The 57,671-nt window shown below is 44.9% G+C and carries 49 protein-coding genes and 1 tRNA gene (2 of these 50 cut by a window edge); 29 read left to right on the top strand and 21 right to left on the bottom strand.

The genetic code is table 11. From position 1 onward, the window contains the following. The 3 genes from BUB43_RS02970 to BUB43_RS02960 form a co-directional block, all read left to right on the top strand. Window positions 1–4: the final stretch of a carbonic anhydrase family protein gene (locus BUB43_RS02970; RefSeq protein WP_073178204.1), read on the top strand. It extends 746 nt beyond the left edge of the window; 4 of the gene's 750 nt are visible here — the last part of the coding sequence; the start codon falls outside the window, past its left edge; the stop codon is at window positions 2–4. Between the two features lies 1 nt (window position 5). Continuing rightward, window positions 6–791 (top strand): DUF2490 domain-containing protein, encoded by a 786-nt coding sequence (locus BUB43_RS02965; RefSeq protein ID WP_073178203.1) that lies wholly within the window; start codon window positions 6–8, stop codon window positions 789–791. 172 nt (window positions 792–963) lie between these two features. Beyond that, entirely contained in the window at window positions 964–1,335 is a 372-nt protein-coding gene (locus BUB43_RS02960) for a VOC family protein (protein WP_073178201.1), read from the top strand. A 173-nt stretch (window positions 1,336–1,508) separates the two neighbouring features. Here the strand turns inward: BUB43_RS02960 and BUB43_RS11375 are convergent, their stop codons facing one another. The 4 genes from BUB43_RS11375 to BUB43_RS02940 form a co-directional block, all read right to left on the bottom strand. Beyond that, window positions 1,509–4,412 (bottom strand): multicopper oxidase domain-containing protein, encoded by a 2,904-nt coding sequence (locus BUB43_RS11375; protein WP_221403995.1) that lies wholly within the window; start codon window positions 4,410–4,412, stop codon window positions 1,509–1,511. Window positions 4,413–4,469: 57 nt separating this feature from the next. Then, complete coding sequence (locus BUB43_RS02950) at window positions 4,470–4,907, bottom strand: GyrI-like domain-containing protein (protein ID WP_073178198.1); 438 nt, start codon at window positions 4,905–4,907, stop codon at window positions 4,470–4,472. A gap of 25 nt (window positions 4,908–4,932) precedes the next feature. Continuing rightward, window positions 4,933–5,406, bottom strand: a complete 474-nt coding sequence (locus tag BUB43_RS02945; protein ID WP_073178196.1) for a DUF3347 domain-containing protein — start codon at window positions 5,404–5,406, stop codon at window positions 4,933–4,935. A 96-nt stretch (window positions 5,407–5,502) separates the two neighbouring features. After that, window positions 5,503–6,192, bottom strand: a complete 690-nt coding sequence (locus BUB43_RS02940) for a porin family protein (protein ID WP_073178194.1) — start codon at window positions 6,190–6,192, stop codon at window positions 5,503–5,505. Between the two features lie 216 nt (window positions 6,193–6,408). Between BUB43_RS02940 and BUB43_RS02935 the strand changes: the two genes are divergently transcribed. Beyond that, window positions 6,409–8,394, top strand: a complete 1,986-nt coding sequence (locus BUB43_RS02935; protein ID WP_073178192.1) for a urocanate hydratase — start codon at window positions 6,409–6,411, stop codon at window positions 8,392–8,394. A 60-nt stretch (window positions 8,395–8,454) separates the two neighbouring features. On the opposite strand, the gene BUB43_RS02930 is transcribed toward BUB43_RS02935, so the two are convergent. Continuing rightward, the gene (locus BUB43_RS02930) at window positions 8,455–10,671 is read right to left on the bottom strand and encodes an NADP-dependent isocitrate dehydrogenase (protein ID WP_073178588.1); all 2,217 of its coding nucleotides are present in this window, start codon (window positions 10,669–10,671) and stop codon (window positions 8,455–8,457) included. Window positions 10,672–10,702: 31 nt separating this feature from the next. On the opposite strand from BUB43_RS02930, the gene BUB43_RS11245 reads away from it, so the two are divergent. Genes BUB43_RS11245 through pdeM form a run of 5 tightly spaced genes read left to right on the top strand, consistent with a single transcriptional unit; the run spans window position 10,703 to window position 16,728 of the window. After that, a complete protein-coding gene (locus BUB43_RS11245; protein WP_159430223.1) occupies window positions 10,703–10,939 on the top strand; it encodes a hypothetical protein in 237 nt (78 codons plus the stop codon). A gap of 51 nt (window positions 10,940–10,990) precedes the next feature. Then, the gene (locus BUB43_RS02925) at window positions 10,991–12,004 is read left to right on the top strand and encodes a ligase-associated DNA damage response exonuclease (protein WP_073178191.1); all 1,014 of its coding nucleotides are present in this window, start codon (window positions 10,991–10,993) and stop codon (window positions 12,002–12,004) included. Next, window positions 12,001–13,581: an ATP-dependent DNA ligase gene (locus tag BUB43_RS02920; protein WP_073178189.1), complete on the top strand. Its 1,581-nt coding sequence runs from the start codon at window positions 12,001–12,003 to the stop codon at window positions 13,579–13,581. Before BUB43_RS02925 ends, BUB43_RS02920 begins: the two co-directional genes overlap by 4 nt. Before the next feature lie 55 nt (window positions 13,582–13,636). After that, the gene (locus BUB43_RS02915) at window positions 13,637–16,087 is read left to right on the top strand and encodes a ligase-associated DNA damage response DEXH box helicase (protein WP_260200451.1); all 2,451 of its coding nucleotides are present in this window, start codon (window positions 13,637–13,639) and stop codon (window positions 16,085–16,087) included. Beyond that, window positions 16,084–16,728 (top strand): ligase-associated DNA damage response endonuclease PdeM, encoded by a 645-nt coding sequence (pdeM, locus tag BUB43_RS02910; RefSeq protein WP_073178187.1) that lies wholly within the window; start codon window positions 16,084–16,086, stop codon window positions 16,726–16,728. Before BUB43_RS02915 ends, pdeM begins: the two co-directional genes overlap by 4 nt. Here pdeM and BUB43_RS02905 read toward each other — a convergent pair whose 3' ends face one another. After that, on the bottom strand, window positions 16,729–16,905 hold the full coding sequence (locus BUB43_RS02905; RefSeq protein WP_073178185.1) for a phosphatidate cytidylyltransferase: 177 nt from the start codon (window positions 16,903–16,905) through the stop codon (window positions 16,729–16,731). It abuts the gene before it with no gap. Between the two features lie 37 nt (window positions 16,906–16,942). Then, window positions 16,943–19,441, bottom strand: a complete 2,499-nt coding sequence (ligD, locus tag BUB43_RS02900; protein WP_073178585.1) for a DNA ligase D — start codon at window positions 19,439–19,441, stop codon at window positions 16,943–16,945. Between the two features lie 118 nt (window positions 19,442–19,559). Here ligD and hisS point away from each other — a divergent pair, with 118 nt between their 5' ends. Beyond that, window positions 19,560–20,915 carry a histidine--tRNA ligase gene (gene hisS / locus BUB43_RS02895; RefSeq protein ID WP_073178183.1) on the top strand — a complete coding sequence of 452 codons (1,356 nt, stop codon included), beginning with the start codon at window positions 19,560–19,562 and terminating at the stop codon, window positions 20,913–20,915. On the opposite strand, the gene tamL is transcribed toward hisS, so the two are convergent. Further along, window positions 20,912–23,479, bottom strand: a complete 2,568-nt coding sequence (gene tamL / locus BUB43_RS02890; protein WP_083541128.1) for a translocation and assembly module lipoprotein TamL — start codon at window positions 23,477–23,479, stop codon at window positions 20,912–20,914. The two genes, hisS and tamL, sit on opposite strands and share 4 nt — an antisense overlap. Between tamL and BUB43_RS02885 the strand changes: the two genes are divergently transcribed. After that, window positions 23,465–24,187 (top strand): TrmH family RNA methyltransferase, encoded by a 723-nt coding sequence (locus BUB43_RS02885; RefSeq protein WP_073178181.1) that lies wholly within the window; start codon window positions 23,465–23,467, stop codon window positions 24,185–24,187. The genes tamL and BUB43_RS02885 overlap by 15 nt on opposite strands. 20 nt (window positions 24,188–24,207) lie before the next feature. Here BUB43_RS02885 and lysS read toward each other — a convergent pair whose 3' ends face one another. Both lysS and BUB43_RS02875 read right to left on the bottom strand, forming a co-directional pair. After that, window positions 24,208–25,905: a lysine--tRNA ligase gene (gene lysS / locus BUB43_RS02880; protein WP_073178179.1), complete on the bottom strand. Its 1,698-nt coding sequence runs from the start codon at window positions 25,903–25,905 to the stop codon at window positions 24,208–24,210. Between the two features lie 25 nt (window positions 25,906–25,930). Beyond that, window positions 25,931–27,073 carry an MBL fold metallo-hydrolase gene (locus tag BUB43_RS02875; protein ID WP_073178577.1) on the bottom strand — a complete coding sequence of 381 codons (1,143 nt, stop codon included), beginning with the start codon at window positions 27,071–27,073 and terminating at the stop codon, window positions 25,931–25,933. Window positions 27,074–27,217: 144 nt separating this feature from the next. Here BUB43_RS02875 and BUB43_RS02870 point away from each other — a divergent pair, with 144 nt between their 5' ends. Genes BUB43_RS02870 through BUB43_RS02855 form a run of 4 tightly spaced genes read left to right on the top strand, consistent with a single transcriptional unit; the run spans window position 27,218 to window position 29,956 of the window. Beyond that, window positions 27,218–28,240, top strand: coding sequence for a glutaminyl-peptide cyclotransferase (locus BUB43_RS02870; RefSeq protein ID WP_073178178.1), 1,023 nt, complete (start codon window positions 27,218–27,220; stop codon window positions 28,238–28,240). Beyond that, window positions 28,241–28,984, top strand: coding sequence for a hypothetical protein (locus BUB43_RS02865; protein ID WP_073178176.1), 744 nt, complete (start codon window positions 28,241–28,243; stop codon window positions 28,982–28,984). Between the two features lie 3 nt (window positions 28,985–28,987). After that, complete coding sequence (locus BUB43_RS02860) at window positions 28,988–29,602, top strand: deoxynucleoside kinase (protein WP_073178174.1); 615 nt, start codon at window positions 28,988–28,990, stop codon at window positions 29,600–29,602. Between the two features lie 9 nt (window positions 29,603–29,611). Continuing rightward, entirely contained in the window at window positions 29,612–29,956 is a 345-nt protein-coding gene (locus tag BUB43_RS02855; RefSeq protein ID WP_073178173.1) for an ArsC/Spx/MgsR family protein, read from the top strand. A gap of 8 nt (window positions 29,957–29,964) precedes the next feature. Here the strand turns inward: BUB43_RS02855 and BUB43_RS02850 are convergent, their stop codons facing one another. Continuing rightward, window positions 29,965–30,270, bottom strand: coding sequence for a YbeD family protein (locus BUB43_RS02850; protein ID WP_073178171.1), 306 nt, complete (start codon window positions 30,268–30,270; stop codon window positions 29,965–29,967). A 105-nt stretch (window positions 30,271–30,375) separates the two neighbouring features. On the opposite strand from BUB43_RS02850, the gene purB reads away from it, so the two are divergent. Together purB and BUB43_RS02840 are read left to right on the top strand one after the other, a co-directional pair. After that, complete coding sequence (gene purB / locus BUB43_RS02845) at window positions 30,376–31,803, top strand: adenylosuccinate lyase (RefSeq protein WP_073178169.1); 1,428 nt, start codon at window positions 30,376–30,378, stop codon at window positions 31,801–31,803. A 20-nt stretch (window positions 31,804–31,823) separates the two neighbouring features. Next, window positions 31,824–35,513: a phosphoribosylformylglycinamidine synthase gene (locus BUB43_RS02840; RefSeq protein ID WP_073178168.1), complete on the top strand. Its 3,690-nt coding sequence runs from the start codon at window positions 31,824–31,826 to the stop codon at window positions 35,511–35,513. Here BUB43_RS02840 and BUB43_RS02835 read toward each other — a convergent pair. Continuing rightward, window positions 35,510–35,872: a diacylglycerol kinase gene (locus tag BUB43_RS02835; protein WP_073178166.1), complete on the bottom strand. Its 363-nt coding sequence runs from the start codon at window positions 35,870–35,872 to the stop codon at window positions 35,510–35,512. The genes BUB43_RS02840 and BUB43_RS02835 overlap by 4 nt on opposite strands. Before the next feature lie 102 nt (window positions 35,873–35,974). On the opposite strand from BUB43_RS02835, the gene dnaN reads away from it, so the two are divergent. From dnaN to BUB43_RS02820, 3 genes are all read left to right on the top strand, one after another. Next, a complete protein-coding gene (gene dnaN, locus BUB43_RS02830; protein ID WP_073178164.1) occupies window positions 35,975–37,102 on the top strand; it encodes a DNA polymerase III subunit beta in 1,128 nt (375 codons plus the stop codon). Window positions 37,103–37,260: 158 nt separating this feature from the next. Next, on the top strand, window positions 37,261–39,660 hold the full coding sequence (pheT, locus tag BUB43_RS02825) for a phenylalanine--tRNA ligase subunit beta (protein WP_073178163.1): 2,400 nt from the start codon (window positions 37,261–37,263) through the stop codon (window positions 39,658–39,660). Window positions 39,661–39,690: 30 nt separating this feature from the next. Next, a complete protein-coding gene (locus BUB43_RS02820) occupies window positions 39,691–40,092 on the top strand; it encodes an META domain-containing protein (RefSeq protein WP_073178160.1) in 402 nt (133 codons plus the stop codon). 45 nt (window positions 40,093–40,137) lie between these two features. On the opposite strand, the gene BUB43_RS02815 is transcribed toward BUB43_RS02820, so the two are convergent. The 6 genes from BUB43_RS02815 to BUB43_RS02790 form a co-directional block, all read right to left on the bottom strand. Next, the gene (locus BUB43_RS02815; protein WP_073178159.1) at window positions 40,138–40,386 is read right to left on the bottom strand and encodes a hypothetical protein; all 249 of its coding nucleotides are present in this window, start codon (window positions 40,384–40,386) and stop codon (window positions 40,138–40,140) included. Window positions 40,387–40,430: 44 nt separating this feature from the next. Beyond that, window positions 40,431–41,318 carry a 3-hydroxyacyl-CoA dehydrogenase family protein gene (locus BUB43_RS02810; RefSeq protein WP_073178157.1) on the bottom strand — a complete coding sequence of 296 codons (888 nt, stop codon included), beginning with the start codon at window positions 41,316–41,318 and terminating at the stop codon, window positions 40,431–40,433. A gap of 89 nt (window positions 41,319–41,407) precedes the next feature. Next, window positions 41,408–42,382, bottom strand: coding sequence for a Gfo/Idh/MocA family protein (locus BUB43_RS02805; protein WP_073178155.1), 975 nt, complete (start codon window positions 42,380–42,382; stop codon window positions 41,408–41,410). A 44-nt stretch (window positions 42,383–42,426) separates the two neighbouring features. Next, window positions 42,427–43,185 carry a peroxide stress protein YaaA gene (gene yaaA, locus BUB43_RS02800; protein WP_073178153.1) on the bottom strand — a complete coding sequence of 253 codons (759 nt, stop codon included), beginning with the start codon at window positions 43,183–43,185 and terminating at the stop codon, window positions 42,427–42,429. Window positions 43,186–43,202: 17 nt separating this feature from the next. Beyond that, window positions 43,203–43,982 (bottom strand): non-homologous end joining protein Ku, encoded by a 780-nt coding sequence (ku, locus tag BUB43_RS02795; RefSeq protein ID WP_073178151.1) that lies wholly within the window; start codon window positions 43,980–43,982, stop codon window positions 43,203–43,205. Window positions 43,983–43,985: 3 nt separating this feature from the next. Further along, a complete protein-coding gene (locus BUB43_RS02790; protein WP_073178149.1) occupies window positions 43,986–45,191 on the bottom strand; it encodes an NAD(P)/FAD-dependent oxidoreductase in 1,206 nt (401 codons plus the stop codon). Window positions 45,192–45,410: 219 nt separating this feature from the next. On the opposite strand from BUB43_RS02790, the gene tpx reads away from it, so the two are divergent. The 9 genes from tpx to BUB43_RS02745 all read left to right on the top strand — a co-directional run bounded on the left by tpx (window position 45,411) and on the right by BUB43_RS02745 (window position 53,931). After that, window positions 45,411–45,911 (top strand): thiol peroxidase, encoded by a 501-nt coding sequence (gene tpx / locus BUB43_RS02785; RefSeq protein ID WP_073178148.1) that lies wholly within the window; start codon window positions 45,411–45,413, stop codon window positions 45,909–45,911. Window positions 45,912–45,914: 3 nt separating this feature from the next. Further along, window positions 45,915–46,529, top strand: coding sequence for an HdeD family acid-resistance protein (locus BUB43_RS02780; protein ID WP_073178146.1), 615 nt, complete (start codon window positions 45,915–45,917; stop codon window positions 46,527–46,529). A gap of 106 nt (window positions 46,530–46,635) precedes the next feature. Next, a complete protein-coding gene (locus BUB43_RS02775; protein ID WP_073178144.1) occupies window positions 46,636–47,052 on the top strand; it encodes an SRPBCC domain-containing protein in 417 nt (138 codons plus the stop codon). Between the two features lie 97 nt (window positions 47,053–47,149). Next, entirely contained in the window at window positions 47,150–47,395 is a 246-nt protein-coding gene (locus BUB43_RS02770) for a hypothetical protein (RefSeq protein WP_073178143.1), read from the top strand. Window positions 47,396–47,461: 66 nt separating this feature from the next. After that, window positions 47,462–48,109 (top strand): J domain-containing protein, encoded by a 648-nt coding sequence (locus BUB43_RS11525; protein WP_073178141.1) that lies wholly within the window; start codon window positions 47,462–47,464, stop codon window positions 48,107–48,109. Between the two features lie 70 nt (window positions 48,110–48,179). Continuing rightward, entirely contained in the window at window positions 48,180–51,038 is a 2,859-nt protein-coding gene (gene gcvP, locus BUB43_RS02760) for an aminomethyl-transferring glycine dehydrogenase (protein ID WP_073178139.1), read from the top strand. 68 nt (window positions 51,039–51,106) lie between these two features. Beyond that, window positions 51,107–52,462, top strand: coding sequence for a dGTP triphosphohydrolase (dgt, locus tag BUB43_RS02755; protein ID WP_073178138.1), 1,356 nt, complete (start codon window positions 51,107–51,109; stop codon window positions 52,460–52,462). A gap of 8 nt (window positions 52,463–52,470) precedes the next feature. Then, on the top strand, window positions 52,471–52,953 hold the full coding sequence (locus BUB43_RS02750; RefSeq protein WP_073178136.1) for a GNAT family N-acetyltransferase: 483 nt from the start codon (window positions 52,471–52,473) through the stop codon (window positions 52,951–52,953). A gap of 39 nt (window positions 52,954–52,992) precedes the next feature. Continuing rightward, the gene (locus BUB43_RS02745) at window positions 52,993–53,931 is read left to right on the top strand and encodes an SPFH domain-containing protein (protein WP_073178134.1); all 939 of its coding nucleotides are present in this window, start codon (window positions 52,993–52,995) and stop codon (window positions 53,929–53,931) included. Between the two features lie 64 nt (window positions 53,932–53,995). On the opposite strand, the gene BUB43_RS02740 is transcribed toward BUB43_RS02745, so the two are convergent. The 3 genes from BUB43_RS02740 to BUB43_RS02730 form a co-directional block, all read right to left on the bottom strand. Then, window positions 53,996–54,067 (bottom strand) — tRNA-Arg (locus tag BUB43_RS02740). A gap of 10 nt (window positions 54,068–54,077) precedes the next feature. Further along, window positions 54,078–55,850, bottom strand: a complete 1,773-nt coding sequence (locus BUB43_RS02735; protein WP_073178132.1) for a hypothetical protein — start codon at window positions 55,848–55,850, stop codon at window positions 54,078–54,080. A 19-nt stretch (window positions 55,851–55,869) separates the two neighbouring features. Continuing rightward, window positions 55,870–57,671 carry the 3' portion of a tetratricopeptide repeat protein gene (locus BUB43_RS02730; protein WP_073178130.1) on the bottom strand. It continues 1,159 nt past the right edge of the window, so only the last 1,802 of its 2,961 coding nucleotides appear in the window; its start codon lies beyond the right edge, outside the window; the stop codon is at window positions 55,870–55,872.

Here is a 57,671-nt window from a genome sequence, read left to right as displayed (position 1 = left end):
ATAAAATGCAAAAAAAAATCATAGTTATACTTGTTTTGATTTGGTGCATTAGTAATAATGTATCAGGTCAAAACAATCGTATAAATACACACGAAAATATTGGTTGGTACAATTATTTTGGTACTTTCAAATTATCAGACAAATTTGGTTTACATACTGAGTACCAATTCCGTAGAGACAATTACATAACAGATTGGCAACAAAGCCTTTTACGAGTTGGTGTAAATTATCAACTTAATCCAAGAGTATTATTTAGAGCAGGTTATGCTTGGATTGAAACTTTTCCGTATGGTGAAATACCAATAAACGGACTTGGAAGAGATTTTACCGAACATAGATTATTTCAAATGGTGCAACTTTCACACAAAGAAGGTATTGTTGATTTTTCTCACCGATTTATGTTAGAACAAAGATTTGTAGGAAGATACAGTTCTGCCAGTGTAGAAAAGGAAGATGAATTTCCGCTACTACACAGAATGCGTTATATGGCAAGACTACAAGTGCCATTAAAAGGTACAGAAATAAAAGACAAAACTTCATACTTGGCATTGTATGACGAAATTTTCATTGGTTTTGGAGAAAATGTAAATGCTAATATTTTTGACCAAAATAGAATTGGCGTTTTGCTTGGTTATCGGTTCAACAAAAACGTAAGAATTGAAGGTGGTTATTTAAACCAAACCGTTCAATTTGGTAGACAAATAAGCGGACAAAATGTGTTTCAAAACAACAACGGAATTATCATAAATGCAAACTTCAATATTGACTTGACTAAAAAGGAAAAAAAATAAAACTGCCACTAACAGGCGTTTGGCTCAATGGCGGGTTCGGTGCTATATTGAACATTTGGTTTTCAAATAAACATTAGTGCTAAAATGAAAGTAAGTGCTTCTAAATCCGCCACTTCGCCAAGCTGCAAAACGTTAGCGGTCATTGTAAAGACGATACCCACAACAAAACAAAATGATAAGATTAGAAACCATAATTGCGGTTAAAGACGTTACCAAAAGTTCAAAATGGTATCAAGACCTGATGAACTTAAAAAGTAAACACGGTGGCGATAGTTTTGAAATGTTAGCGAATGAAAAGGACGAAGTGATACTTTGCCTTCATTGCTGGGACGAACACGACCATCCGACAATGAAAGACCCAAACATTACAGTTGGTAATGGACTGATTTTATATTTCAGGGTTTCAGACTTGGATGAAATTTGGAATAAAGCAACACGATTAAAACTTACCGTTGAACAAGCGCCTCACTTAAACGAGAACTCTGGAATTCGGCAATTTATTCTAAGAGACTTAGACGAATACTACTTAATAATCTCGGAGTAAGACTAATGTGCAACAAACAACAACGAACCGCTAACAAGCGTTTAGCTCAAAGTGTTATAAAATTTTTGCCAAAAAATCATCTCTGAAATCACAGAATTATAGTTTTCGTCTAATATTAGAAAATCCCGGTTTTTAGCCGGGATTTTTAATAGTATTTAGATACAGAATGTTTATCAATAAACAAAATTAATCCCCCCACCAAAACCGCTATGGTTATCGTAGCCTGCGGAAAGTGAGATGTATCTGCTGAGGATGTACGAAATTCCGGCGCTAAATTCTCTGTCAGTATTGACCATAAAATTCCCGCGGAATCTTGGCGAAAGCGGAATGTCCTCACGGCTTAGCGACAGCAAAAATTTCCCGTTTATATCCACGCTTGCATCGCCCATAATCAGGAAGGGCAGCACATATTCCAGACCGATAGCTGCGGTGTTCCTATACTTGCCGACTTTTTGCTGGCCAAACATCGTTTTCTTCTCAGTCGCCATTTCGTAGCTCATCGGGTTTCGGAATCGGTAGCTAATGTACGGCATCGCCCATTGAAACTTGCCGAGATAGCGCCCGGCCTTTACTTCCGCTTCCAAATCTTTGTGATGGTAGCCGTAGTGCACATCGGCAAAGGCCGCATATCTTGCGCCCAGCATTGCCATCGCATCGGCGTGCAGCATATTGGTTTGCACACCCAGCATACCCATCGTGCTGAACATTCGGTTGTCATTTTTGAATTTTCGCCACGCTTCTTTTTGGTTGGGAAGCTGCGGATTTGCCGCCGAGTTTTCGTAGCTGAAAACACGCCCCATACCTCCCATCATATGGTACAGAATGTGGCAGTGGAAGAACCAGTCGCCATCTTGATTTGCCGGGAATTCAATCGTGTTGGTTTCCATTGGCATTATATCCACCACATTTTTCAGCGGTGCATAATCGCCCTTGGCGTTTAGGAGCCTGAAATCGTGGCCGTGCAAATGCATCGGGTGCCTCATCATCGAATTGTTGTACATTTCGATGCGCAGAACTTCACCTTTTTTAATGAGAATTTTGTCCGATTCCAGCACGGTTTTATTGTCGAGCGACCAGAGGTAATGCAGCATATTGCCTTCCAGCGTGAATTTCAAAGTGCGCACATTCTCCGTTGGCAAAATATTTTTCTCAGGTGCTGCCAGCATATCGTAGTTCAGCGTTACAATGCTGCTTTCGTGATTGCTGTGTTCACCGTGGTTTGCGGAATGTGAATGGCTGTCGTGCCCGTTTTCGTGAGAATGATTTTTATCCGAGCAGCAACTTTTCCCTTCGAGATTTTTCCCGGCATTTTTCATTGGCACTAAATCCATCTTGCATTTCGGGCATATTCCTTTTTCGTTGGAAATAATTTCCGGATGCATCGGGCAGGTGAATGTCTCAGCATCAGAATGTTCGCAGTTGTGCCCGTTTTCGTGAGAATGATTTTTATCCGAGCAGCAATGTTTCCCTTCGTGATTTTTCCCGCCATTTTTCATTGGCACTAAATCCATCTTGCATTTCGGGCATTTTCCCTTTTCGTTAGAAATAATTTCCGGATGCATCGGGCAGGTGAATTTCTCAGCCTCAGAATGTTCGCAGTTGTGCCCGTTTTCGTGAGAATGATTTTTATCCGAGCAGCAACTTTTCCCTTCGTGATTTTCTGAGTGTTGAGAATGATGATGCATCGAATGTTCCGAATGATTTTCGTGCGAAGAATGATGATGAGAATGTCCATCCACATTGCTCATATCCATCATCTCATCCATATGCTTCATCATCATTTCGCGCTCGTGTTTCGGCAGTTCAGGGTACATCACCGAATTCATATCCATCGTCTGGTTGCTCATCGTCATATTCATCGGCTTCATATCGCCGCTCATCTTCATCATCGAGTTCATCATCTTCATCCCTTCGAAGAGTTCCAGCCTTGGCAGGGTAGGCGCTTCCACTTTTTCGCCGCTGCCAAGCCACAGCGATGCGTAGCCTGATCTGTCTTCCGCCGTTGCACGGAATTCGTAGGATTTATTTTGCGGAATTTCTATCTCGATGTCGTAAGTTTCAGAATTGCCCACAATCAGCCTGTCCACTTCCACAGGCTCTACATCGTTACCATCATTGGCGATGACTTTAAATTTTCCGCCACCGAAATTCAGCCAGAAATAGCTCGATGAGCCGCCGTTTACCACGCGAAGTCTCACTTTATCGCCGGCCGAAAGATTGCGATATTCATCGGCTACCTTTCCGTTGATGAGAAATTTTTCGTAATACACATCCGATATGTCCATCGCTTCCATCCGCTTCCATTCGTTCTTGAGCTTGGTGAAGAAATGCCCTTTCTGTATCGCTTCGGAATAGCTCTGCACCGCCTTCTTTTTTATGGCGTACCATTCGGTGTTGTTCATATGCAGTCGGCGCATTATTTCTTCCGGCTTCTCGTCTGACCATTCGCCGAGAAGCACCGGTATATCAGCCTTGTAGTAATTTTTCTTCGAGTCGTTTCTTTTGTGGAAAACCAGCACGCCATTCATCCCGATTTGTTCCTGTAGTCTGCTGTGCGAGTGATACCAGTAAGTTCCGTTTTGCGAAACTTTGAAGGTGTAAAGGTGCGAATCGCCGGGCTTGATGAGCTTGGTGGTAAGGAAGGGAACGCCGTCCTGAGGATTGGGCAGAATCACGCCGTGCCAATGGAAGCTCGCGCTTTCCTTCAGCTGATTGTGCAGGTAAATTTCCGCCGTATCGCCTTCGGTGAAATGTAGCGTTGGTGCTGCAAGGCTGCCGTTCACAGCGATGGCTCTGCGCTTTTTGCCGGTAAAATTCACGATGGTATCCCTGGCGTAAAGATCGTAGCGCACTTTCTTTCCGCCGAAGGAAACTTTTTCGTCATTGGCTTTTGCATCATCCGCTTTATGGTGATGGTGTGCTTTTCCGCTGACTAAATTCATTCCGCATTTCGGGCATTTCCCTGGTGCTTCCGCTACGATTTCTGGATGCATAGGGCAGGAGAACGCCGCCTTGTCCTGCGCAAAAACCGCCAAGGAAAATATCACTGAAAATAAAAGTGTAAGGAGTTGTTTCATTTTTGAATAAAAGATTATTTAGTCCAAACCTTTCGATTTCGATAGGCTTAGATTAAATTATTTCACAGCCACAAAAATTTCAACTTCGGCATTTTCCTTTTGGAAAGATTTTTCGGTATAGCGTTCGTAATCGTAGGTGTAGGCACGGTTCAGAGCGCTGTCGTTATTCCAGATTGTTTGCCAGGTTTCCATTACAGCATTGGGCATTTCGCCTTTTGCTACAAATTTCTTAAACTTCTGTTCAGGAAATTCTCTTCCCAACAAACCATCAGGGATATTTTCAAAATCCGAAACTTCCGGACCGATGAGCACGGTATAATCTTCGGTATAATCACTTTTGTAATCGGTATAAACGCAGTAAATATCGCTGCTCGTTTTGTTCTCGATTTTATCGACGATATTTTCTGCTGTGAATTTCTGCCAGAGTGTTTCCAAATCTGCTGCAGCCTGCCCATCCTTATTTGTAGTGCGTGCTGAGATGCCTATGATTTTCATTGCTAAATTATTGTAATTACTAAAATTACTTCCCAATTGTTTTGGAAACTTCGCCGCAGTTCAGCATTTGGCTGCCGTAATACGGGTTTTCAATCACTTCACTTTTGCTCAGCCACGATGCTTTTGCCATCGGACAATGCTGCACGAAGATTTTGCTTTGCGACACTGCAAATTTTTCAGCAATTGTCTGCATATTTTCCGAAAGATGTTTGAAGGATTTGCGCTGTTTGTCAATGCTTTTGCTCTCAGAAATTTCCGATGCCTGCTTTTTCAGGATGTTGATATTACCTTCGGAAAGCAGCTTGTAATCCACCGCTGAAACGCTTTTAATGAAGCCGTCCGCTTTTTTCGTGGCAAGCTCAGCATTGTCCTTCACCAAAGCATTTTTCAGTTCGATGTAGGCATCAAAAACCTTTGAAAGCGCCGGCTCAGCTTTCTGCGCAGAAACATTTACAAACGAAGCCATCAGGATGATTGCGGTGAAAAGTAGGTTTTTCATAGGAGAATTTTTTAGAATCAATTTAAATAATTATGCAAATATCAAAAAAAAATCCGGATGATTTCTCACCCGGATCAAGGTATGTTCCTCTAAAATTTAGAATCTGTAAGAAACACCAGCAGAGAATACGCCAGATTTTACAGGGTCTCCGTCATTATCTTTCGCCATATCAGTTAGGCCGGCCATATACCTTACATTTACGCCAAAGTTCGGTACAAAATAGTATCCTGCGCCTGCGCCAAGGCTGAAATTGAAAGTATTGAGGCTGTCTTTGAAATCTGTAGTGTTAGAGGTACTTCCACCAAGACCAGCAATATTTGCATCGCCATCAAACTTGCTTTTCGCGCCAGCTACGAAACCGAACTGAGGCCCTGCTTCCACATAAAATTCCGGAGTAAAATGGTACTGCGCCATTACAGGAATGTTTATCATATGGATATTGTTAGTGGTCTTATAGCTATAACTTCCCAGAGAAGAGCTATAAGAGCTTTCCACTTTATTACCCTCTAGGGAATAAAGTACTTCCGGCTGGATGCTGAAATTAGCGCCAAGCGGAGCGTTCATAAAGAAACCAGCATAAGCACCCACTTTGGCTTTGGTATCAGAGCTCAAGCCATTGTTGTCCAAGCCAGAATCCTGGCTTAGGGCAGATACATTCACCCCGGCTTTGATACCGAAAGTTAAAGGGCTATCAGCAGTTCCTGATGTAGCACCGTAAGTGTTGCCTGTTTGTGCAAGAGCAAATGAAGACATTGCTACAGCTGCACCTAAAAATAACTTTTTCATTGCGTTTGTTTTAAACAGTTGTTTACTTTTTTTCGTTAATCAAATTCTTTGCCAAAATTTTCTTTTCCAAAATTCAGCGAAAGTTACTCGCTATCTGCAAAAGCTTTGCCAAAGCATTCAAATACATTTTTAAAACATTAAATGAACGCTTTTTACCATTAAATATTGCGGAGATGCCTTAAATTCAATACATTTATGCTTTAAAATTGGTAAAAAATGACATTTCAGGAAGAAATCAAGCAGGGGATTCCACAACAATTGCCTGCACAAAAAAAATACGACGAAGCCATAAACCATGCACCGAAGCGCAAGGAAATCCTGAACGATGAGGAGAAAAAGCTGGCGCTGAAAAATGCGCTGCGATATTTCGAGCCGAAATTTCACGCGGAACTTTTGCCGGAATTTCGCCAGGAACTGGAAGAGTATGGCAGGATTTATATGTACAGATTCCGCCCGGATTATGAGATGAAAGCCCGCCCAATCGATGAATATCCCGGAAAATCTCTTCAGGCAAAAGCCATCATGCTGATGATTCAGAACAACCTGAGCTATGCCGTAGCGCAGCATCCGCACGAACTCATCACTTACGGTGGAAACGGCGCGGTGTTTCAAAACTGGGCGCAATACCTGCTCACGATGCGGTATCTTTCGGAAATGACGGATGAGCAAACTTTGGTGATGTATTCTGGCCATCCGCTCGGGCTTTTCCCAAGCCACAAGGATGCACCGAGAGTTGTGGTGACGAACGGTATGGTAATCCCAAATTATTCCAAGCCGGACGATTGGGAAAAATTCAATGCGCTGGGCGTTTCGCAATACGGGCAAATGACGGCGGGCAGCTATATGTACATCGGGCCGCAGGGCATCGTGCACGGCACCACGATTACGGTTTTGAATGCATTCAGAAAAATCAGCAGAAATCCGAAAGGTGGACTTTTCGTAACGAGTGGGCTTGGCGGAATGTCGGGCGCTCAGCCAAAAGCAGGGAACATCGCTGGCTGCATCACGGTTTGTGCGGAGGTCAATCCGAAAATTACCAAAATCCGCCACGAACAGAAATGGGTGGATGAAATTCACGAAAACCTCGATGAATTGGTGAACCGTGTGAAAACCGCGCAGCAAAATTCTGAAACGGTATCGCTGGCATACCTTGGCAATGTGGTGGATGTCTGGGAAAAATTCTACGAAGCCGGACTGAAAATCGACATCGGTTCCGATCAGACTTCGCTGCACAATCCTTGGGCAGGCGGATATTATCCTGCCGGACAAAGCTTCGAGGAATCGAACAGAATGATGGCCGAAGAGCCGGAGCTTTTCAAAGAAAAAGTTCAAGAAAGCCTGAGAAGGCACGCTGCAGCCATCAATAAGCATACGGAAAACGGCACTTATTTTTTCGATTACGGTAATGCATTTCTGCTGGAAGCAGGCAGGGCAGGTGCTGATGTTTTTGCCGAAAATCCGCAGCTTGGCAGGGAGTTCAGGTACCCGTCGTATGTTCAGGACATTATGGGGCCAATGTGTTTCGATTATGGCTTCGGGCCGTTCAGATGGGTCTGCACAAGCGGAAAGCCGGAAGATTTGGCCAAAACAGATGAGCTTGCCTTGAAAGTTTTGGAGGAAATGATGCAGAATTCTCCGGCGGAAATTCAGCAACAAATGGCCGACAACATCCAGTGGATCAAGGGTGCGCAGGAAAATAATCTGGTGGTGGGAAGCCAGGCAAGGATTCTCTATGCCGATGCTGAAGGAAGGATGAAAATTGCACAGGCATTCAACGAAGCCATAAAGAACGGCGAAATTGGGCCGGTAGTTTTGGGCAGGGATCACCACGATGTTTCCGGTACGGATTCGCCTTACCGCGAAACTTCCAACATTTACGACGGCTCAAGATTCACGGCAGATATGGCGATACAGAATGTCATCGGCGATAGCTTCCGTGGTGCCACATGGGTGAGCATCCACAATGGCGGTGGCGTTGGTTGGGGCGAAGTTATTAATGGTGGCTTCGGTATGCTGCTGGATGGCTCTAAAGATTCTGAGCGCCGCCTGAAATCGATGCTGTTCTGGGATGTAAACAACGGTATTTCGCGCAGAAGCTGGGCGCGGAATGAAGGCGCAATTTTCGCGATAAAGCGGGCGATGGAAACCGAGCCCAACCTGAAAGTTACGCTGCCTAATTTTGTGGATGATGATTTGTTTTGAACTTAGACTTATAAAAAAGGCTGTCTCAATCGGACAGCCTTTTAGTTTTAATAAGAAATATTACAGTTTCGCAATGATTGAGTTCAGCGTTTCGCTCGGTCTCATTGCAGCATCAGTTTTGGAAAAGTCAGGGTGGTAATACCCGCCGATTTCCTGCGATTTGCCTTGCGCACCAATCAGTTCATCATTAATTTTTTGCTCGTTCTGCTGCATCGCTTCGGCTATCGGCTGAAATTGCTCTGCAATCGCTGCATCTTCAGTTTGCTTTGCCAAAGCTTCCGCCCAAAACATCGCCAGGTAAAAATGCGAACCGCGGTTATCAATGCCACCCACTTTTCTTGCCGGAGATTTATCTTCCGCCAAAAATTTTGCGTTCGCTTCGTCAAGCGCTTTTGCTAAAATCATCGCTTTGCCGTTGTCTTGCGTTTGCGCCAAATGTTCCAGTGAAGCCTGCAGTGCCAGGAATTCGCCCAAAGAATCCCATCGCAGATAGCCTTCCTGCAAAAACTGCTCTATGTGTTTCGGCGCTGAACCGCCGGCTCCAGTTTCGAACAAACCGCCGCCATTCATTAATGGTACGATGGAAAGCATTTTCGCCGAAGTGCCAAGTTCCAGAATTGGGAACAGGTCGGTAAGGTAATCGCGCAGCACATTGCCGGAAACCGAAATCGTATCCCTGCCTTCTCTGCCGCGTTTCAGCGTTTCGCGCATTGCATCTTTCACATCCATTATGCGGATGTCCAGCCCAGTTGTATCGTGCTCCTTCAGGTATTCGTTTACTTTTTTGATGATTTGTGCATCGTGCGCTCTGTCGTGATCCAGCCAGAAAATAGCCGGTGTATCGGAAAGCCTTGCACGGTTCACCGCAAGTTTTACCCAATCACGAATTGGCTCATCCTTAGTTTGCGACATACGGAAAATATCGCCCTCGTGCACTTCCTGCTGCAGCAGCACATCGCCGTTTTCATTTTCAACCTTAATCGTTCCATCTGCCGAAGCTTGAAAAGTTTTGTCGTGAGAGCCGTATTCTTCCGCTTTCTGAGCCATCAAGCCAACATTCGGTACGGAGCCGAAAGTTTTCGGATCTATAGCGCCGTGCTGCTTCATATCTTCCACCACGGCATCGTAAAATCCGGCATAAGTTCTGTCCGGAATAATCGCCACGGTATCTTCTTCCTTGCCGTCTTTGTTCCACATTTTTCCGCCGCCACGGATCATCGCTGCCATTGATGCATCCACAATCACATCGCTCGATACATGGAAATTCGTGATGCCGTTGTCGGAATTTACCATCGCAATTCTCGGCCCGTTTTCAATGGCTTTTGCAATGTCCGCCTTTATTTCTTCGGCTTTTTCGCTGCCGCTGATTTTCTCGAAAAGCGTTGCCAGCCCGAAGTTTGGGTTAATGTCCAGCGCTTTGAAATCATCCTTATATTTTTCAAAAACATCTTTGAAATAAGTTTCCACGATGGCGCCGAAAATTATCGGGTCAGATACCTTCATCATCGTAGCTTTCAGGTGTGCGGAAAGCAGCACATCTTTTTCTTTGGCTAAATCTATTGCCTGCTGTACGAATTTTTTCAGCTCTGCCAAATTCATTACCGATGAATCGATGACTTCACCTTTTTTCAGCGGTGCAAAATCTTTAAGCACTTTTTCTTCTCCATTTTTTCCGTAAAAAACAATGCGGAATTTCCCGTCGTTTTCCACCGTGGTAGAAGTTTCCGTGCCGTAGAAATCGCCCTGATTCATATGCACCACCTGCGTTTTGGAATCCTGCTTCCATTCACCCATTCTGTGCGGATTGGCCTTCGCATAATCCTTCACCGATTTCGGCGCACGGCGATCGCTGTTGCCTTCGCGAAGCACTGGATTCACGGCACTTCCCAAGACTTTCGCATATTTTTTATTGATTTCCTTTTCTTCGTCGGTTTTCGGTTCAGCGGGATAGTTCGGCACATTGTAGCCCTGCTTCTGCAGCTCTGCAATGGCATCTTCCAGCTGAGGAACGGAAGCGGAAATGTTCGGCAGTTTGATGATGTTGGCTTCCGGTTTTGTAGCCAGTTCGCCAAGTTCTGCCAGATAATCCGGGATTCTTTGTTCTTCGGTTAATGCTTCGGGAAAATTAGCGAGAATTCTTCCGGCAAGGGAAATATCCGGCACTGCGATTTCGATATCGGCAGCCTTTGTAAAAGCCTTGATAATCGGCAGGAAAGAGTGCGTGGCCAGCATTGGTGCTTCGTCCGTCAGCGTGTAATAAATCTTTGATACAGCCATAAAATAAATTTTGCTCAAATTTACAAAAATAATGCAGCACATCACATTTTTGCCGACCGCAAGCAGGATTTTAAACATTTTTTCTATATTTGATTTAATTTTAAAACTCCACGATATGTCCACAAACAGTAAACCTTCAAAGGGCGTCATTATCGCAATTGCAGTAATCGCATTAATGATCATTGCCTATCTCATTTGGGCTTTTGCACTGGGCGACTTAATGAACGGGCTGAATACCGGAGAAACCGAGGCCGTTCCGATGAAATAATCTGATTTAATCTGTGTTTAGAATCTGCTCTACTGGCAGATTTTTTCTTCAATGACGCTGCTGAAATTTACAAGCAAAGGAATTTACTGCCCGCAGGGAAAATTTTACATCGATCCTTGGCGGCCTGTGGATTTAGCGGTCATCACGCACGGTCACGGCGATCACGCAAGATGGGGGATGAGGAAATACCTGTGCCACCATTTCACGAAACCCATCCTGAAATCGAGGATTGGCGATGATATTGAAGTGCAAGGCCTGGATTATGCAGAGCCTGTTAATATTAATGGCGTGAAAGTTTCGCTGCATCCTGCTGGGCATATCATCGGTTCGGCGCAAATCAGGATGGAGTACAAGGGCTTTGTAAGCGTGGTTTCCGGTGATTACAAAATTCAGGATGACGGCATTTCTACGCCATTTGAAGTGGTGGGTTGTCACGAATTCGTTACCGAAAGTACTTTCGGTCTGCCGATTTATAATTGGCTTCCAAAAGAAAAAATGGACAATCTCATCCAAAACTGGATTTCCGCCAATCAAAATGCCGGAAAGACTTCCGTGCTCATCGGCTATTCTCTCGGCAAAGCGCAGCGCATTATGAAGGCTGCCGAAGGTTTGGGCAAAATTTTCGTGCATCATTCCATCGGCAAACTGAACGATGCTTTCGAAAGCGTCGGCATCGAACTTCCGGAATATCAAACGGCGAATTTTCTCGAGGATAAAAAAACGATGAAAGGCGAAATCGTAATCGTGCCGCCTGCTTTGCTGGACAGCAATATCATCCGAAAAATTCCGGATGCTGCCACCGCCATTTGCTCAGGCTGGATGCAGGTACGCGGTTCCAGGCGATGGAGAAGTGCGGATGCCGGTTTTGCAGTGAGCGACCACGCTGATTGGAACGAGCTTCTGCAAGCCGTGAAGGCAACAGGTGCGGAAAAAGTTTTCGTAACGCACGGGCAAACCGCCGTGTTTTCCAAATATTTAAACGAAATCGGGATTGCTGCAGATATCGTAAGCACGCAGTTTGGCGACGATGCGGAGCTTGCAGACAAAGAAATCGAGGAGCAATGAAACTTTTCGCCGAACTCATCAATGCGCTGGAAAGCACGAACAAAACCAACGCAAAGCTTGAAGCGCTTGTCAATTATTTCGCGAAAGCGCCGGAAAAAGATAAGCTGTGGGTGATAGCGCTTTTCACGGGGAAAAGGCCGAAACGCAGCGTGAACACCAACTTCCTGAAGGAATGGGCGCTGGAAATCACCGGGCTGCCGTACTGGCTTTTCGTGGAATGCCATAGTGCAGTAGGAGATTTGGGCGAAACCATTTCGCTGATTTTACCGCCGTCAGAAACGAACATCGAGCTCACGCTTTCGGAATGGATGGCAGAAATCATCAGCCTGAAAGAAAAAACCGAGCAGGAGAAAAAAAAATTCGTAATTAATGCCTGGGAAAATCTTGACTACACCGAGCGTTTTATTTTCAATAAATTAATCGGCGGCAGTTTCCGCATAGGTGTTTCTGCGAAAATGCTGGTGAATGCCCTCGCCAAATTTTCTGAAAAAGAACCGAGCGCGCTCACGCACAGCATTATGGGAAGCTGGCATCCGCACACCATTTCGTTTGAAGAATTAATCAGCGGAAATCCCGATGTGCAGGACAATTCCAAGCCGTATCCGTTTTGCCTGGCTCACGCTTTGGATAAAAATCTGGAAGAGCTAGGCGAAGCGCAAGACTGGCTCGTGGAGTATAAATGGGATGGAATTCGAGGACAATTCATCCGCAGAAATGGCGAGGTTTTCATTTGGTCAAGAGGTGAAGAATTGGTGACGGCACAATTTCCGGAAATCGAAAATGCGCTGAAAAACCTGAAGGGAAATTTCGTGATTGACGGAGAAATTTTAGTGATGAAAAACGGTGAAGTATTGAATTTCAATGAATTACAAAAAAGACTGAACCGAAAGAACATCACCAAAAAAATGCTGGAAGAATTGCCGGTGCATATTTTCTGTTATGATTTGCTGGAACTGGAAGGCGAAGATTTGCGCACGAGACCGATGGCAGAAAGGCGCGAACTTTTAGAAAAATTAATTTCTGAAAATAATCCGCAGAATTTTACGATTTCTGAAAAAATTGATTTTGAGAACTGGGAAGATTTACCAAAAATCAGGGAAAATGCCCGCGATATCAACAGCGAAGGCCTGATGCTGAAGCAGAAAAATTCCGTGTACCACAGCGGAAGAAAGCGCGGTGACTGGTGGAAATGGAAGGTGGAGCCACTTACAATAGATGCCGTGCTGATTTATGCGCAAAAAGGCAGCGGCAGAAGGAGCTCGTACTACACGGATTATACTTTTGCCGTGAAAGACGGCGAAAACCTGGTGACGATTGCTAAGGCTTATTCCGGTCTCACCGACAAGGAAATTATGGAGGTGAGCCGCTTCGTAACTAAAAATTCTCTCGAAAAATTCGGGCCGGTTCGCACCGTGAAACCAGAGCTGGTTTTTGAAATAGCGTTCGAAGGCATAGGCTTCAGCAAGCGGCATAAAAGCGGCGTAGCACTGCGCTTCCCGAGAATTTTGCGCTGGCGAAAAGATAAAACTGTGGCAGAAATTGATGAGCTGGAGGAAGTGAAGAGGATGATAAAATGATTTGGAAATTCGGAAATTCGTTTGGCATTTAATCAAAATTAAATAGTTAGAAATTTTGGCAAAATTCCGCGATAGCGAAGGTTATAAGATCATCCAAAACTGGATGGCGGAGAATGGCCGCACGCCTTTTTCGTTTCAGGCGGAAACCTGGGAAAAGTTTGGCAGGGGCTTCAGCGGAATGGTGGTAGCACCCACAGGCTTCGGCAAAACTTTTTCCGTTTTCCTTGCCGTGATTACGGATTTTATGAACCATCCGCAAAATTACGGGAGCGGCCTAAAACTCATCTGGATAACGCCGCTTCGCTCGCTGGCAAAAGACATCGCCAAGGCTATGCAGGAAGCCATCGCAGAAATCGGGCTGGATTGGGAAGTTGGCGTGAGGAACGGAGATACCGACCCGAAAATCAGGCAGCAACAAACACGAAGAATGCCTGATATTCTGCTTGTAACGCCGGAAAGTTTGCACCTGCTTTTAGCGCAGAAAAATAATCGGCGGTTTTTCAAAAACCTGAAATGCATAGCGGCCGACGAATGGCACGAGATGCTGGGCAGCAAAAGGGGTGTGATGGTGGAGCTTGCCATAGCGAAAATCCGCAGCTATGTTCCGACGCTGAGAATCTGGGGAATCACCGCAACCATCGGCAATCTGGACGAAGCGCTGGAAGTTCTCATACCGTACGAAATTCCAAAAACGAAGATCATTTCCAAAGAAAAAAAGAAGGTGGACATTATCCCGGTTTTTCCGGACGAAGTGGAAGTTTTGCCTTGGGCAGGGCATCTCGGCGCAAAACTGGCCGACAAAGTAGTGCCGATAATCCTCAACTCAAAATCCACCATCGTTTTCACCAACACGCGAAGCCAAAGCGAAATGTGGTACCAGCTGCTGCTGGATGCGCACCCAGATTTCGCAGGGCAAATCGCCATCCACCATAGCTCGATAGATGCACACCTGAGAATTTGGATTGAAGAAAATCTGAGCAGCGGCAATCTGAAAGTCGTGGTTTCAACATCGTCGCTGGATTTGGGCGTAGATTTCAAACCTGTGGATACGGTGATTCAGGTGGGCTCGGTAAAAGGCGTGGCGCGCTTTATGCAAAGGGCTGGCAGAAGCGGACACTCGCCTTTTGAAACATCCAAAATCTACTGCGTGCCCACACATTCGCTGGAGCTCATCGAAGTTGCCGCGCTGAAAGAAGCCGTGAAGCAGAAGGTCATTGAGCCAAGAGAACCGATGGTTTTGAGCTTCGATGTGCTGGTGCAGTTCCTGACGACTTTGGCTGTAGGCGATGGATTCTTTCCAGAAGAAACCTTCAGCATCGTTCGTAACACGCACGCTTTCAGCGAGATGACGGAAGATGAATGGCGGTGGATGATGCAGTTTCTCACAATAGGCGGCGCACTGAAAAATTACGAAGAATTCCACAAAATGGTGATAGACGATGAAGGGAAATACCGCGTAACTTCCCGCAAAATCGCGATGCTGCACCGAATGAACATCGGCGTAATTGTGAGCGACGCAATGCTGAAAGTGAAATTCATTTCTGGCGGCTACATCGGGATGATCGAAGAATATTTCATCTCAAGATTGAAGAAAGATGACAAATTCATCCTTGCCGGCAGAGTTCTGGAAGTGGTGAAAATCAAGGAAATGACGGTTTTCGTGCGCGCTGCAAAAGGCAAAGCCTTGGCACCGAGTTATTTAGGCGGAAGGCTGCCGCTGAGTTCCAACCTTGGGCACTTCCTTCGGCACAAACTTTCCGAGGCGCTGAAACCTGGTTCTGGCGAGAAGGAGCTGCGTTTCCTGCACCCGCTGCTTTCCGGGCAGGAAGCCGTGTCGCACATTCCGAGCGAAGATGAATTTTTGGTGGAAATCATCCAAAACCGCGAAGGCTGGCACCTTTTTATGTACCCGTTCGAAGGCCGCCTGGTACACGAAGTAATGGCAGCGCTCATCGCTTTCCGCATTTCGAAAATCTCGCCGATTTCTTTTTCGATGGCGATGAATGACTACGGCTTCGAACTTTTCAGCGACCGTGAAATTCCTGTGACGGAAGAGAATTTGTCACAAATTCTGTCGGCGGAAAACCTGATGAACGATGTGGTTTCGAGCATAAATGCTGCCGAAATGGCGCGGCGAAAATTCCGCGATATTGCGGTAATTTCCGGAATGGTGGTGCAGACTTTTCCCGGGCAACAGCGCAGCAATAAATCTCTTCAGGCTTCTGCTGGGCTGATTTTCAATGTGTTAGAAGAATATGAGCCGGGCAACCTGCTAATTCGCCAAGCGTACACCGAAGTTTTCAATCAGCAGCTGGAAGAAGCGAGATTGACGGCTGCTTTTCAGCGCATCGCCAAATCCAAAATTATCCTCAAATTTGCCAATTCTTTCACGCCGCTGAGTTTTCCGATAAAGGTGGATTCTTTGCGCGCCACGCTTTCAAGCGAGGATTTGGACGCACGGATTGAAAGAATGACGAAAGATTTTGAGAAGAAAGCCGGCAAATGACGATTGCTACCCGAGAAATTTTTATTGAAAATTCACCGTTAATCCTTACAAATCAGCGGGTTGCGTTTTTGCCATCGGAAAAAGCGTTGCTGCTTTCAGATTTGCACATCGGGAAAACGGCGCATTTTCGAAAGCACGGCATTGCAATGCCGAAGGATGTTTTCCGGAAAGATTTGCAGCGGCTGGAAACGGTGTTGAAATATTTTCAAGCGGAGAAAATTTTTATCGTGGGAGATTTGCTTCACGCTGGAAATAATTCGGATGTTGAAGATTTTTGCCGATGGAAATCGTATTTTCAATCTGTTGAATTTCATTTAGTTACAGGAAATCACGACCAAATATCTGCCGATTTGCAAGAGCAATTATGTTTGACTTCCCACAAGAAAATAATCGAATTAGAAAATTTTCAATTAATTCACGAATTTTCTGAGGATTCCGAAAAATTCCAAATCACTGGGCACATTCATCCTGGGATTTTATTTCGGAATCGTGTAAAACGGCTTCGCTTGCCTTGTTTCGTAAAAACTGACCGCCAACTTTTGCTGCCTGCTTTCAGCGAATTCACAGGGCTTGATACAAAAAATACCCCGAAAAACGGAGTATTTTACGCCTTCACAAAAGACAGGTTTTTCGAGTTTTGATTACTGCCTGTTTCCGCCGCCTAATCCTCTGATAACGAATAAGATAGCAGCAATTACAACCACTGCTACGATGATGCCCCACCATTTTCCGGCTTCAAAAATCGTGTTAATCGCTTCGCAGCTTGTAAGCAAAGTCAGCGCAAAAACAGAGAGCGCCAAAAGTGAAAATTTTTTCATAACTAAAAATTTTATTGGCGCAATTTAAGGAAAATTTTCATTGCAGATTTTCAATAGCCATAAGCATATCAATGCCTTTGCCTAAAGTCGGCAAAAATATATCACCCTTTGTTTTCAGGCGTTCCAGCGCATTATCAATGTTGAAATCCGTAGGCTTCAGACCAAATTTCAGTTCATCCCAATCCAGCGGCATTGAAACCGGCGCACCTTCTTTCGGCCGAACGCTGTACGCGCTTGCAAGGGTTTGCCCGCGACGATTTTGAAGATAATCCAGGTAAATTTTCTTCTTGTCGCGCTTTTGCAAACTGCGTTCCAGCGTTGTAATTTCTGGCAAAGATTTCTGAACGAATTGCATCAGTAAATGTCCGAAATTTTTTACCTGCTCAAAAGTATAATGCTGCTGCATTGGCAGATAAATATGGATGCCGCTTTTTCCGGAAGTTTTCGGGTAACCTTTAATTTTCCCCTTATCCAGCACGCTTTTCACGGCTTGTGCCGTTTCGATAACCTCGTCAAATGAATTGTTTTCCGATGGATCCAAATCAAGCACTAAATAATTTGGGCGATCTAAATTAAAAATCTGGCTCGTCCAAACATTCATTTCAATACAGCCTAAATTCGCGAGATAAAGGAGCGTTTCTTCATCATCACAAATGATATAGTTGATGTCCTTCTGGTTACTATCAGAAAATATTTTTTCGGTTTTCACCCAGGTTGGTACATCCTGTGCATCCTTTTGATAGAAGCTCATCCCGTTGATTCCATTTGGAAAACGGTTCATAGATTGCGGCCTGCCTTTTAAATGCGGTAAGATAAATTCGGAAACTTTTTGGTAATAATCAATCAAATCGCCCTTACTGATTTCGCTTTCAGGAAAATATATTTTTTCGAGGTTAGTGAGTTTTACTTTTTTATTTACTGCTGATTTCTCCTTTTTATCGATAATATTTTGTTTGGTAGTGCTAACTTTATGGTTTTCTTTTGGATTGATTTGCTTATCAAAATTTTCCCGTAATCTCAAAAAAACCGGGTGGCGATAAAGGCCGTCTTTTGTGATTTCCGTAAACTTAATTTCGGCAACAAGTTCCGGTTGAATCCAGGTTGCAGGGCTGTTCGTTGCAGGAATTTCTTCAAATGCCGATTGCTGGATTTTCAGCGGTTGCATTCTCACGAAAAGTTCTTTTAAAGTTTTATCAGAAAATCCTGTTCCTGCGTGACCGCAATAAGCAAGTTTTCCCTGTTCATCATACTTTCCGAGAATCAACGAACCGAAATATTTTCGTGAACCCTGCGGTTCAGTATATCCACAAATTAAAACATCATCCGTTTCTAGCGCCTTGATTTTCAGCCAGAAATCAGTTCTTGCGCCTTCAATGTAGGTGCTGTCGGTTTTCTTAGCGATGATGCCTTCCAAACTTGCTTTTTGTGCGGCTTCAAAGAATGCTTTGCCGTTGTGCAAAATATGGTCGTGATACTTGATGACTTCCGTTTCTTTCAGCGCATCTTTCAGCAATTCTTTACGCTGCAAATATTCCAAATCCGTTGTGGAATGCCCATTTAGCCAAAGCAAATCAAACACCTGATATTGCAATCTTAAATTCGGATTCTCACCAATTTGTTGTAGTAATTGAAAGTTAGGTTTACCTAAATCGTCCAAGGCTATAATTTCACCATCCAAAATCATCGAATGTTCCTGCAGCTTCAGCTGGTTAAAAAAATTTTTAAATTTCTGTGAAAAATCCAGCCCATTTCTTGAATATAATTGAAAATCATTTCGCAAATCTGCAATCGCTCTGTAGCCATCCCATTTGATTTCAAATGCCCAGTTTTCATCATCGAAAGCTTCTTTTGCAGCCTTGCAAAGCATCGGCTTGATGAATTTCTGCAACTTTTTTTCGCCGGAAAGATTTGGCGTATAATTTTTAAACCGCCCGCTTTTCTTTGCCGAATTTTTTGAATTAAGGTAGGTCGTCACTTTTGAATTTTCGTCTGTAAAGTCTTCAGCATCAAAGTGTTGCGAGGTCGAAAACTCATCCTTGTGCTTGATGAGCAGCCAGGAATTTTCATCTTTTGAATTTTTAATTTTCACTAATGCAAATTCGCCGCGAAGTTTTTTTCCGTGCATTACAAACTTCATCGACTGCTTGTGAAGTTCCGCCCGCATTATCACATCATCGCTTTTCCCAGCGGCTTTTTGCAGCGGTTCATAAAAGCCTTCGTCCCAAATTTCCACTTCGCCGGCTCCATAATTACCCTTCGGAATCGTGCCTTCAAAAGTTCGGTAAGATAGCGGGTGATCTTCCACCATCATTGCCAGGCGTTTGTCATCTGGGTTCAAAGATGGCCCTTTTGGAATTGCCCAACTTTTCAAAACGCCGTCCATTTCCAAACGGAAATCATAGTGAAGATGCGATGCGGCGTGCCTTTGCACCACGAATCTTAATCGTTCCGAAGTCTCTTCCGAAAAGCCTTCAGGTTCAGCCGTTTTATTAAAATTACGCTTTTCGTTATAAAGTTTCAGGGGGTCTTCCGCCATCGAAATTTTTTCTAAAGTTAAGATTTTAGCAGAAAAGTTCACTTTTACGATATGGCAATGAAATAGGGATTTTTTTGAATGAATTAAATTTGTATTTTTACGCTTTAAACCGAAAATTATGAAACCGTCATTAGCGAAAGGCACAAGGGATTTTGGTGCGGAAGAAGTTGCAAAACGGCGATATATTATTAATATTCTGCAGAAAAATTTCGAGCTTTTCGGCTTTCAGCCTTTGGAAACGCCGAGTTTTGAAAATCTTTCAACACTTACCGGAAAGTACGGTGAAGAGGGCGATAGGCTCATTTTTAAAATCTTAAATTCCGGGAATTTTCTTGAAAAAATTTCGGATGAAGAATTGGGTTTGAAAAATATCTCGTCGCTTACGCCACAAATTTCCGACAAGGCTTTGCGCTATGATTTGACGGTGCCTTTTGCCCGATTTGTCGCGATGAACAGCGGACAGCTGGTGATGCCTTTTAAGCGCTACCAAATTCAGCCAGTTTGGCGAGCCGATCGTCCGCAGAAAGGGAGGTTCCGCGAGTTTTATCAGTGCGATGCCGATGCTGTGGGCAGCACAAGTCTTTGGCAGGAAATTGACTTCATTCAGCTTTATTTGAAATCTTTTCAGGATTTGCAGATTCCAGTGAAAATCCACATCAACAACCGAAAAATCCTTAGCGGCTTGGCTGAGTTTGCAGGAATTTCAGAACAGCTCATCGAGTTTACCGTGGCGCTTGACAAGCTTGATAAAATTGGGAAAGATGGTGTAAAAAAGGAAATGGCTGACAAGGGAATTTCCGCTGATGCATTGCAAAAAGTGGATTTCCTTTTCGATGAAAAGTTGACGCAAAATGAAGTTTTAGAAATTCTCAAGCAAAAATTTGAACATACTGAAATTGGAATACAGGGCGTAGAAGAATTGACTTTCGTTCTTGAACAATGCGAGAAATTAGGAATTGCGGAAGACCTGTTTTTTGACATCACGCTTGCACGAGGTCTCGATTATTACACTGGTGCAATTTTCGAGGTGAAGGCTCAGAATGTGGAAATCGGATCGATTGGTGGTGGTGGCAGATACGACAATTTGACGGAGGTTTTCGGCGTGAAAAATATGCCGGGAATTGGGATTTCTTTTGGTTTAGACCGAATTTATCTCGTTTTAGAAGAATTGCAAAAATTCCCTATAAACTCTGCGAATTCCGTAAAATATCTTTTTGCAAATTATGGCGATTTAGAAGCCGTAGAAGCGCTAAAAATTATCGCAGAAATTCGTTCAAAAAATATTTCCGCAGAGCTTTATCCTGAGCCTTCCAAACTGAAAAAGCAGTTTTCATTTGCCGAGAAAAAGGGTATCTCGGAAATAGTTTTTCTTGGAAATGACGAAATCCAAAACGAAACAGTGACCATTAAAAACCTGCAGAGCGGTGAGCAGCTAACTTTACCGCAGCAGGAATTTCTAGCCGGCAAGTTTTAAAATGGATATCCGAAGGCAAAATTAAGCATCGGCTTCAGCGGCTGCCACTTGCTGATGACCCACCGCTCGCCCTGCGGCCGGTTGGGATCGTGCACTTTGTACGCCGCGTCCAGCCGGAGAGTTACGAATGCCACATTCAGGCGTAGCCCGAGGCCTGCACCCACGCCCATCTGACCTATAAATTTTCCAAATTTAAACTGGTCGCTGAATCCAGATTCTTTAGTAGACCAAATGTTTCCGGCATCTGCAAACGCTGCACCTTCAAATAGCGAAGAAAATGGTACTCGATATTCTATACTGGTGGTAAGCTTCACATTATCAAAAACATAGGATCGTACCCGCTCGTCCAGCTGGGAATCTGCAGGACCAAGACCCCCGAATACCCTCCAGGCTCGGATGTCATTAGACCCGCCATTGAAATATGAACGGATAATGGGCATCTGCGAGGAATTTCCGTACGGTATGCCCACCCCTATGAACTGCCGAAGAGCCAGTGTTTGCCTGCCTTCTGCGAACTGGAAGTATTTCCTCACATCTACATCAAACTTTACAAACTGGGAGTATGGCGTATCAAAAATTAGTTTTTTAGAACCGGTAGTAATGGCTGAATTCTCATTTTCATTTTTCGCAAAAATTCCCAGCAAATTTCCAGAAGTTTCAAATTTTGCGCTTAGATAAAATGGGTTGCTGATATTCTTTCTGCCAATTTCATTGTACAGAAAATTGTAGATAATAGATGAGATTAGTACATCCTGCGTCTGTCGGTCTTTGTTTGCAAGCGACTGACGGAAGTTATTAAAAAGATCGGTTTGCCCTGCGTCCAGTTGAGACTGCCAAGCCTTGTCATCCCAAATTATTTTCGAACCTTCGTCGGAAGTGATGATACCGTCTGAGAACTTTCTGTACAAATCCTGAGAGTATAGCTGGAAAATCTGGTCACGGATCTCTCCGTCTCTTGGAAAATAATCATAATAGCGGTCTTTATTTCTGGTAATATTGTACTGCCAGTTGAACAGTGTGAGCTTGTGCGTGGTGATGTCGTTCACATTAGCAAAATAATTCAGCCCGAAGTTAAAAATCGTGCGGCCAAGCCCGATATTATTTTGCTGAGAGGCTCCAATGTTAATGGTGGAGGTGGGGGAGTACCGTTTCGGAAGTACCCGCCAGTACCTGAAAGGTAGCAGCAGCCTCGGAATGGCAAGATTCACCTGCGCGGAAGCCTCATAGGCCAGCGAGCGCTTGTCATTCTTAGGATTTTTTACACTCCCGACAATCCCGGAAACGCTCGTCACAAGGTTCTCAGCTCCGCCGAAAAGATTGCGGCTGGTGAGATCTACCGAAGGCGACACACCGAAATTCAGAATCTCTGAATAGTTGACATCCCCCGCCACGCGGAGCTCATACTTTGGCAGTGGCGCCAAATAGTAGCGGACATCTAGGATGCTATCGTTCTCAGCGCGCAGCTCTTCTTCATAATTTATTATGCTGAAGTTATTCATCGCAGCGATATTCCGCTTTGTAAGATCAAGATTCCTCTGGCTGTAAAGTTCGCCTGGCTTCAGGATTATTGGTCGCCAAAGCGGCGGCGTACGGTACTGATCATCAAGTTTGTAAAAATTAATTCCGCGCAGAGAATCCTTAGCAGTTTCCGGAACATCCTGCATTTTTTCAAGGAGATAAACGCTCACATTCCCGATTGTGGTTTTGCGGTAGGGTGTATCCAGCGAATCTTTGTGAATATCCATCGTCAGCGGCACCTCCTTGCGGCTCCTGAGCGTGTCCGCCGTGAAATAAATTTCCGTGCCAGAAGCATTAAACCTGTAGTATCCCTCCTTACGCATCAGCTCGTTGATGCGTTTTATTTCCTTCTCCAGATCAGTCTGATCCAGCCGCCCCCCCGGTTTCACAAGACTTTTGCTGAATTGCCCTTCATAATAATTGCGAATTTCTGGATCGGGTATGTTGTAATAAAAGTCCTTGATTTTTGTAGGATCATTTTGGGTAATGATATAATTTGCCTGCGCTTTCTTCGCCACGGAATCCCGCTGAATTCTGTACTCCGTCTCGGCATCCCAAAAGCCGCGGTACACCATCCTCTTACGGATATTCTCTGCCCCTGCCTCAGTTTTGCTCTCCTCAAGGATCACCGGCCCCTGCCCAAGATTACGGAAAACCCTGTCCCAGAAAAGACTTTTACCCTGATCTTCCGGCCTGCCATATTTTACGAAAAGAGAATCCCGAAGCTTCTGGTTACGGATGTCGGCAGGATAGGTAAAATATTCGGTGAGCAGTGTGTCATTCCTAGAATCCGACATATTATAAAACCAAAGCCCAAATGGGAAAACCCACAGCGCGCGCCGGTTAGGCTTCTGCAGCACATAGTCCGGCAGCTCATTGCGGAGGCTGTTTTTATCCTCGTACTGAAACCGGTTTTTCGTGAGCAGGTATTCACCTTCAGGCACTTTTCGCGTCGTGCTGCACGACCAAATCAGCAGCGGCAAAATTGCAGATGAGAGAAAATATTGATACTTTTGAAGATATTTCGGCAAATGCTTACTGCGCATAAAATCAAGGTTTTACAATCGCTCGACAAAAAGAAGTTCCGGCAAAAATACAATTTGTTTTTGGTTGAAGGCTTCAAAACTATTCGTGAGCTCATCGGTTCCAGATTTAAAATCGTTGAAATTTTTTCTGCAAAAGACGACGAAATTTTTTCGAGCATTGATGTTGAGCGAATTTCTGAGCGGGAATTGAAGAAAATCAGCTTTCTGCAAAATCCGAAAGACGCAGTGGCAGTTTGCGAACTTTCTGAAAATCAGCTGATTACCAATTCAAATTTCAATTTGGTATTGGATGGTATACAGGATCCGGGAAATTTGGGCACCATCATTCGCCTTGCCGATTGGTTCGGCATTCCGCAAATCATCTGCAGTGATGATACGGCAGATTTTTACAATCCTAAAGTCGTTCAGGCAAGTATGGGTTCGTTTTCACGAGTTAATATTTTTTACACGAATTTGCCAGATTTTTTGCGAAATTCGCAAAACGAAAATGTAGGAACCGATATGCTCGGCGAAAATATTTACACCGCCGATTTTCCGAAAAATATCAACCTAATTTTAGGCAACGAAGGCAACGGCATCCGAAAAATTACAGAAGAATTTTTGGACAGAAAAATTTCGATTCCGCGTTTTGGCAATCCTACAGAAAGCCTGAATGTCTCCATAGCTGCAGGAATTATCCTTGGCGAAATTTTTTCCAGAAAGTTTTGAAAATCAATAAGATAGGGAAGTTATTTTCCAACCTCCATCCAGATTTCGTCGTCGATTTTCTCCACTTTCACCAGATTGTTTTTGGTAAGGTTTTTGGTAGCCTTGTCCCATTTTTTTCCGGAAAGCTGAGATTTCTCTTTTACCGAATTTAAAAGCTGTCGCTCTTCATTTTTCAGAATGTCCATAATTCCCTGTTCATCGGCGTTCAGCTCAATTTTTGGTGCAGATTTTTCTGGCCTCATTTGCGGAAAAAACAGCACTTCCTGAATGCTCTGGCTGTCCGTCAAAAACATAATCAGCCTATCCATTCCCACACCAAGCCCAGCCGTTGGCGGCATTCCGTATTCCAGCGCCCGAAGGAAATCCTGGTCGATGAACATCGCTTCGTCATCGCCTTTTTCCGAGAGCCTCAGCTGCTCTTCAAACCTTTCCCTTTGGTCAATCGGGTCGTTCAGCTCGGAATATGCGTTGGCAATTTCCTTTCCGCAAACCATCAGCTCGAAGCGCTCTGTCAGGCCTTCCTTGCTGCGGTGTTTTTTCGTAAGCGGCGACATTTCTATCGGATAATCCGTGATGAAAGTGGGCTGAATGAAATTGGGCTCGCACTTTTCACCAAAAATTTCATCGATTATTTTTCCTTTGCCCATCGATGCATCCACTTCAATACCAATGCTTTGCGCAAAATTTCTGAGCTCATCTTCCGATTTTCCGGTAATATCAAATCCGGTGAATTTCAGGATGGCATCCGTCATCGAAATCCTTTCATACGGCGCTTTCCAATTGATGGTGTGTTCTCCAAACTGAGATTCTGGCTTGCCGTTTACTTCCACCGCCACAAATTCCAGCAGCCGCTCCGTGAAATCCATCATCCAATGGTAATCTTTGTATGCCACATAAATTTCCATCGCCGTAAATTCCGGGTTGTGCGTTCTGTCCATACCTTCGTTTCGGAAATTTTTGGAAAATTCATAAACGCCGTCAAAACCGCCTACGATCAGCCTTTTCAGGTAAAGTTCGTTTGCAATCCTAAGGTACAGCGGAATATCGAGCGCGTTGTGATGCGTGACGAAAGGCCGTGCAGCAGCGCCACCAGGAATGGCTTGCAGGATTGGCGTTTCAACTTCAAAATAACCTGCATCGTTGAAAAATTGGCGCATCGCATTGAACATCTTTGTGCGCTTCACGAAGATTTCCTTCACCTGAGGATTCACCGTCAAATCCACATAACGCTGCCTGTACCGCAGTTCCGGGTCGTTGAAGGCATCGTGTACCACGCCGTTTTCATCGGTTTTTGCCTGTGGTAATGGTCGCAAAGTTTTGGTGAGAAGCGTGAAATTTTTCACCATCACGGTTTGCTCGCCAACCTGGGTTTTGAAGAGTTCGCCTTCAACCCCAATGATATCGCCAATATCAAGCAAATGCTTGTAAACCTCGTTGTACAGGGACTTATCGTCAGTCGGGCAAATTTCATCCCGATTAAAGTAAACCTGAATTCTGCCTTCCGAATCCTGAAGTTCCGCAAAGCTTGCCTTTCCCTGAATCCTTCTGCTCATCAGCCTTCCTGCGATTTTTACCTGCTTTCCTTCGGCAAAATTTTCTCGGATGCTTTTCGTGGTATCGCTCACCGAAAATTCTGCGGCAGGGAAGGGCTCAATGCCCAGCTCAATCAGTTTTTCTAATTTTTCGCGGCGGATAAGTTCTTGTTCGGATAGCGACATTTCTTCAGATTTTTAGCCTGCAAAATTAATTTTTTTGAATGGAATTTTCATTGGGAATGTATTTTTTCCACCATTTTTCGTGAAGATTCCCTTCATTTTCCCATTCTATTTTTTTCCCTATTTCGGGAAAAAGGATATTCAGGCGGCCTTTATTTACTGAATCCATTTTCTCCAGCGGCTCGTACCACGGGTGCCTCGCCAGCGCAAATTTTGAGTTGTGCACCGGGATCATCCGAGCGGCATTCAGGTCTTTCATTGCCTGTAGCTGCTGGCCCGGGAGCATATGGATGTACCGCCAGTCCTCGTTATACTGCCCGTTCTCCAGGATGGCGAGATCAATACTTCCAAATCTTTCACCGGTTTTTTTGAAATGCCTTCCGTAGCCGGAGTCTCCACCGATGTAGATTTTCTTTTTATCGATTTCCAGCACGAAGCTCGCCCAAACGGCGCCGTTTCTCTTCATTCCTCTACCAGAAAAGTGCCTCGCCGGCTGGGCAGTGATTATGAAGTCGGGAGAAATTTCCCTGCTCTCCTGCCAGTTTAGCTCGATAAGATTTTCTGCGGGATAGCCCCAGTACTCCAGGTGCTCGCCGGTACCGAGGCCGGTGGCGATTTTTTTAGTTTTCCGGAAAAGTTTCAGCACGGTTTTGTAATCCAGATGGTCCCAATGGTCGTGAGTAATGATGAGCAAATCCAGCTCGGGGATGTCTTCCGCCGTGTACAGATCGCTGCCGCTAAAGGATTTTATCATAAAAGGAAAGGGTGATGCGTAGCCTGAGAATACGGGATCCACGAGGATTTTTTTGCCTCCCACTTGCAGGAAGTAAGAGGAATGCCCCATCCAGACGAAGATATTTTCTTCTGGCTGGAGTGTTTTTAATTCCGTTTTTGTAAAATGGAAGTCAGAGGTTGGCGTGCGCTCCGGGATTTTCTCGAGTAGCATTTTGGAGAAAATTTCGAGGGACGAGGATTTTTTCGCTAGCTGGGGCGTATTTTCTTCGTTCTGGAACTGCCCGCCTCGGTAGTTTGGGCTACTAAGGATGCGGTTCAGCCGCTCCCCGGAGGGGGATTTGCCGAATTTTTTTTGGTTTAAAATGATGGCTGCGGTAAGGGTGACGCCCGCGGCTGCCGCAAGAATGCCTACGCCTGTTTTCTGCCAGATGTTCATAGGGTTGAATTTTTCGGGGCGAAATTTACGAAAATGGCGCGATCCAGAAGGAAGCATAGCAGCAAGCAAGCGATGCCGACTGTCGTGGCGCGCGCCAAATAAAATCAGCGGAATTTTGTTTAAATTTGGCATTGATTTTTAGCTATGAAAAAAACTTTGGTAATGGCGCTCGCAGCCTCAATTTTTGCGACTTCCTGCAGCAAGGACAAAGAAATCCTGAATACTCTGGCGGACTATAATTTGGAGATGGAATCGGAAGGTTATCATTTTGGAGATAAGATAAAATTGCCAGAAGCTGTGCTGAAAAATGTTGAAAATGTGTCACTTAGCTTTGGTGATCACGATACTGCCGACCTGAGGATAGACCCGAAGAAGTTTACCCTCGGGGATAATGCTGTGACTTTTGTGATAAGAACGAAGGACGGGAAGGAGCTGGTGCAGGATGCCACGATTAATGTTTTTGCGAGGAATCCTGAAAAACAACTGAGCTATACGCTGGTAAGGGAGTACCCGCACGATGTAAACAATTTTGTGCAGGGTTTTCAGCTGGAGGGCAATATGATTTATGAGTCGGACGGGCAAAATGGCAGCTCTCAAATTTTGAAATATGCACTGGGCAGCACTACCGCCACAGCTATGGCGAAACAGCCGGCGGAGGTTTTTTCTGAAGGCTGTACGATTTTGGGGGATAAAGTTTATCAGCTTACCTGGCAGAATAAGAAGGGTTTTATCTATAATAAATATGACCTGAAGCTTATCGGCGAATTTCCTTACCCAAATGTAATGGGAGAGGGCTGGGGGCTAACCTACGACGGGGAGCACCTGATAGCTTCGGACGGTACGAAAAATCTGTATTTCCTGAGCCCGGAAGACCCGTCGAAGCTGGTGCGCTACATTTCGGTGGCGGGGAACTCCCAGGCTTACAACCGGCTGAACGAGCTGGAGTATCACGATGGGCACATCTATGCGAATGTGTGGCAGCAGGCTATCGTGCTGAAAATCAACCCGGAAAATGGGGAAGTGCTTGCCATTATTGATTTTTCTCAGCTTGCTAAGGAGAATACCAGGGGGCAGGATGATGTGCTTAACGGAATTACTTTTAAAGGTGAAAATATGCTGGTGACCGGGAAAAACTGGCCGAAAATTTACGAAGTTTCGATTCAGTAAATGCGGGTTTTCTGGCTCATAGCGTTTTTATTTTTCGGCAAAATTTCGGGGCAGGTTTCCGGAATTTCAGATTTCCTGGCTGATGATTATGGCAATTTTTATTTTACCGATAGGGAACAGTTTAAAATTATAAAAACAGATGCTTCCGGTGCAGAAATAGCGAGAACGGCAGTCCGCGCTCCATTCCGAATATTAAGTGTGCGCAATCCTCTAAGTATCGCGCTGTTTTCTGAAAATACGCAGAGCATCATTATATTAGATCAAAACCTAACCGAGATAGAGAGGATCCGTTTGAATGACCTTGGCTGGGTGAAAGCCGTCTATGCGCCTGATACACAGGAGGTTTGGCTGCTGAATTCGGACAGACGGATGCTTGCCCGATACCACCTCCGTGAACGGAGGGAGATTTCTGCAATACCGTTGGCTATTAATTTTATGGAAATCAAGGATATTATCATTTTCAAGGATAAAATATATATTTTATCAGAAAATTCTCTGAATGTTTTCAATCTTAGCGGTGAAATGATAAAAACTTTTGATGTTTCAGGTGGTAAGAGGTTGCAAATTAATAACTCAGAATTATTTATAACCAGCTCCGGCAGGGTGGAGAGTATTATGGATGATAAACTTGTGACTGTCTATCAGCTGGCGACTGATGAGGAGATTACTCTCAATTCTGAGAATGCTTACATTTTGAAGAATTGTAGGATTATTGCGCAAAATTTTAAGAAAAACACAAAATAAAAAATGCACATTGCTGTCACCGGAAATATCGGGGCTGGGAAAACCACGCTGACTACAATGCTCGCGAAGCATTATGGGTGGAAACCGCATTTCGAGGATGTGGAGCACAATCCGTATCTGGAGGATTTTTACGCAGATATGTCTAAGTGGAGTTTCGCGCTGCAGATTTATTTTTTAGGCAGCAGGTTCCGTCAGGTGAAGGAGATACGCGAGAGCGGGGAGAGCGTAGTGCAGGACAGGACAATCTATGAGGACGCATATATTTTTGCTGAAAATCTGTATGATATGCAGCTTCTTTCTCAGCGGGATTTTAAAAATTACCTCTCGCTTTTCGAGTTGATGAAAAGCTTTATCCTCGCTCCGGATTTGCTGATTTACCTAAAATCTGATGTACCGAATCTTGTAAAAAAAATTTACAAAAGAGGGCGGGATTATGAAGCGTCTATTAGTATCGATTATTTAACAAAACTCAACCAAAAATACGAAAAATGGATTTCGGAATATAAAGAGGGCAAGTTGCTAATAATTGAAGTGGACGATTTGGATTTTGTAGAAAAGCCGGAAGATTTCGGGTTTATACTGGAAAAAATAGAGGGCGAGCTGCACGGTTTGTTTTAAATTTGCAAAATGATCAAAATCCTTCACAATAACTCCTGTTCGAAATCTAGGGCAGCGTTGGAATATCTGGATGAAAACGGTATTCAGTTTGAGATAATTGACATCATTAAGAATCCACTTAGTGAGCTGGAAATCAGGACATTACTGCGTAAACTGAATTTAGAGGTTACAGAAATAATTCGCAAAAACGATCCGCTCTATCCTCAGTATAGCCGGGAAGCGAAAACAGAAGAAGACTGGGTGAAAATTCTCGGCAAAAACCCTGAACTCCTGCAAAGACCGATATTAATCAAAGGTCCGGTAGCAATGATCGGCAGGCCGCTTGAAAATATCCGGTTCTTTATTGAAGGATAATCCTCAGCTTAAAGCATCATTATTCCCGAGATTTCCCCGGCGGATTTATACCTACGGATGACATCATCAGCATCCAGTACAAAGGCGTCCAGCGTAATGGATATGTATTTGGCGTTCTTGCTTTCGCGGCTAGACATCGTATATTTCAACCCGTCGAACACACGCAGCAGCTCGATGAGTTTCAGCTGGTCATTCGGCAGGACAAATTTGAAAATATAATTTTCCGGAAAGTTATGATTTTCTTCCAGGCGCAATTTTAAATTTGCATAAAATTCATCCGGATTAGGATTTGAGGAATTCTGAAATATTTCCATTTTTTTTGACAAAAAAATAATTTAAGGGTGGCGATTTTATTACCAAATTCTGCGCCAAATTACTTATAATTTCCTATTTTTGATGTTTTAATCCACTACAGATTTATGGATACTTACAAGAACCCACTCGAAGAGCGATATGCCAGCGGGGAAATGCTTTTTAATTTCTCCAATGATAAAAAATTTAGAACCTGGCGGCAGCTGTGGATTGCGCTGGCAGAGATCCAGAAAGAGCTGGGGCTGGAGATATCCGATACGCAAATTGCTGATCTAAAGGCAACTGCAGAAAATATTGATTATGAAAAAGCCAGAGCATACGAGCAGGAATTTCGGCACGATGTGATGGCGCATGTACACACATACAGCGATGCCGCACCATCTGCGAGGGCAATTATCCACCTCGGGGCGACATCGGCTTTCGTTGGCGATAATACGGATCTGATACAAATTCGTGACGGACTGCTAATTCTCAGAAAAAAACTTGTCAGTATTATCAACTCCCTTGCAGAGTTTGCATTGAAATACAAGGACTTACCAACGCTCGGTTTCACGCATTTTCAGCCGGCACAGCTGACTACGGTTGGGAAAAGGGCGACGCTCTGGCTGCAATCCTTGATCCTGGATTTTGAAGAGCTGGAATTTTTCCTAGAAACGCTGAGATTCCGCGGCGTGAAGGGCACTACAGGAACTGCCGCAAGCTTTCTGGAGCTTTTCGCCGGAGATTATTCCAAGGTGAAATATCTGGACAGGGAACTTTCCAAAAGATTCGGTTTTGAGAATGTTTTCGGAGTTTCCGGGCAAACTTATGACAGGAAAATTGATGCGAAAGTTTTGTCGCTTTTGTCGAACATTGCACAATCTGCCCACAAATTTAGCAATGATCTGAGGCTTTTACAAAATCTTAAAGAAATAGAGGAACCTTTTGAGAAAAATCAAATCGGCTCTTCAGCGATGGCATACAAAAGAAATCCGATGCGCTCGGAAAGAATAGGAGCTTTGGCAAAATTTGTAATTTCTCTGCAAAACTCTTCTGCAATGGTGGCTGCAACGCAGTGGTTTGAAAGAACGCTGGATGATTCTGCCAACAAAAGACTGACAATTCCGCAGGCTTTTTTGGCTGTGGATGCCATTTTATTGATTTGGAATAATATAATGAATGGCCTAATTGTTTACGAAAACCGCATTAGGAAACATATTGATGAGGAGCTGCCATTTATGGCGACGGAATACATTATTATGGAGGAGGTGAAGGCTGGCGGAGACAGGCAGGAAATTCACGAAACCATCCGCAAACATTCGATGGAAGCGAGCAGAATGGTGAAAATGGAGGGCAAGGAAAACGACCTGATTGAACGCCTGATGAATGATGATTCGCTGAAAATGGATAAGTCGAAAATTTCCGAAGTGCTTGAGCCTAAGAACTTTATAGGTTTCGCACCAGTGCAAACGGAGGAATTTATCCAGAATGAGGTGCTGCCAATTCTTGAAAAATATAGGAATGAAATCACCGAAGCCGCGGAGCTGAAGGTATAATTTTAAGCAAACGCTTTTAAATGAACACAAGAATTTTTGTAGAGCGCAGAGCCGATTTTGATGTGGAGAGCGCCAAACTTTATAAAGATCTGAAAACGGCTGCGCCTGCGCTCCAGTCCGCAAAAGTTTACCAAATTTATGACATTTTCGGAATTTCCGCAGAGGAACTGGAGGCAGTAAAATTTACCACCTTTGCGGACCCCGTTACGGACATCCTTCACACAGAAAATCCGCTGAAAAATCCATTCATCGCGATGGAATTTTTGCCCGGGCAATACGATCAGCGCGCGGATGCCGCGGAGCAGTGTATCGCCCTGCTTACGGGTAATACCGGCGCCACGGTACGAAGCGGCAAGGCAGTAGAACTGCAGGGAGCTACTGAAGCAGAATTGAAGGAAATTAGGCATTATCTCATCAATGCGGTGGAGCGGCAGGAAAAGAATCTTGCAGAACTGCAAATCCCTCAGGAGGGAGAGCCTGCGCCCGTAAAAGCCCACGAGGGTTTTATTAATTTCAATGAGGAACAACTGCAAAATTTCTACAAAAAAAACGGCTTTTCCTTTGGTTTGGACGATATGCAGCATATTCAGCAGTATTTCGTCAGCGAACAAAGAAACCCGACAGAAACAGAGCTAAAAGTTCTGGACACCTACTGGAGCGACCACTGCCGACACACCACTTTTGAAACTGCACTTACTGATATAAAATTTACAGGGCAATATAAAGAAACATTAGAGCGCATTTTCGCTGATTATCAGGAGAAGAGAAGGTTTCTTGGCAGAGAGAACCGCGCAGTTTCCCTGATGGATTTGGGGACCATCGCGGCAAAGTATTTCCACAAAAAAGGACAGCTGGAGGACCTGGTAATTTCTGATGAAATCAATGCCTGCACCATCGAAGTTGAAGCGAAATACGATGGCAAAACCGAGCCCTGGTACCTTCTGTTTAAAAACGAAACCCATAACCACCCTACGGAAATTGAGCCTTACGGCGGTGCTTCCACCTGCCTTGGCGGTGCCATCCGCGATCCGCTCTCCGGCCGGGCGTATGTGTACCAGGCGATGAGAGTTTCCGGCGCTGCCAATGTCCTAGAGCCCGTTTCTGATACCATCCCCGGAAAGCTTCCGCAAAAGGTGATCACAAAAGGGGCCGCGGATGGGTTTTCATCCTACGGAAACCAAATAGGCGTTGCAAGTACCCTGATCAGCGAGTTTTACCACGAAGGTTATAAAGCCAAGCGTCTGGAAACGGGTTTCGTGGTGGGTGCCGTGCCAAAGGATTGGGTAAAACGCGAAAAGCCTTTGGCAGGCGACATTGTAATGGTTTTTGGCGGATATACCGGCCGCGATGGCGTGGGAGGCGCTACCGGAAGTTCAAAGGAGCAGAATGAAGATTCCATACTTACGCTATCTACCGAGGTACAGAAGGGGAACCCCGTTACGGAGCGGAAGATGCAGCGCCTAATGCGCAACCCGGAATTTACGAAACTGATAAAAAAATCCAACGATTTCGGGGCGGGCGGCGTATCAGTAGCCATCGGAGAAATTGCAGAGAGCATTGATATTAATCTTGACAGTATGCCCTTGAAATACGGCGGACTGAACGGCACAGAGCTCGCTATTTCCGAATCTCAGGAGCGTATGGCAGCGGTGATTTCTGCGAAAGATAAGGAGAAATTTCTTCACCTTTGTGAATCGGAAAACCTTCACGCCTTCGAAATCGGGAAAGTCACCGATAGTGGCAGGATGCGGATGCACTGGCAGGGCAGGACTATAGTAGACATCAGCAGGGAATTTCTGAACACAAATGGCTGCGCCAAAGTGCAGACTGCTGAAGTTTCACACCTTGAAGAAATCACTGAAAACCATATTGAGTTTAACGAAAAAAACTTCATCGCTGAACTCTCCGCAATGAATAACGCTTCTCAGAAAGGTCTGGTAGAAATGTTCGACTCCAGCGTAGGCGGTACCACCGTAGCAATGCCTTTTGGCGGACGGTACCAGGAGACGATGATGGAGGGAAGTGTGCATTCACTGCCGGTGCTGAATGCTGAGGATGTGGAAACAGTATCGATGGCAGCCTGGGGATTCGATCCTGACCTTTCCGCGAGAAATTCCCTCATCGGAGCTGCAAATGCAGTAGTGGAAAGCGTTGCGAAAATAGTGGCCATGGGCGGAGATTATCAAAAAATCCGGCTCAGCTTTCAGGAGTATTTTGAAAAGCTAGGAACAGAGCCTGCGAAGTGGGGCAAGCCCTTGGCATCCCTGCTTGGCGCTTATGACGCTCAGATGAATTTGGAACTAGCAGCAATCGGAGGTAAGGACAGTATGTCTGGTACATTTCAGGATTTAAATGTTCCGCCAACTTTGATTTCGTTCGCCTGCGCACCAGGAGAAAAATCAAGCATAATTTCGCCGGAATTTAAAGAACCCGGGAATAAAATTTATTTATTTGAGCATACTCCGCAGCCCAACGGACTCCCTGATTATGACGCACTGAAACAGGTTTTCAGGCTGATAAATGGAAATATTAAAAGTGGGAAAATTGTTTCAGCCAAAACTGTGAAGGGCGGCGGAGTAGCGGTGGCACTCGCAAAAATGAGTTTTGGAAATAAAAACGGAGCGAGCATACAATATGACGATACAAAACTCCTTAAAAAAAATATAGGGTCCATCATCTTTGAATCGAGAGAAAATATTGATTCCAACCTGATTGAACCAATAGGTGAAGTCATTAACGGTAACTACCTAAAAATAAATGACTTAGATTTTGATATCTCTAAATTGCTTCAAGCTTACAAATCCACTTTTGCAGATCTTTTCCCTTTTAAAGAAACCGATCCAAAAATTGTGGAAGTGAAAAGCTCCTTTGCCTTAAAAAATGAAATTCCACAAAGAAAATCTTTTAAAATTTCAAAACCATCCGTTTTTTTGCCAATTTTCCCCGGGACTAATTGTGAGTATGAAACTATTAATGCATTCAGAAAAGAAGGCGCTTTAGTTTCCAATTCTGTATTTAAATCACTGAATAACAGCCAAATAAAGGAAAGTATTGATGAATGGGCACGACAGATTTCAAAATCTCAGATAATTGTTTTTTCTGGTGGATTTTCTAATGGCGATGAACCGGACGGTTCCGCTAAATTTATGGTAAATGTGCTGAAAAACGAACGCATAAAAAATGCGGTGCACGAACTGCTGGAAAGAGACGGCCTGATTCTGGGAATCTGCAACGGTTTCCAGGCGCTGATAAAATCCGGGCTGGTGCCTTTCGGCGAAATTCGTGATTTGGATGAAAACGCACCGACTTTGACGAACAATAAAATCGGCAGGCATATTTCACAAATGGTAAATGTGAAAGTTGTGAGCGAGCAATCACCGTGGCTGAATGGGATGAAAGACCAGATTTTCACCATCCCGATTTCGCACGGTGAAGGCCGTTTCGTAGCGAGCGAATCTGTGATTGAGCAGCTGTACCGAAAAGGCCAAATCGCTACGCAATATGTTGATTTTGAAGGGAATATAGCGCACGGAATGCCGCACAATCCGAACGCTTCGCTTTTCGGAATCGAGGGAATTACATCAGAATGTGGAAAAATTTACGGCAGAATGGGGCACGGCGAAAGATTTTCCGAAGGCCTGATGAAAAACATACCTGATGCCAATTACCATAATATTTTCCGCAACGGTGTGGAATATTTCCGTAGCTAACTGAAGAGGAGGGAAAGGTATTTAGGGTAAATCAGAATTGCGGCGGCAATTGCTGCGAAAGCCAGCAGCAGAACGGCACCTGCAGAAATATCCTTGATGAATTTTATTCGGGCATCTTGGTTGGGCTGAATAAAATCGCAGATTTTCTCTATTGCAGTGTTGAAAATTTCCGCGGAAAGAACGGCAGCGCAAATCAGCAAAATCATTGCAGAATCCTGCGGGCTAAGTTCCAGCAGGAAAATCAGCGCAAGATTAATCAGCAATGCCGCGAATTCAATCCGGAAATTCCGCTCACGAAACATAGAGCGAAGACCGTTGAAAGCGAAGCGGAAACTTTGGAAAATGCTGTGGCGTTTCATCCCACAAAATTAAAAAATCGCAATTTTGGGCGGTGAAATTTTTGCAATAGAAAATTTCCAGGCGGCGTTTATATTTTTATATTTGTAAAAAATTTCGGATTTATGAAATTTATGGTTTCAAGCGGCGAGCTGCAAAAGGCGCTGCAAACGGTAAGCGGCGTGATTTCAAGCTCGCAGAGCAGACCGATACTGGAAAATTATCTTTTCGAACTGAACGGCGAAACGCTGAAAATTACGGCTTCGGACGGCGAAACCACGCTGATTACAGAGCTGGAAGTGCGTTCCGATGATTCGGGCAAAATCGCTGTGCCGGCAAAAACTTTTCAGGATTTCGTGAAAACTTATGGCGAGCAGCCTTTGACGCTTTCTGTGCGTGAAAATGCGGAAGGCACCGGCCAGCAACTGGAAATCTTGGACGAAAAGGATAATTTTTCCGTGGCCTTGGACAACGCTAATGACTATCCGGAAATTCCGGAATTTGATGCGTCGCAAAGTGTGAAGCTTCCTGCCGGCGTTCTGGCCGAAGCTTTGTCCAACACGCTTTTTGCAACTTCTAATGATTCGCTGAGACCTGTGATGACGGGCGTTCTGTTCCAGTTCAAGGAAGATGAGGCCAACTTTGTTTCCACGGATTCTCATCGTTTGGTGGTGTACAAGCGCACCGATTTGAAAGGCGAGCCGATGGAGTTCATTATGCCGAAAAAACCGCTGAACATTTTCAAAAATGTGCTGGCGAATTCCAACGATGATGTGACGATTGAGTTCAACGAAAATATGGCGAAGTTCAGTTTTGGCAACAACACCTGGATTTGCCGTTTGATTGATGGAAAGTATCCGAATTATTCTGCAGTTATTCCGAAAGAAAATCCTAACTTGCTGACAATCAATCGTTCGCTGCTTCTGAACGCCATCAGAAGGGCATCCATTATGTCAAACAAATCAACGAACCAAGTGAGGTTTAAACTTTCCGGAAACATCCTGCACCTTCACGCTGAAGACACCGAGTTTGCAAACAAGGCAGATATGCAGATTCCGTGCGATTACAGCGGCGAAGATATCAACATCGGCTTCAGCTCGAAGTTTTTGACGGAAATGCTTTCTGTGCTTGGCTCGGAAGACATCACGATGAAAATGTCTCAGCCGAACCGCCCAGGAATTGTAGAGCCGGTGGACGGTTTGGAAGACGAGGAGCACATCCTGATGCTTTCAATGCCGGTGATTGGAATGTAAGTTTAGAATAAGTTTTAGGCTAAGGCTTAGAGGCGCAGAAATTTTTCTGTGTCTCTTTTTTTTGTATAAAACGGACAAAAATAATCGAAGGCTATCCGCTCAAAAATTTCGGAAAATTAGCTTTAAATCACGATATTTGCCGGGTTACTTTTAGCAAAATGAAAATCTCGCATAATTGGCTGTCGGAATTTATTTCCACGGATTTAAAAGTTGAAAAAATCGCGGAATATCTTACCGATATTGGTCTGGAAGTGGAAGGCATCGAGGCTTACGAAAATTTTCGCGGCGGTTTGGAAGGAATAGTTGTCGGAAAAGTTTTGACCTGCGAAAGGCATCCAAATGCCGATAAACTCAGCAAAACTACTGTGGATGTAGGCGGCGAAATTCTGGAAATAGTTTGCGGCGCACCCAATGTTGCTGCCGGGCAAATTGTTCCTGTGGCAACCATCGGCACGAAGATTTACGATAAATCCGGGAATTTTTTTGAGATAAAGGAGGCGAAAATCCGTGGCGAAAAATCGCAGGGTATGATATGCGCTGAAGATGAGATCGGCCTTTCTGAAAACCACGATGGCATAATGGTTTTGGACGAAAATCGGTATGAAATCGGCAGGAAATTTTCGGATTATTTCGAAGTGGTGAAGGACAGCGTTTATGAAATAGGCCTTACGCCAAACCGTGCCGATGCGATGTCTCATTACGGCGTTGCACGGGATTTGAACGCCTACCTTAGTGCGAACAATTTGCCGTCAGAATTTGAGAAAATTTCTTCGCAAAAAATTGATAGTGAGGGAATTAGCGGATTTGAACTGGAGGTGGAAGACGCGAAATTTTCGCCAAGATACATCGGTGCGGTAATTGAAAATGTGGAAATCATGGATTCGCCGGACTGGCTTCAGCAAAGGCTAAAAGCCATCGGGCTTTCGCCGATAAACAATGTGGTGGACATCACGAATTACATTCTGCACGGTGTCGGTCAGCCGATGCACGCTTTCGATGCGGATAAAATTCAGGGCAAAAAAGTTCGTGTGGGAACGGTGCCAGCCGGAACGAAATTTACGACTTTGGACGGCACAGAGCGCACGCTGAACGGTGCGGAAATTATGATAAAGGACGGCGAAAATCAGCCGATGTGCATTGCCGGTGTTTTTGGCGGGCAGCATTCCGGCGTGAATTCTGAGACGAAAAATATTTTCCTGGAAAGTGCGTATTTCGATCCGGTAAGTGTGCGCAAAGCCGCTAAGCATCACGCTTTGAACACGGATGCTTCCTTCCGTTTTGAGCGGGGAACCGATCCGAATATTGTGAAAACGGCTATGACCCTGGCAATCCATCTTATCGAAGAAATTGCGGGTGGAAAGCTGAAAGGCGAGCTGCTGGAATTTTATTCCGAAAAAATAAAGGAGCATTATGTGGTGCTGCGCTATTCTGCGCTGGACGAAATTCTTGGCGTGAAAATTCATCGGGAAAAGGTGAAGGAAATTCTGCGCCTGCTGGAAATTCAGATTCTGAACGAAATTCCGAACGGACTGGAACTGGCTGTGCCACCGTTCAAAACCGATGTGACGAGGGAAATAGATGTGATTGAGGAAGTGCTGCGGATTTACGGCTACAATAAAATTGAGGCGCCGCAAAAAATTTCTTTCACGCCGGTTTCGCTGAATCTGCAGGATCAGGATGAGCTGGAAAATTCCTGGGCGAGAACTTTGCAGAGCAGTGGTTTTAACGAGGTGATGAACAATTCGCTGACATCACTGAAGGATGAAACCGATGCCGTGAAACTGCTAAATCCTTTGAGCGGCGACTTAGAATTTATGCGGCAATCTCTTCTGGAAGGCCTGCTGGAAAACGCGGCGTTCAACATCAACCGGAAAAATCCGGACATTAAATTTTTCGAGTTTGGGAAAATTTATTTCAAAAAAGAAAATTACGAAGAGCGGAAACAACTTGGGATTTTGCTTTCGGGGAGGCAGTTTGCGGAAAATTGGCTTGTGCCGAAATCTGCTACAGATTTCTATTATCTCAAGTCTTATGTGAATTTGCTGCTCTCAAAACTTGACGTGGAAATTCACGAGAAAGCCTTGCAAGACGGGCGTTTCAGCGATGCACTGGAATTTTATTCAGGAGAGAAAACTTTGGCCAGATTAGGTAAGGTTTCGCCAAAACTTTTGAAGGAAGCCGATGTAGAGCAGGAAGCATTTTATGCGGAAATTGAACTGGAAACGGCGCACAGTCTTCGCAAAACAGAAAATTTCAAACTGAAGGAAATTCCGAAATTTAACAAAATCAGAAGGGATTTGGCTTTACTTGTGGATGCAAGTGTTTCATACTCAGAGCTTTACAAATCTGCAATGGGTAAGAATATTGAAATTTTACAGTCGGTGAATTTGTTTGACGTTTATGATGGCAAAAATTTACCGGAAGGCAAAAAATCTTATGCCCTTAGTTTTGAGCTGCTGAACCCGGAAAAAACTTTGGAAGAAAAAGAAATCGCCGAGACGATGAACAGCCTGATAAAAACTTTTGAGAAAGATTTCGGCGCGGAACTTCGTGCTTAGGATTTTTGTAAATTTGGCAAAAATTAGCTTATGAAAAAACTGGCAATAGCAGCGGTATCGTTTTTTCTCCTTTCCTGCGGCACAGCTACTACGGCAAGCAGTAGTAAAACTTCCGCCCAACCTTCGCTGGCAAACTCTAGCTGGTATCTCGCTGAAAAGGTGAAAGGTAAAACGCCTACCATTGCTTTTCAGGACGGGAAGATTTCTGGAAATGCACAGTGCAACAATTATTTTGCGGATGTGAATCTGGATGATTCTACGGGTGCATTCAAATCCGGCGTGATTGGTGCTACGAAAATGTCGTGCGACCAAATTGCGGCGGAAAACACTTTCTTGAGTATGCTTCAGGAAGCCGACAGATACGCTGTTCACGGCAATACGCTGGAACTTTACAAAGGCAACCTTCTGCTGCTGAAATTTACCAAGCAGTAATTTTTTTGGAAAAAATAAAGGGAACCAAAGTGGTTCCCTTTTTCGTTATTCATCATCTAAATCGTCATCTTCATCGTCGTACTTCGCAAGTTCTGCATCGCAGAATTCGAAGGCCTGCTCTACAACTTTCGTGAAATCATCGGCAGCCGCTTCATCTTCACCTTCCAGATCATCGAGCCATTCCACTTCTTCCTCTTCCACATTCAGGATGAAGCGCGGATATTCCGTGTGCACCACGAACAGATCTTCAGGCATTTCAGTGTTGTCCGCCAGTAAAAACTTTGGTAGTTTCATAATATAAAGTTTTGGTTTGGTAAATATAGAAATTTCGTCGCAAATTATTTCCTAAACATCGCCGAAACTTTCTCGGCCTTCTTACTTTCGGCGTAATCGTAGAAACCTTCGCCCGATTTCACGCCAAGCTTGCCGGCACGCACCATATTTACAAGCAACGGATTTGGCGCGTATTTCGGATTCTTGAAGCCGTCGTACATCACATTGAGAATCGCCAGGCAAACATCCAGACCAATGAAATCCGCCAGCTGAAGCGGCCCCATAGGATGCGCCATTCCAAGCTTCATCACGGTATCAATCTCTTCCACACCAGCTACACCGTTGTACAGCGTTTCAATGGCTTCGTTAATCATCGGCATCAGGATTCTGTTCGCCACAAATCCTGGATAATCGTTCACTTCCACCGGTGTTTTCCCGAGTTTCTGGCTTATTTCAAAGACTGCGTCAAAAGTTTCCTGAGAAGTGGAGTAGCCCTTGATGATTTCCACGAGCTTCATTATCGGCACTGGATTCATAAAGTGCATCCCGATTACTTTTTCCGGGCGTTTTGTGGCAGCCGCAATTTGCGTGATGGAAATCGACGAGGTATTGGTGGCAAGGATGCAATTTTCCGGCGTATTTTCATCAATTTGTGAAAAGATTTTCAGCTTCAGGTCAAGGTTTTCCGTAGCTGCTTCCACTACCAAGTCAGCATTTTTCACGGCTTCCGCTGTATCGGTAAAAGTCGTGATTTTGCCAAGGGTTTCCGCTTTTTGCTCTTCGGTCAGGTTGCCCTTTGCGATTATTCTGTCAAGATTTGTGGTGATGGTTTTCAGGCCCCTGTCCAGCGCATCCTGCGAAACATCTGCCAAATTCACAGGGAAGCCTGCCTGCGCAAAAGTGTGCGCAATTCCGTTGCCCATTGTTCCTGCACCGATAACTGTAATATTCATTAGTTTAGAGTTTTAAGGTTTAAAGTTTAATGTTTAAAGTTGATGATTGTTACACTGTTACATTGTTTCACTGTTACATTGTTTCACTGTTACATTAGCAAATTATTACACTGCTGCTCAATTTCCAGCGCCACTTTCAGTGCATCCATACCGTCTTCCAGCGAAACTTCAATATTGTGCTTGCCCTCAATTGCTTCTGCAAAAGAATTCAATTCGTCCAAAATGGCATTATTTGGCGTGATTTCCGGATATTCGAACAGGATTTGATTTTTCTCGCCGTCTGCATTTTCGATTATCATATCGAAATCACTCGGGTTTTCGGGCGCTCTTTGCATCCGGATAACCTCCGCTTTTTTCTCAAGAAAATCCACTGAAATGTATGCATCACGCTGGAAGAACCGCGATTTCCGCATTTGCTTCATTGCAATTCGGGAAGTCGTCAGGTTCGCAACGCAGCCGTTTTCAAACTCAATCCGTGCGTTAGTAATGTCCGCCGTTTTGGAAACTACCGCAACTCCTGCAGCGTGAATCGTTTTAATTTCCGATTTCACCAGCGAAAGCAGGATGTCGATATCGTGTATCATCAGATCCAGCACCACGGAAACATCCGTGCCTCTCGGGTTAAATTCTGCCAGCCTGTGTATCTCGATGAACATCGGGTTTTTGATGAAATCCTTCGTGGCAATGAACGCTGGGTTATATCTTTCCACATGGCCAACCTGCGCTTTCACGCCGGTTTCCCTGCATTTTGCCAGAAGAATTTCCGCCTGATCCAGCGTTTGCGTTACCGGTTTTTCAATGAAGAAATGCTTGCCGCTTTGCGCTGCCTTCATCGCATAATAGAAATGGAAGAGGGTAGGCGTCACGATATCCAGCATCTCGATTTGCGAAAGTAGCTCATCGAAATTCTCGAAAAATTTATAACCGAATTCTGCCTCCAGTTTTCGGCCGTTTTCCGCATCGGCATCGTGGAAGCCCACCAGCTCGTATTTCTCTGACTGCTGCAGCAGCTTCAGATGAATTTTACCCAAATGTCCCGCACCAACTAGCCCGGCTTTTAGCATAATTACTTTTGCTCAAATTTAAGGTTTTCCTGCCAACAAATTTTTCACCGCACGAAAACAAAATTATTTTCCGTGGATTTTTCGTCGGCGAAAAGGTAGCCATCCCAGTTGAAAGCCTTTATTTCTTCTAAATTTTCAACCTGATTTTCGGCGCAGAAACGCACCATCAAGCCGCGCGCATTTTTCGTGTAAACCACGATGGTTTTTGGCTTGCCGCTTTTCATTTCGTAAAAATCGAAAATGATAACTCTGCCCTTAAGTTGCTGATTATCAATGGATTTGAAATATTCATTGCTCGCCAGATTGAGAATAGGCTCCTCATCCTTCAGTTCGGAATTCAGCTGAGCGGTAATTTTTTCACGCCAGAATTCATACAGATTTTTATAGCTGGCAAACTCAAAATTCCTGCCCATTTCTAAACGATACGGCATTATTTTGTCCGACGGTTTCAGCACTCCGTACAACCCGGAAAGAATCCTGTAATTTTTCTGCAAATATTTCACGGCATCTTCCGAAAGTGTTTCTGCATCGAGACCGCGGTAAACTTCACCTGTGAAGGCCATCAGTGCAGGCGCACTTTCCGAAGCCTTCGGCTTAGCGTTCCAGTTCTGGTTGCGCTGCCAGTTTTCATCGGCAAGTTTCGGTGAAATCTCCATCAATTCCTGCAAAAACTTCGGCGATTTGGTTTTCAAATGAGACTGGATGAATGCCGCTTCATCTATAAATTTCGGGGTTGTAGCTTTCAGGACTTCGCTACTTCGCGAAATATCCATCAGCTTTGCCGGTGAAGTAATGAGTTTCATAAAGTGTTGATAATCAATTACCCAGCCTGTTTTTTGCTGCCTTCCAAGCTTGCCTTCAGCATTGCCATCAGGTCTGTTGTGGAAGTTTTTTCTTCCTTCTCTTCGGTCGGTTTATAGGTTTGGCCCTTGGCTTTTTTCTCGATGATTGCCAGCAAATCAGCGGAGTAGCTGTTCTCGTATTTCTTCGGGTCAAATTCCGTAGCTAGCTGACTGATGAGCATTTCTGCCATTTTCAGTTCTTCGTCTTTAGCCTTTTTCTTCGGAGGCAGCTTCAGTTCTTCGTAGCTTCGTACTTCTTCTGGAAAACGCATCCGGTTCACCATCAGGATTTTCCCGTCGTAAGGCCTTACCAAACCGAGAATTTCCCTGTCCCGCAAAATGAAGGTGCCTATGCCTGCCATTTCCGTTTTCAGCAATGCCTGCAAAAGTAAGCGGTATGCATCCTCACCGTTTTTCTGCGCTTCAAGGAAGTAAGGCGTTTCGTAATACGCAGGGTCCACATCCTCCAGCTTCACGAATTGCTTGATGGACAGCAGCTTGGATTTTTCCGGGGCCACCGCTTCGAAATCTGCATCTTCCAGCACGATGTACTCGTCTTCCAGCTTGTAGCCCTTTACAATGTTGGCATAGGGTACTTCCTTTCCAGTTTTCTCGTTCACCCTCTTGAAGCGGATGTTGCTCAGGTCGTTTTTATCTAGCATATCGAGATCCAAGTTGCTGGATTCTGATGCGGCGTAAAGTTTCACGGGGATATTCACCAGGCCAAAGCCAATGGCACCCGTCCAGATTGCTCTCATATTTTATCTTCCGAATTTAAACCATTGGGACAGCGGATGCTCTTTGCCACGCAGATAATCTGAAACCATATCTGCACCGGCTACGGAGAAAGTAATCCCGTTGCCGCCAAAGCCCAGCACAAAATAGCCGTTCGGGAAGTCTTTATGCTCCCCGATGTACGGCAGACCGTCCTTGGTAGAGCCGAAAGTCCCCGCCCAGGCGAAGTCCGTGCGGAACTGGTAGTCGGGGAGGTTTTTATGAATGTATTTCTCCAGCCGCAGGGCTTTTTTTTCAAGTTTCGCATCGCGGCGCTTGGCATTGCTGAAATCATCATCCAGCCCGCCTATGAGGATCCTGCCGTCGTCCGTAGTGCGGAAGTACTCGTAGGGGTCGCCGGTGTTCCAGAAGAGCGTATCTTTCAGCCCGTCGCAGTTTTCTGATTGCTGCTCGCCCACGATGGCGTAGGTGGAGAGCAGGTCTACAAAATTTTCTTTCAGGATTTCCACCGTCTCGAAACCTGTGCAGTATATTATTTTTTTTGCCTTAATCTCAAAACCCTCGGTGCTAATCGCGGTAATAGCGTCTTCATTATGAGAAATATTTTGGAATTCAGTTTTGTCAAAAATTCTAAGACCGCGCTCCACAGCTGCAGAGAGCAGGTCGTGGGCGAATCTGAATCCGTCAATACTTGCGCCCTGGTGGCTCAGGATGCCTCCGAAGCTGTTCTGCAGTCCGTATCTCTCCGAGATTTCTTCAGCATCCAGCCACTCCACAGGGAAGCCGTGCGCAGCCCTTGCTTCATACTCTTCCCTAAGGTGTTTCAGATGCCTGCGCCGAGAGGCAAAATATAGCGAATCTTTCTTTCGGAAGCCTGCTTCGGAATTGATTTCAGCGTGCAAATGCCCTACCTTATCAATAGCTTCGGAGCACGCCCTGTAGCTCGCCACGGCACCTTCCTCACCAATTTTCGGGATAAGGTCGCAAAGCATTAAATCAATTTCATACTGGAGCATGGCCGTAGTGGCGCTCGTGCTGCCGGTGGCGGTCTCCCGGCGGTCGGCAACTATGGTGGAGTAGCCATCCTTCGCGCAGCGGTTCGCCACCAGCGCGCCCGTAATACCGCTCCCGATGATCAGCACATCGCACTCGGCGTTTTCTTGTAGGGATGGATAGGAGTTCAGGAGGCCGTTTTTCACTAGCCAGAAGGGTTCGGAGGATCGCAGTTTCATGCTGTAAATATGCGAAATATTTCAATAAAAATCCTTGCCTGAAATATTTTGAACAGCTATTATTTTAAATTTGTCCCAAGCTTGATACCAACTAAATATTTGAAAGAAATTGAACTTATCCAAGTGAATATTTGTCTCTTTTTAAGTAAAAATTAATGCCTTTTTGACGGGTAAGGCACAGTATTAGCTGGCAAAAAGTTGAATAGTAAAAATAAAATAATGGCAACAATCAAACTAAAAGGAAACGACATCCAAACGGTAGGTTCTCTTCCGCAAAATGGCACCACACTGCAGGATTTTAACCTTGTAAATGCTCAGCTGGAGGAAAAAACTTTAAAGGATTTTGATGGAAAGAAAAAGATTTTTAACATCTTCCCAAGCATAGACACGGGGGTTTGCGCTGCAGCCGCGAGGAAATTTAATGAGGAAGCCAACACGCTGGAAAATACCGTGGTTATCAATGTATCCAAAGATCTTCCGTTTGCCTTGGGCCGGTTCTGCGCTGCTGAAGGCCTGGGTAATGTGGAAACGCTATCGGATTTCCGTGGCAGCTTCGGAGATGATCTCGGCGTAAAAATCTCCAGCGGACCGATGCAGGGGCTGCTCTCCCGCGCGGTAGTGGTGGCAGATGAAAATAACAAGGTAATCTATACGGAGCAGGTGCCGGAAATTACTAACGAGCCTGACTATGAAAGTGCATTAAAATCATTAAACCAATAAAAAATGGGAGAAATTTTAGACGCAGCCTACAGCAGGCTAAAGCATTGGTACACCCCGCTAATTATCGGCATTCTCTTCATAGCGTTCGGGGTATTTTTGTTTTCGCAACCCGTGGGCGCCTACCTCGGGCTTGCTATATTTTTTGCGTGGACTTTCCTGCTTTCCGGTATTTTTGAAATCTTCTTTTCCTTCTCCAACCGGGAGTCTATAAACGGCTGGGGCTGGTATTTGGTAAGCGGTATATTCTCCACGGTGATAGGTATTTATCTGCTGATATATCCAGGTATTTCTGCCGCCGTGCTCCCTTATGTGGTGGGCTTCACGCTTATGTTCCGCTCTGTTTTTGCGCTGGGGCTCGCCTTCCAGCACAGCAGTATGGGTCTGGGTACCTCCTGGGGGCTTATCCTCACCGCGGTTCTCGGGCTGATACTTTCATTTATGATAATCTCCGATCCGCTCTTTGGGGCGTATTCCATCGTGGTGATGACTGCGGTTACCTTCATAATGGTAGGTATAAATGCTGCGATCCTCGCCTTTGATCTGAAAAAGTTGAAGAACAGGGTAGATGGCGTGCGGGATTCCGTGAAAAATTTCCGCGAAGGAAGCGACAACCTTTAGTCAGCTAATATAGGTCTTTAAAATCCGCCACATTTTTTGGGCGGATTTTTTTTATTGTAAAAAATTTAAAATTATTTATTACCTTGCTGCGATATAAATCAACCCGATGGAGCCAATTGTATTAAATATCAGAATATTAAAACCTGTAGAAAAAGTTTGGGATCTGTACACCAAGCCGGAACATATTACCAAATGGAATGTGCAATCCGGGGAGTGGAGCTGCCCGAAAGTGGATGTAGATTTCCGCGAGGGCGGACATTTCCGCTTCACTATGCTTTTGAAGAAATTTAAATTCTCCTACGACATCGCCGGCACCTACAGCAGGATAGATATGCACCGGCACATAACTATGGCGATGGAGGATGGCAGAGAGGTGAATGTGGATTTTCAACCACTTGATGCGGCCACTACGGACATCACCTACTCCTTTATGCCGAGAAAAGGCCTGTCTTGGCGTACCCAGCGGGAGAATTGGTATAATATTCTGGATAATTTCCATAAATACGCGGAACGGCAGAAATAAACCACAGAAGATAAGATTTAGATAACTCAGGAATTTTTTTCACTCAGGTTTTTGAAATTTCGGGGATTTTACTAAATTTATCAAAAAAATAAAGACAATGAAGAAGCCCCTAAAATTCGTGCTTGGCGCAGCCGCAGCAGTTGCAGCCTCTGCAGTTATTCAGAAAATTTACGCTAAAAGAAGCCTTTTCGAAGAAGTGATGGACGATTTTAACATCGATGCGAGCACGCCTGGCGATCTGCTAGACGGCATCCGAAACCTGAGCGAGGAAGAGTATGAGGACTTCCGCCAGAACGCCAGCCCTATTTTCAGGACGATGCTGCAAGGTATTTGCAAGTTTTAAAGACCAAACAGTGATAAAATCCGGCATACCCTGTCGGATTTTATTCTTATATAAAATTCTGTTTTTTTGAAGGATTACTACTATTTTCTCGGCGTAGAAAAGGGCGCTTCGCAGGATGAAATCCGCAAGGCCTACCGTGCGCTATCGCTGAAATATCACCCTGATGTGAACGAAGGCAGCGAGTTTTTTGCCAACAGATTCCGCGAGGTTCAGGAGGCGTACGAAGTTCTCAGCAATGATGAAAAGCGCCGTAAATACGATGCTTCCACGGGAAATGCCGTGAAGGCAGAGCGCAGCGATTTGCCGCCTTACATCAAAACTTTCACGGCGGATAAAACTTTCGTGAGAAAGGGCGAAAGCATCACGATTTCCTGGCAAACCGTAAATGCAGATTTGGTAAAAATTCTGCCGTTTGGTTTAGAAAAATCTTATGGCGAAAGAACCTTTAAAATCAATGAATTTCAGGGCGGAAAATTCAGCGTGGTGTTGCAGGCTACCAATACGCTCACCAATAAGTCTGTTGCGAAAGGCATTACCTTCACCGAAATAACCGACAGTTTTTCTGGAACTTTCAGGCATCCTGCCGAAGAAATTTTCCGAAGGCCTACACCAAGAACGGTGGTCTATAGAACTGGGGGATTTGGAATTTCCGGCTGCCTTACCATTGTTTTACTGATTTTATTTTTCATAATGCTTTTCTTCTTTAGTTATTAATTTCGTATTTTCACTTGAGAAAATTTTTTGGGAAATTTTCGTATTTTTACACCAATAAAGTTTCCCCTAAATGAATACGACGAAATTTCAAAACCGCCACATTGCTTTGAACGAAGATGACAAGCAGGCAATGCTGGAGAGAATAGGCGTGCATTCTCTTGATGAGCTCATCAACCAAACCATACCCGAAAAAATCCGTTCGGAAAAAGACCTGAATATTTCCGAACCGCTTTCCGAATCGGAACTTTTGGCGCATTCCAAAGCGCTGGCATCGAAAAATCAGATTTTCGATACATACATCGGTTTCGGTTACCACGAAGCCATTTTGCCTGCTGCCATTCAGCGGAACATTTTTGAAAATCCATCGTGGTACACCGCATACACGCCATACCAGGCGGAAATTGCGCAGGGCAGGATGGAAGCGCTGCTAAATTTCCAGACCGTAGTTTCAGATTTGACGGGCTTCCCGATTGCCAATGCTTCGCTGCTCGATGAATCTACGGCTGCTGCAGAGGCGATGAATATGTTTTTCCAAAATAGGACGAGAGAGCAGAAAAAGGCGGGTGCCAATAAGTTTTTCGTGAGCGAACTGGTGCTGCCGCAAACTTTAGCCGTACTGAAAACTAAGGCCTACGGACTTGGAATTGAAATCGTGGAAGGCTGCCACAAATCTGAGAATCTGGATGAGAGTTTCTTCGGCGTGCTGCTGCAGTATCCCGGGAAAAACGGTGTGGTGGAAGATTATACCGATGCCATTTCAGAATTCAAAAATAAAAATCTTCAGGTGGCCGTTGCCTGCGATCCTATGGCCTTGGTGAAGTTGAAATCGCCGGCTGATATGGGTGCAGATTGTGCGGTAGGCACTACGCAGCGCTTCGGCATCCCATTAGGTTACGGCGGGCCGCACGCTGCATTTTTCGCTTGCAAAGAAAATTATAAGCGCGATATACCGGGAAGAATCATCGGTGTTTCCCAGGATATGTATGGTGGCAGAGCGCTCAGGATGGCGCTTCAAACGAGGGAGCAGCACATCAAACGCGAAAAGGCGACTTCCAACATCTGCACGGCGCAGGTTTTACTGGCTGTAATGGCTGGAATGTACGCCGTTTATCACGGGCCGAAAGGCTTGGAATTCATCGCCAACCAAATTCATTTCAAAACAAATACGATTGCCAATGCGCTGAAGATTTTGGGCTATGATGTGGTGGAAGACAGCGTTTTCGATACCGTGAAAATCCGGATGAGCGAAGACGAGAAAAAGGCGCTGCAGCGCAAAATGGAGGAGCAAAGTATCAACCTGAACTACTTCTCAGAAGGCATTGTGAGCCTTTCCGTTAATGAAACCACGACGCTTGCCAAACTGCAGAAATTAGCGGATACTTTTGCTTCGTTCAAGAGCAAGCAAAGTTTCCGGCTGGAAATTTGGGAGGAATTTTCACTTCCGGAAAATCTTTTGAGAAAGGATGAAATTCTTCAGGAAGAAGTTTTCCAAAAATATCATACGGAAACCGAGCTGATGCGCTACATCAAGCGGCTGGAACGGAGGGACATTTCTTTGACGCAATCGATGATTTCGCTCGGTTCCTGCACTATGAAGTTGAACGCTGCTGCGGAAATGCTTCCGCTGAGCTGGGATGAATGGGGCGGTGTGCACCCGTTCGTTCCGCAAAATCAGGCGAAAGGCTACCAATTAATGCTGAAGGAACTGGAAAAAGATTTGGCGGAAATCACAGGTTTTGCAGGAACTTCGCTGCAGCCAAATTCCGGTGCACAAGGTGAATATGCGGGGCTGATGGTCATCAGAGCATACCATAAATCCAACGGTGAAGAGCACCGGAACATCGTGCTGATTCCTCAGTCTGCGCACGGCACGAACCCAGCTTCCGCCGTGATTGCCGGCCTGAAAGTGGTGGTGGTGAAAAATCTGGAAAACGGCGAAATTGACCTGGATGATTTCAGGGCAAAAGCCGAAGAGCACAGCGAAAATCTTGCGGCGGCAATGATTACTTACCCATCAACCTACGGCTTTTTCGATGCTAATATTAAGGACATCATCGCCACGGTTCACGAAAACGGCGGGCAGGTGTATATGGATGGCGCCAATTTGAATGCTCAGGTGGCTTTCACGAGTCCAGGTTTCATCGGTGCGGATGTTTGCCATTTGAATTTGCACAAAACTTTCGCAATTCCGCACGGTGGCGGTGGCCCTGGTGTAGGCCCGATTTGCGTGGCGGAACACCTCGTGAAATTTCTGCCTTCCAATCCAAACATTAAGGTGGGCACAGCGGATTCCATAGATGCGATTTCCGGTGCGCCGTACGGCTCTGCGCTGGTTTGCAACATTTCTTACGCTTATATCAAAATGCTTGGCGCAGAAGGTTTGAAACTCGCGACTTCGCACGCCATTCTGAACGCCAATTATCTTAAAGAACTTCTGGCAGAGCATTTCCCGATTCTTTATGCCAATGAAAAGGGCAGGGTAGCGCACGAATGCATCGTGGATTTCCGCCAGTACAAACCGCTGGGGATTGAAGTGGCTGATGTTGCGAAACGCTTGATGGACTACGGTTTCCACGCACCTACGGTATCATTCCCTGTTGCCGGAACGCTAATGATTGAGCCTACGGAATCCGAAAGCAAGGAAGAGCTTGACCGTTTTGCCGAAGCGCTGATCAACATTAAAAAGGAAATTGATGAGATTGCAAGCGGCGAAGCCGATGCGAAAAATAATGTCGTGAAAAATGCGCCGCACACTGAGCAAATCGTAATTTCCGACAGCTGGGACAAGCCGTACACTAGGGAAAAGGCAGCCTATCCGCTGGAGTGGGTGCGCGAAAGAAAATTCTTCCCGTCCGTTTCAAGAGTGGATGAGGCTTTCGGCGACAGAAACCTGATTTGTACCTGTGCGCCAATTGAAGCGTATCAGTAATTTATTGATTATCAATTATTTCCCGATGATTATATTTCGTCGGGAATTTTTTTGCCTAAATTTGAAGCGTGAATCTCAACCAAATTTACACCAACCGAAGAACCGGAAACAGCCTGCCAACGCCTGCCAATAGAACGGATTTTCAGCGGGATTATGACAGGATAATTTTCTCGTCGGCTTTCCGAAGGCTGCAGAACAAAACGCAGGTTTTCCCTTTGCCAGGCAGCGTTTTCGTGCATAACAGGCTTACGCATTCGCTGGAAGTTTCTTCCGTGGGCAGAAGTTTGGGAATGCTTGCGGGAGATTTCATCCACGAGAAATATTCTGCGGATTTGTCAGCGGAATCGGCGGAATTTTACAGGCATCATTTGCCCACCGTAATTGCCGCTGCCTGCCTTTGTCACGACATCGGAAATCCGGCTTTCGGGCATTCCGGTGAAGATGCGATTGCAAGCTATTTCGAAAGAAATGAATCTTCGCTGAAGGAATTTTTTCACGAAAATGAATGGGCAGATTTAATCAATTTTGAAGGAAACGCCAATGCTTTCCGCGTGCTCACACAGCAGCAAACTGGCAAGGATTTAGGCGGTATGCAACTGACCTTCAGCACTTTATCGGCGATTGCAAAATATCCGTGCGAAGCCATCGCCAAAAAGAAAGGCATCATCCACAGAAAAAAGTTCGGATTCTTCCAAAATGAAAAGGCGCTGTTTGAAGAAGTGGCACTTGAAGTTTCGATGCAAATGGACTGTGATAACCCATTGATTTTCAGGAGACATCCGTTCGTTTGGCTGGTAGAAGCAGCGGATGATATTTGCTACAATATTATCGATATGGAGGATGCCCACAGGCTTGGCATCATTTCCACGGCAGATTGTGAGAATTTATTTTTCGATTTAATTCAGTCGGAAAACCCTGATACTGAAAGAGTTAGGACCAAACTTGGCTTGATAACCAATGCGAATGATCGAATTTCTTATTTGAGGGCAAAGGTCATCAATGCGCTGATAAACAAGGCTTTTGAGCTTTACCAAATTAATTTTGAACAGATTTTAAGCGGAACTCTGGACAAAGCCCTGCTCGATATTTACAAAAGCGAGAACCGAACTCTGGCGGAAATTGAGCGGTTTTCTGTGGAGAAAATTTACAATCATAAAGCGGTGGTAGAGATTGAAAACGCCGGCTACAATGTGATGTACGAGTTGCTGAATCATTTTATTCCATCGCTGATTAAGCCGGAAGATTCGCTGAAATCTTACGACAAAATGGCATTGAAACTTCTACCGGAACAGTTCCGCTATGAAAGCGGCAACATTTACCAAAAAGTTCTCGGCGTCATTGATTTTGTTTCCGGGATGACGGACAATTTTGCCACTGACCTTTACCGCAAGATCAAGGGAATTGAAATCGGGATGACAGTTTGAAATTAATTATGACAGAGCTGAAGCACTACAACTACACGCATTTTCCTTTTCTGAATTATAGTCTAGATGATTTTCAGATTCAGTTTACGGCTACGGTTCCTACGGCAATTCGAAGGATTGAAACGAGAAAAATTAACGGAGATTTTTCTGCACACGCTGTCACGGTTATGAATAATCAGGTGCCCTGCGGTTTTTTCATTCTGGATTTTGGTTCTGATAAGTATGAATTGACAACCGAAAAAAATTCCGTGCTGCTACGGTCATTTTCGATAAATCCGAAATTTCAGGGCAATGGTATCGGGAAAAATACCATCAATCTCTTGAGTGATTTCATTAGAAAATATTTTCCGGAAACGAAGCTGGTTGTTCTCGCAGTAAACGAGCGCAATGTCGCCGCGATTTCTCTGTATGAAAAAACTGGCTTCAAATTTGACGAAAAAACGCGTGAAGGTGCCAGCGGCATGCAGAGAATTATGTTCAAAAATGTTTAAAATATTTGTATTTTTAGGGAAAATTTAAAAACAGAAATTATGGAAGCATTGTTTAGCGGGTTTTTCAGCCTGTTTTTCTTCATTCTGGTGGTGCTGGTTTTGTCGTCGTTCTTCACGGTGAAGCAGCAAACCGCGGCAATTGTGGAACGCTTAGGGAAATTTCAGTCAGTTCGTCACGCTGGTTTGCAATGGAAAATTCCGCTGATTGACCGCGTTGCAAAAAGGCTTAACCTGAAAATTCAGCAGCTGGATGTACTGATCGACACGAAAACTTTGGACAATGTTTTCGTGCGGATGAAGGTTTCCGTGCAGTATATGGTGATAAAGGAGCAGGCTGCAGATGCCTTCTACAAGCTGGAATTCCCGGAATCTCAGATTACTTCGTATGTGTTTGATGTTGTTCGGGCGGAAGTTCCGAAAATGAAATTAGACGATGTTTTCGTGCGGAAGGACGACATTGCGAATGCCGTGAAAAACGAGCTGCAGGATGCGATGAGAAGCTATGGCTACGACATCATAAAGGCTTTGGTAACGGACATTGATCCGGATGAGCAGGTGAAGCACGCTATGAACCGCATTAATGCTGCGGAACGGGAAAAAACGGCGGCTGAATATGAATCTGAAGCGCAGAGAATCCGCATTGTAGCGGTGGCAAAAGCGGAAGCAGAATCGAAAAAATTGCAAGGGCAAGGTATTGCTGACCAAAGGCGTGAAATTGCACGAGGCCTGGAAGAATCCGTAAGAATGCTGAACAATGTGGACATCGATGCGCACGAAGCATCAGCGCTGATTATCGTAACCCAACATTACGACACGCTGAACGCTGTGGGTGCGAATAACCGCAGCAATATGATACTTCTGCCAAACTCACCAACTGCAGCAACCGGAATGCTGAGCGAACTGGTAACAGCACTGACTGCCGCAGAACAGATGAAGAATGTGCCGCGGAAAGATGAGCGTGAAAATATGCGTCCGTAAAATTGAGGAAACATCACATAAAAAAAATAACCTGCTGAAAATCAGCGGGTTATTTTATATTTTGTAGGCCCATGAGGAATCGAACCTCAACCTAAGGAACCGGAATCCTTAATTCTATCCATTAAACTATAGGCCCAATTTTGGCGTTAAAAAGTTAACTTAATTCCGCCAGTAATTTGCGCGCCCAGCACACGATAACCGTAGTAATCCTGATACTTTTTGCCAGTCAGATTATTTCCAAGCGCAAAAATACTGAAATTCTTGTGAACTTTATACTCCGCCGAAAGATTAATGTCGAAATAGGCATCGGTTTTTGCATCCTTTGGTAAGGAATAAATTCTGTCCGGTAAAAGGTTGTCCGACAGGACTTCGTAAATTCTAACATCATTTCCTGAGCGGTAAAATGCTTGGAATCCCAGCAACATCCTATCCTGAAGGAATTTATAGTCCGCCGAAAATTGCGCTTTCAGATAATTGTTATTGTAAAATTTATCAATATTATCTGCGTCGTATTGGCTGTAAGCCAGGCTGATCCCTGTAACTAAATTCTGCACAGGAAACCACTGAAGGCTGGCTTGTACCTCTGTGCGGGTAGCATTTGCATAGACAATATTGAAAGCGTTTGCAAAATCGTAAGCCGGCCGGGTGGCAGACGAATGCAAATCAAAGAGGGGGCTGTGTGCGAAAAAAGCAGCATTGTCCACCTTGGAATATCCGCCGAAAATGTCGTACTTAAGCTGAGCATTCATATCTCCTTTTATCCCGGCATAGATTTTATATTTCTCATTCCGGGCGCGCAGTGCCTGATCTGGCACCAGCCAGGGATTTCTCTCAAGCATATCGGAATAAGTATTTAAAGCCGTCTCGCCGGTTGCTCCTGCATAAAGTTTGATCCGGTCATTCCCGCTGAAAAGCAGTTCTACATCAGGATAAAATCTGGAATGGCTGTCTGAAATTTTATCTTCATACATTCTTCTGGCGGATTCGTCAAGAAATGCATACTTAAAACCGAGCTTCAGATAGGAGCCGTTTTTCTCAAGCAGTATGTGCGGCGCAATACTGAAATAGAAATTATCACTCTGGTTTCTTGCTAGCGTTTTAAACTTTGCCGACTGCCCACCGAGAGCCGTGTTCAGCCCGGCGTCCAAACGAATTCCCGAAGTGTTTTTAAAAAAATCTGCGTACTTCAGCTTTATTTCCAAATCTCCATACTGCTCCTCGGAATCAAAATGATCGGTGAGGTAAGAGGTTTTAAAACGCACATCGTCCAGGATTTTATTGGAATAAAAATCATAATGCCCGTTCAGCTTTACGGTATTGGTTTTCTGATGCAAATCGGGAACCTGACCCGGCGCCATTGCATAGATTCCGTAAAAATGATAGTCGTTCAGAAGGTAGCGCGCCTCTACGCCTGCCTTACCGCTACCACCGTAATAATTCAGGAAAGCTCCAAAATCGCCCTTCGCAGCATCGGAATCCCACGGATATTCATTCTTCAGCCCGGAGGTGGAGAGGTAATGCACATCAGCACCGGCTTCCCACCGGTCATTCAGCTGCGCAGAAATATTCCCGTCCCCCAGCACTTTACCGTAGTTTCCCATACCCAGCCGCACGAAATTCCGTTGGTGATTTGTTTTAAATTCCGGGGAGAGGTCGGCTCCTTCGATTTCAGAAGTTTTAAATTCCGAAACAGGCTGTACATCCACAATTTCGTAACGGAGGTTCAGGGAATCTTGAATGTGTTTCTCCCTCGGAGGGTAGTTTTTTTCAATCTTCGCGGCGCTCTGCTTTTTCTCAATCCTTCGGACTTCTGGTTCCCTTTTGCGGTCGAGGATGAGAACCTCTTCCCGAATCTGCGCTGCCACTAGCTGGGACAATCCGAAAAATGCAATCGCCGTAATTTTTTGCTGAATTTTCATAAGCTTTTCAGTTTCTCGCTTATTTTTTTATAGATTTTTTAATTTCTTTTGCTTCCGAGATGATTTCAGGGAAATCTTGGTAATTGGCAATCACCTGGTCCACCGTATAGCTCGCCTGATACTGATCCTGCAGGCCGAGGTAGTTCCGCGCCATCACGAGCAATGCCTTCGCGCCCCAGTATTCTTCCGATGCAAAGTTATTGGCAAGTTTAAAAATCGTCTCGTTGGAGTTTTTGTACGCCTTAGCCTTATTCTGATAAAAGGCTTTCGCATACAGTGCTTCTGCCGCAACCTCCGGGTTGGTTGATTTTTCCAGGGCAGCATACGCATTCTGTGCGTCGCGATCCTTGCCGGTCTGCATCAGGCTACGCGCGCATATCACCCTTGCTTTTTCCAAAACTGGGGGCGGGCTGGAGGCATCTTTCAGTACCTCCTCAGCGCGCTGGCTTGCTTTTGAAATTTCGTTATTCTCTGCATAGAGGCTCATCAGCTCTACATTCGCAAAGTTTCTTATTTTTTTATCAGGTGCTTTCAGGAGTTTTTCCAACTGTCTTATCGCCTCGGCGGAATTATTCTGCGCAAGATTAATTTGCGCAATCCTTGTCTGCGCTTCGGTTTGATAGTCATTGGGCTCATTGGCGACCTCCTGAAGCACCGCCAATGCTTTGGCAGCATTTTTAGTCTGGTAATAGCTTTCGCCCAGTTCATACTGTGCCAGATAGCGCCCTTGCCCGGTAGGGTTTTTGATTAAAAATTTCTCATACATCGGGATGGCGCGCGCATACTCTTTTTTCTGGTAAAAATTCCTTGCGCCCGTGAGGTTGATTTCATCCAGCTCAGCAGAAGATACATCTACACCCAGGGACTTCGCAAACGCCTGGTAGCCACTGATGTCATTATTTTTCAAAAATGCTGCACGGGAAGCCGGCAGGATTTTCTTCGCCCACTCAGTATTCCTGTACTCGCTGCCCAGCAGCCGGAATTCTTGTAGGGCTCTTTCCGTCTGCCCCAGGTCCGCCAGGTTCTGCGCCCTTGCGATTCGCGCGTTGATGGTAAGGTCACGGTCTTTTCCGGATTTTATTACCTTCTCAAGATAAGCGTTAGAATTGCTATAATCCTCCTGGGAGGCGTATGCGGCGGCGATTTCAAAATTGGCTTGCTCGGCAAATTCCGAGTTTGGATATTTTCCTGTAAATTTCTTTAACTCAGAGATTTTCGCCTGAGAGTCGCCCCTGTATCCCTGCGCCATTGCCTTCTGAAACATCGTGTGCTCATCCGCGCCCTCCGCCTTGTCATAAAGGGCAATGGCATCGGTAAGTTTGTTTTCGGCAAAATAGGTATCTGCAAGCCGCAGCTCTGCATCTGCCTTATATTCCTCTTGTGGATTTTTCAAATACTGGGAAAAATTCTGCTGTGCTTTCGGGAAATTTTTTGATTTAAAATAAGCATAGCCCAGATCATACGGCACCTGCTGATTTTCAGGGAAATTTTTGCCTGCCAATTTTTCGAATCCGGAGATGGCGGCGGGGTATCTGCCTTTCTGGTAATCGATCTGTGCCAGCCAGTATCTGGCGCGGTAGCCCGCTTCCTCACTGATATTTTTTTTCAGGCTGCGGTTTAGATATTTTTCGGCTTCGTCGTAGTTTCCCTTGTTAAATTCCTCCATACCGAGCAGCAGCGAGACCTCCTGGTTGATTTTTTCAGTTTCTCCGCTAGCATTTCCCATTTTATCTATCGCTTCCAGCGTGGCGCGGTAGTCTCCGGAGTAGAGGTAAGAATTTACGAGCAGTTTCTGCATTTCTGCGCGTTTCGCCGATTTCG

Source organism: Cruoricaptor ignavus (assembly GCF_900141665.1).
GTDB lineage: Bacteria > Bacteroidota > Bacteroidia > Flavobacteriales > Weeksellaceae > Cruoricaptor > Cruoricaptor ignavus.
This window is presented reverse-complemented; position numbering and strand designations above follow the sequence as displayed.

Bases quoted from the DNA above. Each gene is read 5' to 3' on its own strand.
- BUB43_RS02815 (WP_073178159.1), bottom strand. From the start codon at position 40,386: ATGAAACTACCAAAGTTTTTACTGGCGGACAACACTGAAATGCCTGAA.
- BUB43_RS02945 (WP_073178196.1), bottom strand. From the start codon at position 5,406: ATGAAAAACCTACTTTTCACCGCAATCATCCTGATGGCTTCGTTTGTA.
- yaaA (WP_073178153.1), bottom strand. From the start codon at position 43,185: ATGAAACTCATTACTTCACCGGCAAAGCTGATGGATATTTCGCGAAGT.
- BUB43_RS02820 (WP_073178160.1), top strand. From the start codon at position 39,691: ATGAAAAAACTGGCAATAGCAGCGGTATCGTTTTTTCTCCTTTCCTGC.
- ligD (WP_073178585.1), bottom strand. From the start codon at position 19,441: ATGGCGGAAGACCCCCTGAAACTTTATAACGAAAAGCGTAATTTTAAT.
- ku (WP_073178151.1), bottom strand. From the start codon at position 43,982: ATGAGAGCAATCTGGACGGGTGCCATTGGCTTTGGCCTGGTGAATATC.
- BUB43_RS02950 (WP_073178198.1), bottom strand. From the start codon at position 4,907: ATGAAAATCATAGGCATCTCAGCACGCACTACAAATAAGGATGGGCAG.
- BUB43_RS02780 (WP_073178146.1), top strand. From the start codon at position 45,915: ATGGGAGAAATTTTAGACGCAGCCTACAGCAGGCTAAAGCATTGGTAC.
- BUB43_RS02805 (WP_073178155.1), bottom strand. From the start codon at position 42,382: ATGCTAAAAGCCGGGCTAGTTGGTGCGGGACATTTGGGTAAAATTCAT.
- purB (WP_073178169.1), top strand. From the start codon at position 30,376: ATGGATACTTACAAGAACCCACTCGAAGAGCGATATGCCAGCGGGGAA.
- BUB43_RS02925 (WP_073178191.1), top strand. From the start codon at position 10,991: ATGACGCTGCTGAAATTTACAAGCAAAGGAATTTACTGCCCGCAGGGA.
- BUB43_RS11245 (WP_159430223.1), top strand. From the start codon at position 10,703: ATGCAGCACATCACATTTTTGCCGACCGCAAGCAGGATTTTAAACATT.
- BUB43_RS02885 (WP_073178181.1), top strand. From the start codon at position 23,465: ATGCTTACTGCGCATAAAATCAAGGTTTTACAATCGCTCGACAAAAAG.
- BUB43_RS02850 (WP_073178171.1), bottom strand. From the start codon at position 30,270: ATGGAAATATTTCAGAATTCCTCAAATCCTAATCCGGATGAATTTTAT.
- BUB43_RS02775 (WP_073178144.1), top strand. From the start codon at position 46,636: ATGGAGCCAATTGTATTAAATATCAGAATATTAAAACCTGTAGAAAAA.
- lysS (WP_073178179.1), bottom strand. From the start codon at position 25,905: ATGTCGCTATCCGAACAAGAACTTATCCGCCGCGAAAAATTAGAAAAA.
- BUB43_RS02935 (WP_073178192.1), top strand. From the start codon at position 6,409: ATGACATTTCAGGAAGAAATCAAGCAGGGGATTCCACAACAATTGCCT.
- pheT (WP_073178163.1), top strand. From the start codon at position 37,261: ATGAAAATCTCGCATAATTGGCTGTCGGAATTTATTTCCACGGATTTA.
- BUB43_RS02835 (WP_073178166.1), bottom strand. From the start codon at position 35,872: ATGAAACGCCACAGCATTTTCCAAAGTTTCCGCTTCGCTTTCAACGGT.
- BUB43_RS02930 (WP_073178588.1), bottom strand. From the start codon at position 10,671: ATGGCTGTATCAAAGATTTATTACACGCTGACGGACGAAGCACCAATG.
- dnaN (WP_073178164.1), top strand. From the start codon at position 35,975: ATGAAATTTATGGTTTCAAGCGGCGAGCTGCAAAAGGCGCTGCAAACG.
- tpx (WP_073178148.1), top strand. From the start codon at position 45,411: ATGGCAACAATCAAACTAAAAGGAAACGACATCCAAACGGTAGGTTCT.
- tamL (WP_083541128.1), bottom strand. From the start codon at position 23,479: ATGCGCAGTAAGCATTTGCCGAAATATCTTCAAAAGTATCAATATTTT.
- BUB43_RS02940 (WP_073178194.1), bottom strand. From the start codon at position 6,192: ATGAAAAAGTTATTTTTAGGTGCAGCTGTAGCAATGTCTTCATTTGCT.
- BUB43_RS02965 (WP_073178203.1), top strand. From the start codon at position 6: ATGCAAAAAAAAATCATAGTTATACTTGTTTTGATTTGGTGCATTAGT.
- BUB43_RS02875 (WP_073178577.1), bottom strand. From the start codon at position 27,073: ATGAACATCTGGCAGAAAACAGGCGTAGGCATTCTTGCGGCAGCCGCG.
- BUB43_RS02920 (WP_073178189.1), top strand. From the start codon at position 12,001: ATGAAACTTTTCGCCGAACTCATCAATGCGCTGGAAAGCACGAACAAA.
- BUB43_RS02860 (WP_073178174.1), top strand. From the start codon at position 28,988: ATGCACATTGCTGTCACCGGAAATATCGGGGCTGGGAAAACCACGCTG.
- BUB43_RS02810 (WP_073178157.1), bottom strand. From the start codon at position 41,318: ATGAATATTACAGTTATCGGTGCAGGAACAATGGGCAACGGAATTGCG.
- BUB43_RS02870 (WP_073178178.1), top strand. From the start codon at position 27,218: ATGAAAAAAACTTTGGTAATGGCGCTCGCAGCCTCAATTTTTGCGACT.
- BUB43_RS02840 (WP_073178168.1), top strand. From the start codon at position 31,824: ATGAACACAAGAATTTTTGTAGAGCGCAGAGCCGATTTTGATGTGGAG.
- BUB43_RS11375 (WP_221403995.1), bottom strand. From the start codon at position 4,412: ATGAAACAACTCCTTACACTTTTATTTTCAGTGATATTTTCCTTGGCG.
- BUB43_RS02735 (WP_073178132.1), bottom strand. From the start codon at position 55,850: ATGAAAATTCAGCAAAAAATTACGGCGATTGCATTTTTCGGATTGTCC.
- BUB43_RS02750 (WP_073178136.1), top strand. From the start codon at position 52,471: ATGACAGAGCTGAAGCACTACAACTACACGCATTTTCCTTTTCTGAAT.
- BUB43_RS02790 (WP_073178149.1), bottom strand. From the start codon at position 45,191: ATGAAACTGCGATCCTCCGAACCCTTCTGGCTAGTGAAAAACGGCCTC.
- BUB43_RS02960 (WP_073178201.1), top strand. From the start codon at position 964: ATGATAAGATTAGAAACCATAATTGCGGTTAAAGACGTTACCAAAAGT.
- BUB43_RS02865 (WP_073178176.1), top strand. From the start codon at position 28,241: ATGCGGGTTTTCTGGCTCATAGCGTTTTTATTTTTCGGCAAAATTTCG.
- BUB43_RS02905 (WP_073178185.1), bottom strand. From the start codon at position 16,905: ATGAAAAAATTTTCACTTTTGGCGCTCTCTGTTTTTGCGCTGACTTTG.
- hisS (WP_073178183.1), top strand. From the start codon at position 19,560: ATGAAACCGTCATTAGCGAAAGGCACAAGGGATTTTGGTGCGGAAGAA.
- BUB43_RS02855 (WP_073178173.1), top strand. From the start codon at position 29,612: ATGATCAAAATCCTTCACAATAACTCCTGTTCGAAATCTAGGGCAGCG.
- BUB43_RS02745 (WP_073178134.1), top strand. From the start codon at position 52,993: ATGGAAGCATTGTTTAGCGGGTTTTTCAGCCTGTTTTTCTTCATTCTG.
- gcvP (WP_073178139.1), top strand. From the start codon at position 48,180: ATGAATACGACGAAATTTCAAAACCGCCACATTGCTTTGAACGAAGAT.
- pdeM (WP_073178187.1), top strand. From the start codon at position 16,084: ATGACGATTGCTACCCGAGAAATTTTTATTGAAAATTCACCGTTAATC.
- BUB43_RS02770 (WP_073178143.1), top strand. From the start codon at position 47,150: ATGAAGAAGCCCCTAAAATTCGTGCTTGGCGCAGCCGCAGCAGTTGCA.